The sequence below is a fragment of the Enterobacter sp. IF2SW-B1 genome (genome assembly GCF_001743375.1).
Taxonomy (GTDB): domain Bacteria; phylum Pseudomonadota; class Gammaproteobacteria; order Enterobacterales; family Enterobacteriaceae; genus Enterobacter; species Enterobacter bugandensis.
Genome location: NZ_MJAA01000006.1, coordinates 226,441 through 284,111, shown reverse-complemented (window position 1 = coordinate 284,111; position 57,671 = coordinate 226,441). Strand labels below are relative to the sequence as shown.

52 protein-coding genes and 1 tRNA gene (2 of these 53 only partly in view) are annotated in these 57,671 nt (G+C 55.4%); 36 read left to right on the top strand and 17 right to left on the bottom strand.

Annotation, left to right across the window (positions count from 1 at the left end; translation table 11 throughout):
* The 8 genes from A6013_RS14580 to A6013_RS14545 form a co-directional block, all read left to right on the top strand.
* On the top strand, positions 1-218 hold the final stretch of the coding sequence (locus tag A6013_RS14580) for a glycosyl hydrolase family 18 protein (protein ID WP_069733310.1). Its footprint begins 1,612 nt before the window's first position; the window shows 218 of its 1,830 coding nt (coding positions 1,613-1,830); its start codon lies beyond the left edge, outside the window; its stop codon occupies positions 216-218.
* A 365-nt stretch (positions 219-583) separates the two neighbouring features.
* Positions 584-1,303 (top strand): FadR/GntR family transcriptional regulator, encoded by a 720-nt coding sequence (locus A6013_RS14575; RefSeq protein ID WP_028012064.1) that lies wholly within the window; start codon positions 584-586, stop codon positions 1,301-1,303.
* Positions 1,300-2,313, top strand: coding sequence for an ABC transporter ATP-binding protein (locus A6013_RS14570; RefSeq protein ID WP_045630680.1), 1,014 nt, complete (start codon positions 1,300-1,302; stop codon positions 2,311-2,313). Before A6013_RS14575 ends, A6013_RS14570 begins: the two co-directional genes overlap by 4 nt.
* Positions 2,310-3,392: an ABC transporter ATP-binding protein gene (locus tag A6013_RS14565; RefSeq protein ID WP_045259782.1), complete on the top strand. Its 1,083-nt coding sequence runs from the start codon at positions 2,310-2,312 to the stop codon at positions 3,390-3,392. The genes A6013_RS14570 and A6013_RS14565 overlap by 4 nt, the downstream gene beginning before the upstream one ends.
* Positions 3,393-3,394: 2 nt before the next feature.
* Positions 3,395-4,909, top strand: coding sequence for an ABC transporter substrate-binding protein (locus A6013_RS14560; RefSeq protein ID WP_175437387.1), 1,515 nt, complete (start codon positions 3,395-3,397; stop codon positions 4,907-4,909).
* 18 nt (positions 4,910-4,927) lie between these two features.
* Positions 4,928-5,869 (top strand): ABC transporter permease, encoded by a 942-nt coding sequence (locus A6013_RS14555; RefSeq protein WP_028012068.1) that lies wholly within the window; start codon positions 4,928-4,930, stop codon positions 5,867-5,869.
* A 2-nt stretch (positions 5,870-5,871) separates the two neighbouring features.
* A complete protein-coding gene (locus tag A6013_RS14550; protein ID WP_028012069.1) occupies positions 5,872-6,747 on the top strand; it encodes an ABC transporter permease in 876 nt (291 codons plus the stop codon).
* 9 nt (positions 6,748-6,756) lie between these two features.
* A complete protein-coding gene (locus A6013_RS14545) occupies positions 6,757-8,358 on the top strand; it encodes a gamma-glutamyltransferase family protein (RefSeq protein ID WP_059357368.1) in 1,602 nt (533 codons plus the stop codon).
* A 56-nt stretch (positions 8,359-8,414) separates the two neighbouring features.
* Here A6013_RS14545 and A6013_RS14540 read toward each other — a convergent pair whose 3' ends face one another.
* Both A6013_RS14540 and fadE read right to left on the bottom strand, forming a co-directional pair.
* The gene (locus tag A6013_RS14540) at positions 8,415-9,185 is read right to left on the bottom strand and encodes an amidohydrolase (RefSeq protein ID WP_041911141.1); all 771 of its coding nucleotides are present in this window, start codon (positions 9,183-9,185) and stop codon (positions 8,415-8,417) included.
* Positions 9,186-9,293: 108 nt separating this feature from the next.
* The gene (fadE, locus tag A6013_RS14535) at positions 9,294-11,738 is read right to left on the bottom strand and encodes an acyl-CoA dehydrogenase FadE (RefSeq protein WP_028012072.1); all 2,445 of its coding nucleotides are present in this window, start codon (positions 11,736-11,738) and stop codon (positions 9,294-9,296) included.
* A gap of 239 nt (positions 11,739-11,977) precedes the next feature.
* On the opposite strand from fadE, the gene lpcA reads away from it, so the two are divergent.
* The gene (gene lpcA / locus A6013_RS14530; RefSeq protein ID WP_003863232.1) at positions 11,978-12,556 is read left to right on the top strand and encodes a D-sedoheptulose 7-phosphate isomerase; all 579 of its coding nucleotides are present in this window, start codon (positions 11,978-11,980) and stop codon (positions 12,554-12,556) included.
* 48 nt (positions 12,557-12,604) lie between these two features.
* Positions 12,605-13,372 (top strand): class II glutamine amidotransferase, encoded by a 768-nt coding sequence (locus tag A6013_RS14525; protein WP_028012073.1) that lies wholly within the window; start codon positions 12,605-12,607, stop codon positions 13,370-13,372.
* Here the strand turns inward: A6013_RS14525 and dpaA are convergent.
* Positions 13,343-14,083 carry a peptidoglycan meso-diaminopimelic acid protein amidase gene (dpaA, locus tag A6013_RS14520; RefSeq protein ID WP_041911140.1) on the bottom strand — a complete coding sequence of 247 codons (741 nt, stop codon included), beginning with the start codon at positions 14,081-14,083 and terminating at the stop codon, positions 13,343-13,345. The two genes, A6013_RS14525 and dpaA, sit on opposite strands and share 30 nt — an antisense overlap.
* 298 nt (positions 14,084-14,381) lie before the next feature.
* Between dpaA and A6013_RS14515 the strand changes: the two genes are divergently transcribed.
* The 7 genes from A6013_RS14515 to nqrM are packed head-to-tail and all read left to right on the top strand — an operon-like array spanning position 14,382 to position 20,421.
* Positions 14,382-15,725 (top strand): Na(+)-translocating NADH-quinone reductase subunit A, encoded by a 1,344-nt coding sequence (locus A6013_RS14515; RefSeq protein ID WP_045259786.1) that lies wholly within the window; start codon positions 14,382-14,384, stop codon positions 15,723-15,725.
* A gap of 2 nt (positions 15,726-15,727) precedes the next feature.
* Positions 15,728-16,963: an NADH:ubiquinone reductase (Na(+)-transporting) subunit B gene (locus tag A6013_RS14510; RefSeq protein ID WP_069733309.1), complete on the top strand. Its 1,236-nt coding sequence runs from the start codon at positions 15,728-15,730 to the stop codon at positions 16,961-16,963.
* Positions 16,956-17,750: a Na(+)-translocating NADH-quinone reductase subunit C gene (locus A6013_RS14505; RefSeq protein WP_063942698.1), complete on the top strand. Its 795-nt coding sequence runs from the start codon at positions 16,956-16,958 to the stop codon at positions 17,748-17,750. The genes A6013_RS14510 and A6013_RS14505 overlap by 8 nt, the downstream gene beginning before the upstream one ends.
* Entirely contained in the window at positions 17,743-18,381 is a 639-nt protein-coding gene (locus A6013_RS14500; RefSeq protein ID WP_028012078.1) for an NADH:ubiquinone reductase (Na(+)-transporting) subunit D, read from the top strand. The genes A6013_RS14505 and A6013_RS14500 overlap by 8 nt, the downstream gene beginning before the upstream one ends.
* Positions 18,382-18,387: 6 nt before the next feature.
* Complete coding sequence (nqrE, locus tag A6013_RS14495; RefSeq protein WP_003863217.1) at positions 18,388-18,984, top strand: NADH:ubiquinone reductase (Na(+)-transporting) subunit E; 597 nt, start codon at positions 18,388-18,390, stop codon at positions 18,982-18,984.
* 10 nt (positions 18,985-18,994) lie between these two features.
* Positions 18,995-20,218: an NADH:ubiquinone reductase (Na(+)-transporting) subunit F gene (gene nqrF, locus A6013_RS14490; RefSeq protein WP_045259789.1), complete on the top strand. Its 1,224-nt coding sequence runs from the start codon at positions 18,995-18,997 to the stop codon at positions 20,216-20,218.
* Positions 20,219-20,220: 2 nt separating this feature from the next.
* A complete protein-coding gene (nqrM, locus tag A6013_RS14485; protein ID WP_041911135.1) occupies positions 20,221-20,421 on the top strand; it encodes a (Na+)-NQR maturation NqrM in 201 nt (66 codons plus the stop codon).
* A gap of 30 nt (positions 20,422-20,451) precedes the next feature.
* On the opposite strand, the gene A6013_RS14480 is transcribed toward nqrM, so the two are convergent.
* Complete coding sequence (locus A6013_RS14480; RefSeq protein ID WP_069733308.1) at positions 20,452-21,315, bottom strand: glycerophosphodiester phosphodiesterase family protein; 864 nt, start codon at positions 21,313-21,315, stop codon at positions 20,452-20,454.
* Positions 21,316-21,473: 158 nt separating this feature from the next.
* On the opposite strand from A6013_RS14480, the gene dinB reads away from it, so the two are divergent.
* Entirely contained in the window at positions 21,474-22,532 is a 1,059-nt protein-coding gene (gene dinB, locus A6013_RS14475) for a DNA polymerase IV (protein WP_041911133.1), read from the top strand.
* 55 nt (positions 22,533-22,587) lie between these two features.
* On the opposite strand, the gene pepD is transcribed toward dinB, so the two are convergent.
* Positions 22,588-24,045 carry a cytosol nonspecific dipeptidase gene (gene pepD / locus A6013_RS14470; RefSeq protein ID WP_045630671.1) on the bottom strand — a complete coding sequence of 486 codons (1,458 nt, stop codon included), beginning with the start codon at positions 24,043-24,045 and terminating at the stop codon, positions 22,588-22,590.
* A 260-nt stretch (positions 24,046-24,305) separates the two neighbouring features.
* On the opposite strand from pepD, the gene gpt reads away from it, so the two are divergent.
* From gpt to crl, 3 genes are all read left to right on the top strand, one after another.
* Positions 24,306-24,764, top strand: coding sequence for a xanthine phosphoribosyltransferase (gene gpt / locus A6013_RS14465; protein ID WP_003863205.1), 459 nt, complete (start codon positions 24,306-24,308; stop codon positions 24,762-24,764).
* A gap of 104 nt (positions 24,765-24,868) precedes the next feature.
* On the top strand, positions 24,869-26,113 hold the full coding sequence (gene frsA, locus A6013_RS14460) for an esterase FrsA (RefSeq protein ID WP_069733307.1): 1,245 nt from the start codon (positions 24,869-24,871) through the stop codon (positions 26,111-26,113).
* Positions 26,114-26,170: 57 nt separating this feature from the next.
* Positions 26,171-26,572: a sigma factor-binding protein Crl gene (gene crl / locus A6013_RS14455; RefSeq protein ID WP_008500249.1), complete on the top strand. Its 402-nt coding sequence runs from the start codon at positions 26,171-26,173 to the stop codon at positions 26,570-26,572.
* A 108-nt stretch (positions 26,573-26,680) separates the two neighbouring features.
* On the opposite strand, the gene phoE is transcribed toward crl, so the two are convergent.
* Complete coding sequence (gene phoE, locus A6013_RS14450) at positions 26,681-27,733, bottom strand: phosphoporin PhoE (RefSeq protein ID WP_028012086.1); 1,053 nt, start codon at positions 27,731-27,733, stop codon at positions 26,681-26,683.
* 305 nt (positions 27,734-28,038) lie between these two features.
* On the opposite strand from phoE, the gene proB reads away from it, so the two are divergent.
* The 6 genes from proB to A6013_RS26850 all read left to right on the top strand — a co-directional run bounded on the left by proB (position 28,039) and on the right by A6013_RS26850 (position 33,668).
* Complete coding sequence (gene proB, locus A6013_RS14445) at positions 28,039-29,142, top strand: glutamate 5-kinase (protein WP_014882684.1); 1,104 nt, start codon at positions 28,039-28,041, stop codon at positions 29,140-29,142.
* 11 nt (positions 29,143-29,153) lie between these two features.
* Positions 29,154-30,407, top strand: coding sequence for a glutamate-5-semialdehyde dehydrogenase (gene proA, locus A6013_RS14440; protein WP_069733306.1), 1,254 nt, complete (start codon positions 29,154-29,156; stop codon positions 30,405-30,407).
* A 111-nt stretch (positions 30,408-30,518) separates the two neighbouring features.
* Positions 30,519-30,594, top strand: a tRNA-Thr gene (locus A6013_RS14435).
* A 387-nt stretch (positions 30,595-30,981) separates the two neighbouring features.
* Positions 30,982-31,425 carry a helix-turn-helix domain-containing protein gene (locus tag A6013_RS14430; RefSeq protein ID WP_248040397.1) on the top strand — a complete coding sequence of 148 codons (444 nt, stop codon included), beginning with the start codon at positions 30,982-30,984 and terminating at the stop codon, positions 31,423-31,425.
* A gap of 638 nt (positions 31,426-32,063) precedes the next feature.
* The gene (locus A6013_RS14425) at positions 32,064-32,891 is read left to right on the top strand and encodes a hypothetical protein (RefSeq protein WP_069733305.1); all 828 of its coding nucleotides are present in this window, start codon (positions 32,064-32,066) and stop codon (positions 32,889-32,891) included.
* The gene (locus A6013_RS26850; RefSeq protein WP_069733304.1) at positions 32,892-33,668 is read left to right on the top strand and encodes a hypothetical protein; all 777 of its coding nucleotides are present in this window, start codon (positions 32,892-32,894) and stop codon (positions 33,666-33,668) included. It abuts the gene before it with no gap.
* A 603-nt stretch (positions 33,669-34,271) separates the two neighbouring features.
* Here A6013_RS26850 and A6013_RS14415 read toward each other — a convergent pair.
* The 6 genes from A6013_RS14415 to A6013_RS14390 all read right to left on the bottom strand — a co-directional run bounded on the left by A6013_RS14415 (position 34,272) and on the right by A6013_RS14390 (position 40,373).
* Positions 34,272-35,018 (bottom strand): cyclopropane-fatty-acyl-phospholipid synthase family protein, encoded by a 747-nt coding sequence (locus tag A6013_RS14415; RefSeq protein ID WP_069733303.1) that lies wholly within the window; start codon positions 35,016-35,018, stop codon positions 34,272-34,274.
* 10 nt (positions 35,019-35,028) lie between these two features.
* The gene (locus A6013_RS14410) at positions 35,029-35,286 is read right to left on the bottom strand and encodes a YjhX family toxin (protein WP_028012097.1); all 258 of its coding nucleotides are present in this window, start codon (positions 35,284-35,286) and stop codon (positions 35,029-35,031) included.
* A gap of 239 nt (positions 35,287-35,525) precedes the next feature.
* On the bottom strand, positions 35,526-37,463 hold the full coding sequence (locus A6013_RS14405; protein WP_028012098.1) for a bifunctional diguanylate cyclase/phosphodiesterase: 1,938 nt from the start codon (positions 37,461-37,463) through the stop codon (positions 35,526-35,528).
* Positions 37,464-37,480: 17 nt separating this feature from the next.
* A complete protein-coding gene (locus A6013_RS14400; RefSeq protein ID WP_069733302.1) occupies positions 37,481-37,975 on the bottom strand; it encodes a molybdopterin-dependent oxidoreductase in 495 nt (164 codons plus the stop codon).
* A 346-nt stretch (positions 37,976-38,321) separates the two neighbouring features.
* The gene (locus A6013_RS14395) at positions 38,322-39,533 is read right to left on the bottom strand and encodes an L-dopachrome tautomerase-related protein (protein ID WP_069733301.1); all 1,212 of its coding nucleotides are present in this window, start codon (positions 39,531-39,533) and stop codon (positions 38,322-38,324) included.
* Positions 39,534-39,578: 45 nt separating this feature from the next.
* The gene (locus A6013_RS14390; RefSeq protein ID WP_069733300.1) at positions 39,579-40,373 is read right to left on the bottom strand and encodes an SDR family NAD(P)-dependent oxidoreductase; all 795 of its coding nucleotides are present in this window, start codon (positions 40,371-40,373) and stop codon (positions 39,579-39,581) included.
* Between the two features lie 98 nt (positions 40,374-40,471).
* On the opposite strand from A6013_RS14390, the gene A6013_RS14385 reads away from it, so the two are divergent.
* Entirely contained in the window at positions 40,472-41,371 is a 900-nt protein-coding gene (locus A6013_RS14385; protein WP_069733299.1) for a LysR family transcriptional regulator, read from the top strand.
* Between the two features lie 36 nt (positions 41,372-41,407).
* On the opposite strand, the gene A6013_RS14380 is transcribed toward A6013_RS14385, so the two are convergent.
* Positions 41,408-43,192: a diguanylate cyclase gene (locus A6013_RS14380; protein WP_069733298.1), complete on the bottom strand. Its 1,785-nt coding sequence runs from the start codon at positions 43,190-43,192 to the stop codon at positions 41,408-41,410.
* A 119-nt stretch (positions 43,193-43,311) separates the two neighbouring features.
* The gene (locus tag A6013_RS14375; protein WP_047367583.1) at positions 43,312-44,421 is read right to left on the bottom strand and encodes an AI-2E family transporter; all 1,110 of its coding nucleotides are present in this window, start codon (positions 44,419-44,421) and stop codon (positions 43,312-43,314) included.
* Positions 44,422-44,758: 337 nt separating this feature from the next.
* On the opposite strand from A6013_RS14375, the gene mmuP reads away from it, so the two are divergent.
* The 6 genes from mmuP to tauD all read left to right on the top strand — a co-directional run bounded on the left by mmuP (position 44,759) and on the right by tauD (position 50,662).
* On the top strand, positions 44,759-46,159 hold the full coding sequence (gene mmuP / locus A6013_RS14370) for an S-methylmethionine permease (protein ID WP_041911121.1): 1,401 nt from the start codon (positions 44,759-44,761) through the stop codon (positions 46,157-46,159).
* On the top strand, positions 46,146-47,078 hold the full coding sequence (gene mmuM / locus A6013_RS14365) for a homocysteine S-methyltransferase (protein WP_069733297.1): 933 nt from the start codon (positions 46,146-46,148) through the stop codon (positions 47,076-47,078). The genes mmuP and mmuM overlap by 14 nt, the downstream gene beginning before the upstream one ends.
* A gap of 174 nt (positions 47,079-47,252) precedes the next feature.
* Positions 47,253-48,215, top strand: coding sequence for a taurine ABC transporter substrate-binding protein (tauA, locus tag A6013_RS14360; protein WP_028012107.1), 963 nt, complete (start codon positions 47,253-47,255; stop codon positions 48,213-48,215).
* A 10-nt stretch (positions 48,216-48,225) separates the two neighbouring features.
* Complete coding sequence (gene tauB / locus A6013_RS14355; protein ID WP_047367585.1) at positions 48,226-48,993, top strand: taurine ABC transporter ATP-binding subunit; 768 nt, start codon at positions 48,226-48,228, stop codon at positions 48,991-48,993.
* Positions 48,990-49,817, top strand: coding sequence for a taurine ABC transporter permease TauC (gene tauC, locus A6013_RS14350; protein ID WP_041911117.1), 828 nt, complete (start codon positions 48,990-48,992; stop codon positions 49,815-49,817). The genes tauB and tauC overlap by 4 nt, the downstream gene beginning before the upstream one ends.
* Positions 49,814-50,662 carry a taurine dioxygenase gene (gene tauD, locus A6013_RS14345; protein WP_069733296.1) on the top strand — a complete coding sequence of 283 codons (849 nt, stop codon included), beginning with the start codon at positions 49,814-49,816 and terminating at the stop codon, positions 50,660-50,662. Before tauC ends, tauD begins: the two co-directional genes overlap by 4 nt.
* 106 nt (positions 50,663-50,768) lie before the next feature.
* Here tauD and A6013_RS14340 read toward each other — a convergent pair whose 3' ends face one another.
* Positions 50,769-52,469: a lysophospholipid acyltransferase family protein gene (locus tag A6013_RS14340; RefSeq protein WP_069733295.1), complete on the bottom strand. Its 1,701-nt coding sequence runs from the start codon at positions 52,467-52,469 to the stop codon at positions 50,769-50,771.
* Between the two features lie 72 nt (positions 52,470-52,541).
* Entirely contained in the window at positions 52,542-53,516 is a 975-nt protein-coding gene (hemB, locus tag A6013_RS14335; protein WP_045259875.1) for a porphobilinogen synthase, read from the bottom strand.
* Between the two features lie 445 nt (positions 53,517-53,961).
* On the opposite strand from hemB, the gene A6013_RS14330 reads away from it, so the two are divergent.
* Positions 53,962-56,736, top strand: coding sequence for an autotransporter outer membrane beta-barrel domain-containing protein (locus A6013_RS14330; protein WP_069733294.1), 2,775 nt, complete (start codon positions 53,962-53,964; stop codon positions 56,734-56,736).
* Between the two features lie 89 nt (positions 56,737-56,825).
* Positions 56,826-57,452, top strand: a complete 627-nt coding sequence (locus tag A6013_RS14325) for a helix-turn-helix domain-containing protein (protein WP_028012114.1) — start codon at positions 56,826-56,828, stop codon at positions 57,450-57,452.
* 2 nt (positions 57,453-57,454) lie between these two features.
* Here the strand turns inward: A6013_RS14325 and ampH are convergent, their stop codons facing one another.
* Positions 57,455-57,671, bottom strand: the end of a protein-coding gene (gene ampH, locus A6013_RS14320) for a D-alanyl-D-alanine-carboxypeptidase/endopeptidase AmpH (RefSeq protein WP_041911111.1). 944 nt of this gene lie beyond the right edge of the window; 217 of the gene's 1,161 nt are visible here — the last part of the coding sequence; its start codon lies beyond the right edge, outside the window; its stop codon occupies positions 57,455-57,457.

Below are 57,671 nucleotides of genomic sequence, written 5' to 3'. Positions count from 1 at the left end.
AAGGTCATCAGTCTCTCGCCAGTACACCACTTAAAGCCACGACGAAAGAGGGGTCTGTAACGCCTGAGCCGGAAGGCGAGTGGAAAGTCGGTACGCGCTATAAGACTGGAGAAATTGTCACGTATAACGGCACACAGTATCGCTGCGTGCAGGGGCATACCTCTCAGTCTGACTGGGCGCCGACTGCGGCTGCGACGCTTTGGCAGCCTGTTCCTTAATCTTTCGCGGCCCTCGCAAGGGGGCCATTTTCAGGCGTAAGCACGCCTTATTTATTACTTTTTGTTAACTTATTATTATCATTTATAGTGCAAAAAATTAACAATGGCACTATTGTAGTGCGCTATTTGCACTGTTTTTGTGCGTTTCATGTTCTTTTCTGGCCTTTATCGTCTCAGGATGCCGCTTGCATCTGTAACAATACGTTGCTGTAACCCCTTCATTTACTACCGCTTTTTTAAATCTCTTTTGAACCATTAAAAAATTGGTTCGTTTATTGCTTAATCATTAGCACGATAAGTAGCACGCCATATCAATAACTTATCGTTCATAAAAAGAAAATAACGATGATAGTGAGCGAACCAATATGGAAAAACCGTCACGGTTTCTGGCCAATTCCAGCACCGCGCTTGAGCAACTGCGCGGGCTAATCAACCAGCATGAGTCAACACCAGGCACTCCGCTGCCCACGGAACGTGAGCTGTCGGAAACACTCGGCGTAGGACGACGCGAAGTGCGTCGCGCGCTGGACGTGCTGGAAGAAGAAGGGCGGATCTGGCGTAAACAGGGCAAAGGCACCTTTATTGGTCCGGCTGCCCCTGTTGAACCGCTGGCCCTTCAGGGATTGGTTCAGCAGACCAATCTGCTGGAAGTGATGGAAGCTCGTATACAGATCGAACCCGGCTTAGCCCGGCTTGCGGCACTGCGTGCCACCAGGGAAAACCTCGCGCTCATGCAGCGCATGCTGGAACGCATCGACAAGGTCAGCCCGGATGACCGCGATCTCAATGAACTCTGGGATAGCGCCTTTCACCGCGCCATTGCCGAGGCGGCGGGCAATCGCCTGATGCTCGGCCTGTTTGACGCCATTGACGCCGTGCGGCGCGAACCCGGCTGGCAGCATCTGCGTGAATTAGCCCGCACGCCCGAACGTGTCGACAGCTACAACGACCACCATCACAAGATCATGTCCGCGATTATCCATCGCCAGCCTAATGAAGCAGCGGCCGCCATGCGCGAACACCTGCTTAGCCTGCAAAACGCCCTGATTCAGGCGATCCACCTTGAGGATGATTTCACGCTATGACGACGATCCCGTTTAAGGACTCCACGCCTGTACTCCGGCTGAATAATCTCAACGTTAAGTTTTCCGGCTCGCCGGTCAGCGTCCTGGACGGCATTTCCCTGACGGTCAAAGCGGGCGAAACGCTGGCGCTGGTGGGGGAGTCCGGCTGCGGGAAAAGTATCACCTCACTGGCGCTGATGGGTTTACTGCCCGCCAGCGCGCAGATTGTCAGCGGCGAGATGCAGTTTCGCCGCCACGACCTGCGCAAGCTCTCGCCGCGGGAGTATGCCGACCTGCGCGGCAGCGAGTTGGCGATGATTTTCCAGGAGCCGATGACCTCGCTTAATCCGGCCTTCACGTTAGGCGATCAGCTCAGTGAAGCGGTCATGCGTCACCAGAACGTTACGCGCCCGGAGGCGATGAAGGTCGCGCTGCAGATCCTTGAAAAGGTGCAGATCCCGGCGGCGGAGATGCGCCTCAAGGCGTATCCGCACCAGCTTTCCGGCGGCATGCGCCAGCGCGTGATGATTGCCATGGCCCTGATCAACCACCCTAAACTGCTGATTGCCGATGAACCCACCACCGCGCTCGACGTCACCATCCAGGCGCAAATCCTGACCCTGCTGAACACTCTAAAAGAGGAAACCGGCACGGCGGTGCTGATGATCACCCACGATTTGGGCGTGGTGGCCGAAGTCGCCCAGCAGGTGGCGGTGATGTATGCCGGACAGGTGGTAGAGCAGGGAAGCGTTGAGGCAATATTCGCTGACCCGCAGCACCCGTACACCATCGGCCTGATGGGCTCGATCCCTTCGCTGGGCGCACGCAAAGGCCAGCTCTCTACCATTCCCGGAACGGTCCCGCTCCCGGAATCCATGCCGCAAGGCTGCCGTTTCGCGACGCGCTGCCCGTTTGCGCAGTCGCGCTGTCATGATGAAAAACCGCAGCTCACCACGCTCGGCGCGGGCCATCAGGTCGCCTGCTTCCGCGTGCCGCTCGAACACCACATTGCCCTGGGAGAGACCGCATGACCACGCCCATTCTTGAAGCCCGGGACCTCAGCAAGCTTTTCCCCGGTCCGAAAAAACTCTTTTCCCCGGCCCGGTTTGTCACAGCGGTCGATCGCGTTTCGCTTGCCGTGATGCCGGGCGAAACGCTGGCGATTGTCGGCGAGTCCGGTTCCGGGAAATCCACCCTTGGCCGTCTGCTGCTGCGTCTGCTGGCCGCCAGCGAAGGACGCGTGTTTTATCAGGGGGAGGAGATTACCCACGCCACAGGCGCCCGTCTGAACCAGCTCCGGCGCGAACTGCAGATTATTTTTCAGGATCCTTTTGCCTCGCTGAACCCGCGCATGACGGTGGAGCAAATCGTCGGTGAGCCGCTGTGGCTGCACCAGAACATGAAGAAAGCGGATCGTCAGTACCGCGTCGCGGAGCTGCTCAAGACCGTTGGCCTGCCTGCCGCCTGGGCCGGGCGCTATCCGCACGAGTTTTCCGGCGGGCAGCGCCAGCGTATCGGCATTGCCCGCGCGCTGGCTTCGGGGCCAAAGCTGCTGCTGGGCGACGAGCCGGTTTCCGCGCTGGATGTGTCGGTGCAGGCGCAGGTGGTTAATTTGCTGGAGAGCCTGAAGCACCAGCTGGGGCTGACGATGGTGATCGTCGCCCACGGTCTGGCGGTGATCCGCCACATGAGCGACCGCGTGGCGGTGATGTACCTTGGGCAGATCGTTGAGCTTGCCACCGTCGACGAGATCTTTGACGCACCGCTGCACCCTTACACCCAGGCGCTGATCGCCTCGGCGCCGCAGATGCAGCCGGGTATTGAGCGCGACGCGCCGCTGCTGCAGGGGGATCTGCCGAACCCGGCGAACCCGCCGTCGGGCTGTCGCTTCCACACCCGCTGCCCGTACGTCACCGACGAATGCCGCCAGGTCGAGCCGATTAATCAGGTGCTCGACGGCGGGCGTCAGGTTGCCTGCCACCGCTGGCAGGAGATTAACCGCGATCGCAGCGTTATCCAGATCGCACCGCCATCCGCAGCTTTTCTGCGCCGCCGCGCGCTGTTTGAACACGCGGCCACTCACTCCTCCCTTCCTTCAAGGAACTCATGATAATGACAATGCGTAATTCTCTTTTGACCGTACTGGGAAGTGTTATGTTGCTTGGCGCGGCGCTGCCCGCCCATTCTGAAAGCGTGCTGCGAATCGGTCTGGGAGCAGACCCGGACATGCTTGACCCGCACCTGGCGCGCACCTACTATGGCCGCTTCGTGTTTGCCTCACTGTGCGACAGGCTGGTGGACGTCGACGAGCATCTGAAGGTCGTGCCAGGTCTCGCGAAATCGTGGGCCTGGAGCGCCGACGGCAAAACGCTGACCATGGATCTGCGCGAAGGCGTGACCTTCCATGACGGAGAGAAATTCGATGCCGCCGCCGCGAAATACAACCTGGACCGCGCCCTGACCCTCAAAGGCTCCCTGCGGAAAAGCGAGATCTCCTCCGTGGAATCGGTAGAGGTCACCGGCCCGATGCAGATAGTGCTGCACCTGAAAACGCCGGACGCCGCTCTGCTGATGCAGCTTACCGACCGCGCGGGCGCGATGATGGCGCCCGAGGCCGCGAAAAAGCCTGACTTTGCCGCCCATCCGGTCTGTTCCGGCCCGTACAAGTTCGACAGCCGCGTGTCGCAGGACCGCATCGTTCTGACCCGCTTCGACAACTACTGGAACAAAGGCGCCTACCACTTCGACAAAATTATCTATCTGCCGATCCCGGATGCCTCCGTGCGTCTGGCGAACCTGCGCGCGGGCGATCTGGATCTGACCGAAGGCATCGCCGCCAGCGACGTCAAAACCGTCGAAGCCGACAGCAAGCTGGCGCTGGCGAAGGTCACCGGCCTGGGCTATCAGGGGATCACCTTCAATATTAACAACGGCAAGGTCCCGGCGAACGATCCGTTCAAAGATGCCCGCGTGCGCGAGGCGTTTTCTCAGGCCATCGACCGTGATGCGTTAAACCAGGTGGTCTTCGAAGGCCTCTACACCCCGGCAAACCAGGCGTTTTCGACGGTGAGCCCGTATCACGTGAATCTGCCGGTTCCGCCGCGCAACGTTGATAAAGCCAAAGCGCTGCTCAAAGCGGCAGGCGTCACCGCGCCGCTGACCGTCAACCTGCTGGTGCCGAACAACCCAACCTCGCAGCAGGTGGGTCAGGTATTGCAGGCAATGGTCGCCGAGGCCGGCTTCACGCTGAACCTGCAGATGACCGAATTTGCCACGCTGCTGGATCGCCAGCAGAGCGGTGATTATCAGCTGAGCTTCTCCGGCTGGTCGGGTCGCCCGGATCCGGACGGCAGCATATACGGCTTTATCCACAGCAATGGCACGCTTAACGACGGCCGTTACAGCAACGCGCAGGTCGATGAGTGGCTGACGCAGGCGCGCCAGAGCACCGACCAGGCCGCACGCCAGCCGCTGTATGACAAGGTGGTAAAGCAGCTGCAAACCGACATGCCGATTGCCTACCTCTACTTCGAGCCGCGCATTTTTGGCCTGAACAAGCGCGTGCAGGGCTTTAAGCCTTACCCGGACGGCATCGTGCGTCTGGCGGGTTTGACGCTGGCGAAATAAACGTCCTGAGGAGAACCCATGCTGGAACTGATTTGCAAACGTCTGCTGCTGGCCGTCCCGACGCTACTGCTGGTGAGCATGATGGTGTTCGGGCTGCAAAAGCTGCTGCCCGGCGACCCGCTGATTGCGATGGCCGGTGAGGAACGCGATCCGGCGGTGATCGCCCAGTTGCGCGCGGAGCTGAACCTGGATGCGCCGATCCCGGTTCAGTATTTCCACTGGCTGACGCGGGCGCTGCAGGGCGATCTGGGCGTCTCCTTGCGCACGCACGAGCCGGTGACCGAGCTTATCGCCAGCAAGCTGCCGGTTACGCTGGAGCTGTCGCTGCTGGCGATGATTATTGCGCTGGTGTTTGGCATCAGCATGGGGATCCTTGCGGCGGTGAACAAAAACAGCTGGGTCGATCACGGGGCGAACTTCGTGGCGATCTCAGGGATCTCTATTCCCCACTTCTGGCTGGGGATCCTGCTGATTCTGGTCTTCTCGGTGAACCTGCAGTGGCTGCCCGCGTCCGGCTACGTGCCGTTCAGTGAAGATCCGCTTCAGAACCTGCGCACGCTGCTGCTGCCCGCGTCCGTGCTCGGAACCGGGCTGGCGGCGACGCTGATGCGCCATACCCGCGCGTCGATGATTGCGGTGCTGAAAGCGGATTATATCCGTACCGCACGCGCCAAGGGGCTGCTGCCGAAGGCGGTCATTCTAAAGCACGCGTTTCGCAACGCGCTGGTGCCGGTGATCACCCTCACCACGCTGCTGTTCGGCGAGCTGCTGGGCGGCGCGGTGCTGACCGAGCAGGTGTTCACCATTCCGGGCTTTGGCAAGATGATCGTCGACTCGGTGTTCAACCGTGACTACGCGGTGGTGCAGGGCGTGGTGCTGATCGTGGCGATCGGCTTCCTGCTGCTCAACCTGCTGGCCGACGTGCTTTACGTCCTTATCAACCCGAAAATGCGAGGTTAACGATGGCGGAACTGACGACGCAAACCGTAGCCCCCGCGCTGCCGCGCGCGCAGAACCGGGTGCTGAAGAAATTCCTCGCCAATAAAAGCGCGGTGATTGGCGCGCTTGTGGTGGGTTTCTTTGTGCTGGTGGCGCTGCTGGCGCCGTGGATCGCCCCGTTTGACCCGGTTAAAGCCAACTTCCTCGCGGTGCGCAAAGCGCCGTCAGCGATGTACTGGTTCGGCACCGACGAGCTGGGGCGCGACATTTTGTCCCGCATTATCTGGGGAGCGCGAACCTCGCTGATGGCGGGCTGTATGTCGGTGGTTATCGCGGTGGTCATCGGCGTGCCGCTGGGGCTGGTGGCGGGCTACTTCCAGAAGATGTGGGACGGCGTCATCTCGCGCTTTATCGAGGCGCTGCTGGCCTGTCCGTTCCTGATCATGGCGATCGCGCTGGGGGCATTTTTAGGCCCGAGCCTGACCAATGCGATGATCGCCATCGGTCTTTCGGCGATGCCGATCTTCGCCCGCCTGACGCGCGGGCAGGTGATCGCCATTCGCAACGAAGAGTACATCGACGGCGCGCGGGCGATAGGCCTGCCGGATCGCTGGATCATCATTAAATACGTTCTGCCAAACGTGATGTCGCCGATCCTGGTTCAGGCCACGCTGGCCATTGCCTCGGCGATTATTGCCGAAGCCAGCCTGTCGTTTTTAGGGCTGGGGCAGCAGCCGCCCAATCCGTCCTGGGGGTCCATGCTCAATACCGCGAAAGGTTTCCTTGAGCAGGCGCCGTGGATGTCCGTTTTCCCCGGCGTGGCGATTTTCCTTGCCGTGCAGGGCTTTAATTTACTTGGCGACGGGCTGCGCGATGCGCTCGATCCGCGCCACGACTAAGGAGTCATGATGACCAAAGCGCTTGATTTTACATCCGGTTACGCTTCACGCCGCCCGCCGATGATGGGCCACAACGCCGTTGCCACTTCGCAGCCGCTGGCGGCGCAGGCGGGAATGAAAATGCTGCAGCTGGGTGGTAATGCCGTCGATGCGGCCATTGCCACCGCCATGGCGCTGACCGTTGTTGAGCCGACCGGCAACGGCATCGGCAGCGATGCCTTTGCCATCGTCTGGGACGGTGAAAAACTTCACGGCCTGAACGCGTCCGGGCGCTCGCCGGCCAGCTGGCATGCGGATCTGTTTGCCGGTAAAAGCGCAGTGCCGGAAATCGGCTGGGACGCGGTGACGGTGCCGGGTGCGGTGTCGGGCTGGGTGGCCCTGGCAGAACGCTTCGGCACGCTACCGCTGACCACGCTGGCGCAGCCTGCGATTGACTACGCGCGCAACGGCTTCCCGGTCTCGCCGCTGATTGGTCATCTCTGGCAGCGCGGCTATAACAAGCTGAAAGATCAGCCGGGCTTTAGCGCCTGCTTTGCGCCGGAAGGCCGCGCCCCGCGCGTGGGGGAGATCTTCCGTAATCCGGCGCAGGCTCATTCGCTGGAGCTGATTGCCAAAACCAACGGTGAAGCCTTTTACCGCGGCGAGCTGGCGCAGAAAATTGCCGCCTTCGCCCAGGAGCACGGCGCGCACCTGTCAGCGGAAGATCTGGCAAACCATCGCGTGGACTGGGTTGAACTGCTGTCGCGCGACTTCGCGGGCGGCTCGGTACAGGAGCTGCCGCCAAACGGGCAGGGGATCGCCACGCTGATTGCGCTCGGTATTCTGGAGCAGTGCGGCATTGAGAAACATCATCCGGACTCCGTGCAGTCTCTGCACTTATCCATTGAAGCCATGAAGCTGGCGCTGGCGGATCTCGACCGCTACGTGGCGGATGAAGAACATATGGAGTTCGCAGCAAAAGAGCTGCTGAGCGACCACTATCTGAAGTCGCGTGCGGCGCTTATCGATCGCGATAACGCCTCTGACTTTGTGTACGGTTCACCGACGCAGAGCGGCACGGTCTACATCAGCACCGCGGACGCCAGCGGGATGATGGTTTCGTTTATCCAGTCCAACTTTATGGGCTTCGGTTCAGGCATTGTGGTGCCGGATACCGGAATCAGCCTGCAAAACCGCGGCTGCGGCTTTGTGCTCGATCCCAAACACCCGAACGCGCTGGCGGGCAGCAAGCGTCCTTTCCACACCATCATTCCGGGCTTTGCGATGGACGGCAACGGCCAGCCGCTGATGTCCTTCGGCGTGATGGGCGGCCCGATGCAGGCGCAGGGGCACATGCAGATGGCGCTGCGCATTATGCTGCACGGGCAAAACCCGCAGGCGGCCATCGACGCGCCGCGCTGGCGCGTGGTGCAGGGCAGGGAAGTGATTGTTGAATCGACGTTTGATCGCAACACCATTGCCGCGCTGCGCGAGCGCGGGCATCAGATCGTGGTGGAAGATCCGCTCCAGGATTACAACTTCGGCGGTGCGCAGGTGATCTATCGTATGCCGGAAGGGCACTACGTGGCCGCGACGGAGAGCCGCAAGGACGGGCAGGCGTTAGTGAGTTAAAAGAAGCGAGCAACATTGGTAGGCCGGGTAAGGCGTAGCCGCCACCCGGCATTTTTTCACCCAATGCTAAACGGATCCGCATCCTGCCACGCCGGGAACTTCTCCCGATACTCCTTCAGCGCCGTCAACGACAGCTCCGCATCAATGCGCGTCGCCTGATGCGGTTCGGCGGTGGCAATAATCTCGCCCTGCGGATTCACCACCCTGCTGTCGCCGCGATAGTGGTGGCCGTTGCCGTCCGTCCCCACGCGGTTACAGCCCACCACGTACGCCTGGTTCTCAATCGCGCGAGCCACCAGCAGCGCCTGCCAGTGCAGCGAGCGCGGCGCGGGCCAGTTGGCGACGTACAGCGCCAGGTCGTAATCGTTGCGGTTGCGCGACCACACCGGGAAGCGCAGGTCGTAGCAGACCAGCGGCAGAATACGCCAGCCGCGCCACTCGAACACCACGCGTTCGTTACCGGCTTCATAATGATGATGTTCATCGGCCATGCGGAACAGGTGGCGTTTATCGTAAAAATGCACCTTTCCTTCCGGCTCAACCAGCAGGAAGCGGTTCACCGGGCCGCGTTCCGTCTGCAGTGCGGCGCTCCCGGCGATCAGCGCGTTGGTTTGCTGCGCTTTGGCATGCATCCAGGCGACCACCTCTTCCTGGGGCATCGACTGTTTCGCCGCTTCCATCGCGAAGCCGGTGGTAAACATCTCCGGCAGGACAATCACATCTCGCCCGGTAATCTCTTCCAGTTGACGATCAAAGTGGCGCAGGTTGGCAGGGCCATCCATCCACACTAAAGGCTGCTGCAAAATCGAAATCTTCAAACCAGGCACGATACAGACTCCTCAAACGACCCCTTTTTGACACTGTAGCACGTCATTACGAGAAAATGTGGCAATAAAAAACCCCGCACCGGGCGGGGTTTGTCAGAGCGAAGCGGGTTATGCCGCTTCAGGTTTGCGGTGCTTCTCCGGCAGCTTTACCGGCTGCGTCGCCAGCTCTTCCGGTTCGAAATCATCCACGTTAATACTGCGCAGACGGCTCTCTTCAGCTTTCACCAGCAGCGCAGCTTCGTCGTTATTGATAATGCCACCGGCCAGCGCCTGTTTCGCCAGTTCGTCCAGACGAGTAAACGGTAGGTTTTTACCCAGCTGTTTGCAGATTTTCTGGTGAATCGGGTCGGCGGCCATCACGTCCAGCAGCGCCTCTTCCAGCAGGCCCACCGGGTTATGCGGCGTTGGCGCCAGATACTGACCGCGGCCAATGCGGGAGCGGGTGGCGCTCGGAACCTGCAGGATCTTCGCCACTTTGTGGTCCAGCTTGTCGGACGGCGCCAGATGATGACGACCGGTCGGGAAGATCACCACGCGAAGAGCGCCAGCCACAAAGCGGTTCGGGAAGTTCGCCAGCAGGTCGTCAATCGCCTGTTCCGCCTGATACATCGCATCCTGCACGCCCCAGTGCACCAGCGGCAGATCCGCTTCCTGACGGCCTTCGTCGTCGTAGCGTTTCAGCACCGCAGAGGCCAGGAAGATCTGGCTCAGCACGTCGCCCAGACGGGCGGAGATACGCTCGCGACGCTTCAGGCTACCGCCCAGCACCGCCATGGAAACGTCGGACAGCAGAGCCAGGTTGGCGCTCAGACGGTTCAGATGCTGGTAGTAACGTTTGGTCGCATCGCCGGTTGGCGTCGCACTGGTCAGGCCACGCGTCAGGCCCAGCCAGAAGCTCCGCACCTTGTTGCTGCCCACGTGACCGATATGTTTGAACAGCAGCTTGTCGAAGGCGTCCACGTCGTTATTCTGCGCAGCGGCCATCTCTTCCAGCACGTACGGATGGCAGCGAATCGCACCCTGGCCGAAGATCATCATGCTGCGGGTCAGGATGTTGGCCCCTTCCACGGTGATGGCAATCGGTGCGCCCTGATAGCCGCGCGCCAGGAAGTTGCCTTCGCCGAGCATAATGCCTTTACCGCCTGCGATATCCATCGCGTCAATAATCGACTGCTGCGCGCGATGGGTACAGTGGTACTTCACAATCGCGGACAGCACGGCCGGTTTTTCGCCCAGCATGATGCCGTAGGTAATCAGGGATGCAGCGGCGTCCATCACGTAGGCGTTGCCCGCGATGCGCGCCAGCGGCTCTTCGATACCTTCCATCTTGCCGATGGAGATTTTGAACTGACGGCGAATGTGGGCATAAGCGCCAATTCCCATCGCGACGGACTTCAGGCCGCCGGTTGAGTTCGACGGCAGGGTAATACCGCGACCCACCGACAGACATTCCACCAGCATGCGCCAGCCCTGACCGGCCATTTTCGGGCCGCCGATGATGTAGTCAATCGGCACGAAGATATCCTGGCCGCGGGTCGGGCCGTTCTGGAACGGCACGTTCAGCGGGAAGTGACGACGGCCAATTTCAACGCCCGGCGTCGAGGTTGGGATCAGCGCACAGGTAATGCCCAGATCCTCTTCACCGCCCAGCAGTTTTTCCGGGTCGGAGAGCTTAAAGGCCAGGCCGAGCACGGTGGCGATAGGTGCCAGGGTGATATAGCGTTTGTTCCAGGTCAGGCGCATGCCCAGCACCTGCTGGCCCTGCCACTCGCCCATACAGACCACGCCAGTATCCGGGATTGCGCCTGCATCGGAGCCTGCTTCCGGGCTGGTCAGCGCGAAGCACGGGATTTCCTGACCGCGCGCCAGTCGCGGCAGATAGTGATCTTTCTGCTCTTCCGTACCGTAATGCTGCAGCAGTTCGCCCGGGCCTAAGGAGTTCGGTACGCCGACGGTAATCGCCAGGATCCCGGAGACGCCCGCCAGCTTTTGCAGCACGCGAGCCTGCGCGTAAGCGGAGAACTCAAGACCGCCGTACTCTTTCTTAATGATCATCGCGAAGAAGCGATGCTCTTTCAGGTACGCCCACAGCTCCGGCGGCAGGTCGGCCATTTCGTGGGTGATAGCAAAGTCGTTCGCCATGCGGCACGCTTCTTCCACCGGGCCGTCAATAAAGGCCTGTTCTTCGGCGGTCAGGCGCGGCTGCGGATAGTTGTGCAGCTTTTTCCAGTCCGGGTTACCCTGGAACAGGTCGCCTTCCCACCAGGTGGTGCCCGCATCAATCGCTTCTTTCTCGGTGCGCGACATCGGCGGCATCACTTTGCGGAAGCCTTTAAATACCGGCGCGGAGATCATCGACTTACGCATCGGGGCCAGGTTAAACGGCAGCAGAATGATGGCAAGAGGGACCAAAATCCAGATATTCCAGAGACCTGCGACGCCAAGCGCAGCCGTCCAGGCCAGAAGAATCAGGCTGCTCAGGAATAAACTGACGCGGTGATAGAACAACACACCGAGCAGTACAACGGTTGCGAGAATGCTCAAAATCATCATAAAGAAAAGCTCCCTTGCTTGTAGGAGGTCTGACCACTTGTGATGATATGGTTGTAGTTGATGTGAATTCCTTTAGCAATGTGTTTACAAAATAATTACAACCTGGTTCACATTGTTCGCGTTTTCGCCGGCACAAAAAATCAAAACGCCGGACGATTCGCATGGCTTTAGCTTCTCGCTTTTCCCGCTATCCGGTACACTCCACTGTGTTATTTCATCAATACTGAAGGATTATCCTCATGTACCAGGATCTTATTCGTAACGAACTGAACGAAGCGGCGGAAACGCTGGCGAACTTTCTGAAAGATGATGCCAATATTCACGCTATTCAGCGCGCGGCGGTCCTGCTGGCCGACAGTTTTAAGGCCGGTGGCAAAGTGCTCTCCTGCGGTAACGGCGGTTCCCACTGTGATGCCATGCACTTCGCCGAAGAGCTGACTGGACGCTATCGCGAAAACCGTCCGGGCTACCCGGCGATTGCGATTTCCGACGTGAGCCACATCTCCTGCGTAGGCAACGACTTCGGTTACGACCACATCTTTTCCCGCTACGTTGAGGCAGTAGGCCGTGAAGGTGACGTGCTGCTGGGTATCTCTACCTCCGGTAACTCCGCGAACGTGATCAAAGCGATCGCCGCCGCGCGTGAAAAAGGCATGAAGGTCATCACCCTGACCGGGAAAGATGGCGGTAAGATGGACGGTACGGCGGATATCGAAATTCGCGTTCCGCACTTCGGCTATGCAGATCGCGTTCAGGAAATTCACATCAAAGTGATCCACATCCTGATCCAGCTGATCGAAAAAGAGATGGTTAAGTAAGACTTCGCTGGGGGGCGCCGGTGCCCCCCGCTGTTGTGGAGGTGATGTATGTGCGAACTGCTCGGGATGAGCGCCAATGTGCCAACCGATATCTGCTTTAGCTTCACCGGGCTGGTTCAGCGCGGTGGGGGAACCGGGCCGCATAAAGACGGCTGGGGCATCACCTTCTACGAAGGCAAAGGGTGTCGCACGTTCAAAGATCCACAGCCCAGCTTTAACTCACCGATTGCCAAACTGGTGCAGGACTATCCCATTAAATCCTGTTCGGTGATCGCGCATATTCGCCAGGCAAACCGCGGCGAAGTTGCGCTGGAAAATACCCATCCCTTTACCCGCGAGCTGTGGGGCCGTAACTGGACTTACGCGCACAACGGGCAGCTTACGGGCTATAAATCTCTGGAAACGGGCAACTTCCGTCCGGTGGGCGAAACGGACAGCGAGAAGGCCTTCTGCTGGCTGCTGCATAAGCTGACAGAACGTTATCCGCGCACGCCCGGCAATATGGCCGCCGTATTCAAATACATCGCGACGCTGGCAGCCGAATTGCGTGAAAAAGGCGTGTTTAACATGCTGTTGTCTGACGGGCGCTACGTGATGGCGTTCTGCTCGACGAATCTCTTCTGGATCACGCGCCGTGCGCCGTTTGGCGTTGCTACGCTGCTCGATCAGGATGTGGAGATAGACTTTCAGAAGGAGACCACACCGAACGATGTGGTCACCGTTATTGCAACGCAGCCGCTGACGGGCAACGAAACCTGGCAAAAGATTATGCCAGGCGAGTGGGTGCTATTTTGTCTCGGGGACCGTGTAATTTGACGCCAACTGTGGGTGGACGACTTCGTGGCTCAGCGGTTTGCTGACCACGTAACGGCCATCGACGATAGAGACTACCGGCGGCTTGTGGGTCTGCTCAAAGTAGTCATAACCCGGCTTCAGCTGTTTCCAGAAATCGGCGTAGTAAGAGTACTTATGGCGCGCCATATTGGCATCGGTCATGCGGAACGGATAGATGCTGACCTGAACGTTAGGCTGCCCAAAGACCAGTGCGCCGGTTACGAACTGGAAAATCTCATCAATGCCGGAGTCGGTCATCGCGTAGCAGCCGACAGACACGCAGGCACCGTGGATCATCAGGTATTTCCCTTCATAACCGTGAGCACGGTCATAGGCGTTCGGGAAACCGATGTTGATGGCTTTATAGAAGCGGCTATCCGGCTTTAGCTGGTTACGCTGAACGTTGTAAAAACCTTCCGGGCTTTTGAAATCGCCCTGACGCTGTTTCGGGCCCAGCCCGCCGGAATAGTTACAAATTTTGTAGCTATCAAGCAGCTGATATGTTTCGCCCATTTTTACAAACAGATCGAGCGTGCGCTCTTCCTTGAAGATTTGAATATAAACCGGGGATCCCATTAACTGCTGTTTATATTCTTTGCTGATCGGCGTGGTGGAGCTGTTGCTGCTGAGCAGCCCGGCAAACGACATGCACGGAATCAGAAGCATCGCAATGAACAATGCGATTTTACGCATACTACAAATTCCTTGATAAAACCTGGACTAACTTGCCAGGACGGCAAAAGAGACCCGAAATCAGATTATTCTGTTAGGTGCGCTCACATTAGCACCGCTATAGATTTTCGCAAGAGCCGGGCGGTGAGTTTACAAATTAGTTTTACTTTATAAACCATCAAAAACGCGCTGGCTCCAGGAACTTTGCGTAATAGCTCGCATTTTGGCGCGCCCGACCGTGGATCCCCTGCCCGAGAGAAGGGGAAAATGTTACACTTTGCGCCCACTGGATTGTTGTTTATGGAAACCTGCTAACCACATGTTTAAAATAAAAAAAGGACTTAATTTGCCGATTGCAGGCGTGCCTGAGCAGCACGTCTCGTGTGGCGCAAGCGTCCGTCATGTCGCAATTTTAGGTGACGATTATCTGGGAATGCGTCCTTCAATGCTGGTGCAGGAGGGCGATCGCGTGATCAAAGGGCAGGCGCTCTTTGAAGACAAAAAAAATCCCGGCGTCATGTTCACGGCCCCCGCCAGCGGCACAGTGGTAGCGATCAACCGCGGCGAGCGTCGCGTGCTGCAGTCGGTGGTAATCCGCATTGAAGGCGATGAACAGCGTGAGTTTGCTCGTTATGATGCGGCAGACCTCGCGACGCTTAGCCGCGAAGATGTGCAGGCTCAGCTGCTCGCGTCCGGCCTGTGGACGGCGCTGCGTACGCGTCCTTTCAGCAAATCACCCGTTCCTGATACCGCCCCGGCTGCCATTTTCGTGACGGCCATCGACACCAACCCGCTCAGCGCAGACCCGCAGCCCATTATCCTGGCGCAGCGTAAAGCCTTTGATGCCGGGCTGACCGTTCTGACTCGCCTGACGCCCGGAAAAGTGCACGTTTGCCAGGCCAGCGGCGGCAAGCTTGGCGGCCATCCGCAGGGGCAGGTTACGTTTAATGAATTTTCCGGCCCGCATCCGGCGGGTCTGGTCGGGACCCATATCCACTTCCTTGAGCCGGTGAGCCTTAAAAAACAGGTCTGGCACCTTAATTATCAGGATGTCATTGCCATCGGTAAGCTCTTTACGACGGGTGAACTCTGCGCTGAACGGATTATCGCTATCGGCGGGCCGCAGGCCGCAAACCCGCGTCTGGTTAAGACGCTTCTGGGAGCAGACATTAATGAACTGCTGGCAGGGGAAACGAAAGAGGGTGAAAACCGCCTCATTTCCGGTTCGGTACTTAGCGGCCGCCGCGCTGTCAATGCGCACGCGTACCTGGGACGTTTCCATCTTCAGGTGAGCGTCGTTCTGGAAGGGCGTGAGAAAGAGCTGTTCGGCTGGGTTCTGCCTGGCGCAGAAAAATACTCCGTCACCCGCACCACGCTTGGCCACTTTCTGCGTCATAAGCTCTTTAACTTCTCTACCAGCACGAACGGCGGCGAGCGCGCAATGGTTCCGATTGGCAACTACGAACGTGTAATGCCACTGGATATTCTGCCTACCGTGCTGCTGCGCGATCTTCTGGCAGGCGATACCGACGGCGCGCAGGCGCTCGGTTGTCTGGAACTGGATGAAGAAGATCTGGCGCTCTGTACCTATGTGTGTCCGGGTAAATACGAATATGGACCCGTATTGCGCGAGGTGTTAACCCGCATTGAGCAGGAAGGATAACCATGGGATTAAAACACCTCTTTGAAAAAATTGAGCCGCACTTTACCGAAGGGAAGCTCAAAAAGTACTACCCGCTGTATGAAGCGACGACGACTATTTTCTACACTCCGGGTCTGGTGACGAAAGGGGCAGCGCACGTTCGCGATGCCATCGACCTGAAACGCATGATGATCCTGGTGTGGTTTGCGGTTTTCCCGGCCATGTTCTGGGGCATGTACAACGTTGGTCTGCAAACCATTCCGGCGCTGCATCATATGTACGACGCCCAGCAGCAGGCGCAGGTGATCCAGTCTGACTGGCACTATCGTCTGGCGCAGTCGCTGGGCGTGAGCTTTGCGGCTGATGCAGGCTGGGTCAGCATGATGACGCTGGGGGCCGTCTTCTTCCTGCCGATCTACATGACCGTCTTTATCGTGGGCGGCTTCTGGGAAGTGCTGTTCGCCATCATCCGCAAACACGAGATCAACGAGGGTTTCTTCGTGACCTCCATTCTGTTTGCGCTGATTGTTCCGCCTACTCTGCCGCTCTGGCAGGCGGCGATGGGGATCAGCTTTGGCGTGGTGATTGCCAAAGAGATTTTCGGCGGCACCGGTCGTAACTTCCTCAACCCGGCGCTGGCGGGGCGTGCGTTCCTGTTCTTTGCTTACCCGGCGCAGATTTCGGGCGACCTGGTATGGACGGCTGCGGATGGTTTCTCCGGCGCGACGCCACTTTCACAGTGGGCGGCAGGCGGCGGTGAAACGCTGGTCAACAATGCTACCGGCCAGCCCGTAACCTGGTTCGACGCGTTTCTTGGCAACATTCCGGGCTCCATTGGCGAAGTATCTACCCTGATGATTTTGATCGGCGGGGCCATCATCCTCTTTGGCCGCGTGGCGTCCTGGCGCATCGTCGCGGGCGTTATGCTCGGCATGGTGCTTACCGCCACGCTGTTCAACCTCATTGGTTCAGACACGAACCCGATGTTCTCCATGCCGTGGTACTGGCACCTGGTGCTGGGAGGCTTTGCGTTTGGCATGATGTTCATGGCCACCGATCCCGTCTCGGCCTCCTTTACCGACAGGGGGAAATGGTGTTACGGCGCGCTCATTGGCGTGATGTGTGTACTGATTCGCGTGGTCAACCCGGCCTATCCGGAAGGGATGATGTTGGCCATTCTGTTTGCCAACCTGTTTGCGCCGCTGTTCGACTACCTGGTCGTGCGCGCCAACATTAAGCGGAGGAAGGCGCGTGGCTGAGGTTAAAAATAACGACAGCATCAGCAAAACGCTGCTGGTGGTTTTGGTACTGTGTCTGGTCTGTTCCATCGTGGTTGCCGGTTCCGCCGTAGGGTTAAAGCCGCTGCAGCAGGAACAGCGCGCGCTGGATAAACAGCGCAACATCCTGGCCGTGGCCGGGCTGATGCAGGAAGGCATGACGAAGGACGACGTCGCCGACGTGTTTGCTGAACGCATTACCGCACGGCTGGTGGATTTAAAAACCGGCGAGCTGATGGATAAAGACCCGGCGAAATATAACCAGGCGCTGGCATTAAAGGATCCGCAGATGAGCACCGTGCTTGACGCCTCGCAGGATCCGGCTGGCATTAAGCGCCGCAGCAATGTCGCGGAGATTTACCTCGTTCGTGACGAGCAGAAGCGCATACAGGAAATCGTGTTGCCCATCTACGGCAACGGCTTATGGTCAATGATGTATGCGTTTGTGGCACTGGATACCGATGGCCGCACGGTCAAAGGTATTACTTATTACGATCAGGGCGAAACGCCGGGGCTGGGTGGCGAAGTGGAAAACCCTAACTGGCGTGCGCAGTTTATCGGTAAAAAAGTGCTCAATGATAACGGTCAGCCTGCGCTGAAGGTGGTGAAAGGAGGCGCGCGTCCTGGGGATGAATTCGCCGTTGACGGTCTTTCCGGCGCCACACTCACCTCTAACGGGGTGCAGCACAGTTTTGATTTCTGGATGGGTGAACTGGGCTTTGGTCCCTTCCTGAAGAACGTACGTGAAGGAGCGCTGAACAATGGCTGATACGGGTGAACTGAAAGAAGTTAAAAAGGTGCTGATTGGCCCACTTTTAGCCAATAACCCGATAACCCTGCAGGTGCTGGGTGTGTGCTCGGCTCTGGCGGTAACGACCAAGCTGGAAACGGCGGTGGTGATGACGCTGGCGGTAACGCTGGTGACGGCGTTTTCCAGCATGTTTATCTCGATGATCCGCCACCACATCCCCAACAGCGTGAGGATCATCGTGCAGATGGCGATCATCGCCTCGCTGGTGATCGTGGTCGATCAACTGCTGCGCGCTTTCGCCTACGAAACCTCGAAGCAGCTTTCGGTGTTTGTCGGCCTGATTATCACCAACTGCATCGTGATGGGGCGCGCTGAAGCCTACGCCATGAAAATGCCGCCGCTGGCGAGCTTTATGGACGGTATCGGCAACGGCCTGGGCTACGGCGTGATCCTGCTGACGGTCGGTTTCCTGCGCGAGCTGATTGGCAGCGGCAAGCTGTTTGGCGTTCAGGTGCTGGATACGGTACAGAACGGCGGCTGGTATCTGCCGAACGGCCTGTTCCTGCTGGCCCCAAGCGCGTTTTTCATTATCGGTTTGCTGATCTGGCTGATTCGTACGTTGAAGCCTGAACAGCAGGAAAAGGAGTAACCGACAATGGCTCATTACCTGAGTTTATTTGTGCGCGCGGTGTTTGTTGAAAACATGGCGCTCGCCTTCTTCCTGGGCATGTGTACGTTCCTTGCCGTCTCTAAAAAGGTCTCGACGGCATTTGGCCTGGGCGTGGCGGTCACCGTTGTGCTGGGGCTTTCGGTTCCGATTAACAACCTGGTGTTCAACTTCGTGCTGCGAGACGGCGCGCTGGTGGAAGGCGTCGATCTTAGCTTCCTGAACTTCATCACCTTCATCGGGGTGATTGCGGCGCTGGTACAAATCCTGGAGATGATCCTCGATAAGTATTTCCCGTCGCTGTACAACGCTCTGGGGATCTTCCTGCCGCTGATCGCGGTGAACTGCGCCATCTTCGGTGGCGTCTCGTTTATGGTTCAGCGCGATTACAACTTCAGTGAATCGGTGGTGTACGGCTTCGGTTCCGGTATCGGCTGGATGCTGGCGATTGTCACCATGGCGGGGATCCGTGAAAAAATGAAATATGCCAACGTGCCTGCGGGGCTGCGTGGCTTAGGGATCACCTTTATCACCACCGGCCTGATGGCGTTGGGCTTTATGTCCTTCTCCGGTGTGCAGCTATAAGGGCTAACAGATGGAAATTATTCTTGGCGTGGTGATGTTCACGCTGATAGTACTGGTGCTGTCAGGGCTGATTCTGGCGGCGCGCGCAAAGCTGGTTAATTCCGGGGATGTGATCATTGATATCAATGACGATCCGCAGAACCAGATCCGCACTCCGGCAGGGGACAAGTTGCTTAATACGCTCTCGGGCAACGGGATTTTTGTCTCGTCAGCCTGCGGTGGAGGCGGCTCATGCGGGCAGTGCCGTGTGACGGTGAAAGAAGGGGGCGGTGATATTCTGCCTACTGAACTGTCGCATATTACGAAGCGTGAAGCGAAAGAGGGGTGCCGCCTGGCGTGCCAGGTCGCGGTGCGTCAGAACATGAAGATTGAGCTGCCGGAAGAGATTTTCGGCGTGAAAAAATGGGAGTGCGAGGTTATCTCGAACGATAACAAAGCCACGTTCATTAAAGAGCTTAAGCTGCGTGTCCCTGAAGGGGAGAGCGTCCCGTTCCGTGCAGGTGGGTATATCCAGATTGAGTGTCCGGCGCACACTGTGGCGTATGCGGACTTCGACGTGCCCGATGAGTACCGGGCCGACTGGGATAAATTTAATCTCTTCCGCTTTGTTTCCGAGGTAAAAGAGCCCGCGCTGCGCGCCTATTCCATGGCTAACTACCCGGAAGAGAAGGGCATTATCATGCTCAACGTGCGTATCGCCACGCCGCCGCCAAACGTGCCTGACGCGCCGCCGGGCGTGATGTCGTCGTATATCTGGTCCCTTAAGCCAGGCGATAAGGTGACGATCTCTGGTCCGTTCGGCGAGTTTTTTGCTAAAGATACCGACGCCGAAATGGTCTTTATCGGCGGCGGTGCGGGTATGGCCCCTATGCGCTCGCACATTTTTGATCAGCTCAAGCGTCTCGGCAGCAAGCGTAAAATCAGCTTCTGGTACGGTGCGCGCTCGCTGCGCGAAATGTTCTACGACGATGAGTTTGAACAGCTGGCGCGTGAGAATCCGAACTTTACCTTCCACGTGGCGCTCTCCGATCCGCAGCCGGAAGATAACTGGACGGGCTATACGGGATTCATTCACAACGTGCTGTATGAAAACTACCTCAAACAGCACCCGGCACCGGAAGACTGCGAGTTCTATATGTGTGGTCCGCCAATGATGAACGCCGCCGTGATCAAGATGCTCAAAGATCTCGGCGTGGAAGATGAAAACATCCTCCTTGATGATTTCGGAGGCTGATTATGTTGACCTTTCTGGCAACCTTTGCGGTGTTTTTGCTGGTGGTGTTCGGTATGTCTTTAGGCTGGATCATCAAGCGTAAAAGCATTCAGGGCAGCTGTGGAGGTATCTCTTCCATCGGAATGGAAAAGGTGTGCGACTGCCCCGAACCGTGCGATGCACGTAAAAAGCGCATGGCCCGGGATCAGCAGAGGATCATCTAGGAAAAGGCCGCTTCGTGCGGCCTTTATCATTTATTTTGCGCAGCTTTTGGCTTTGGCTGGTGAGTCTACAAGAACCCCTTCGGCACCCAGTGTTTTCGCCTTCTGGTAATCCTCTTCAGAGTTCACGCCGATAAAAATCAGATGGGCATTGCCCTGAGAGCGGAAGCAGTCAACGGCCTCTTTGTCCCACGTTAATGTTGCAGGAGAGACACCTTCGCCTAAGGTGAATTTCTCGACCACTTCTACTTTTCGGTTTAACTCAAGCCCATACCAGTAATCGTCCATTTTTTGTGAAGGAGGCAGACATTCATGGCTCAACGAAATCGTGGCCAGACGCGTACGGGTTTCGCTGCGCGTGACAAAGCGGGGGATTTCGACAGGCAATGCTTCCATATAGCGATCTTCGGTTGAATAAACGCGAACGCGATTCAGGCTGTTGGTCTCTTTCAATACGTTAAGCAGCGCGTTGCCCATGGTCGCCGGATCGGCATCCTGAGATTTGATGTCAATGAAAAAACGCGTATCTGGCCAGGCGCTCAGCACCGACTTCAGCGTCGGTATCGGGGAATTAAGCAGGTTTTCCGGCAGGTCCTTATCTTTCCACTTCACGCTGGCATCCGCCTTTGCCAGTTCTTCAGCGGTATACTGTGACACCTTTCCCTGCAGATTGGTTAACGCTTTCAGATCGGCAGGTCGATAGAGAACCGGTACGCCATCCCGACTTAACTGCACGGTTATCCAGACGATATCTGCTTTGTTTTCGAGGGCGAGCTTAATGGCTGGCAGGGTATTTTCAGGTGCATCCGCAGTCCCGCCCCGGTGGGCAACGATCGCAGGGCTAGCAGATGCAGCACTCGCCAGAAACAGTAACGAAATCGGGAGAATTTTCTTCATGAATAATTACGCTCCATTGATTTTATAAATGTATGTATATAAAGGTTTTATTACGAATGTTTGTAACACGTTTATATGACAACCGTGAGTAAGGAAAATAGCTGACGCATTTTTTGCCTTTTGTTATACTGTATATAAATACATGTGTGGTATGACCGATGCGCAAAATAATCCATGTCGATATGGACTGCTTTTTTGCCGCAGTGGAGATGCGTGACAACCCGGCGCTGCGGGATATTCCCATCGCCATTGGCGGCAGCCGCGTTCAGCGCGGTGTGATCAGCACCGCCAACTATCCTGCACGCAAATTTGGCGTGCGCAGCGCCATGCCGACGGCGATGGCGCTGAAACTGTGTCCGCACCTTACTCTTTTGCCAGGGCGCTTTGACGCCTATAAAGAAGCCTCAAACCATATACGCGAAATCTTCTCCCGCTACACCTCACTGATTGAACCGCTTTCTCTGGACGAAGCCTATCTGGACGTCACTGACAGCCTGCACTGTCACGGCTCCGCTACCCTGATGGCGCAGGAGATCCGCCAGACCATTTTCAACGAGCTGAATCTCACCGCGTCGGCAGGCGTCGCGCCGGTAAAATTTCTCGCCAAAATTGCTTCCGATTTAAATAAACCCAACGGCCAGTACGTCATCACCCCTGAAGAGGTCCCGGCGTTTTTAAAAACGCTGCCGCTTGGCAAAATCCCCGGCGTAGGCAAAGTCTCCGCCGCGAAGCTGGAAAGTATGGGGTTACGCACCTGCGAAGATGTGCAGCGAAGCGACCTGGCTATGCTGCTCAAGCGCTTTGGGAAGTTTGGCCGCGTGCTGTGGGAGCGCAGTCAGGGCATTGACGACCGCGATGTAAACAACGAACGGCTTCGTAAATCGGTCGGGGTTGAGCGCACGCTGAGCGAAGACATCCATGACTGGTCGGAATGCGAAACCATTATTACGGAACAACTCTATCCGGAGCTGGAACGACGCCTGATCAAAGTAAAGCCTGATTTACTGATTGCCCGACAGGGCATCAAGCTGAAATTTAACGACTTTCAGCAGACGACGCAGGAGCACGTCTGGCCGCGCCTGAACAAAGAAGATCTTATCGCAACGGCGAAAAAGGCGTGGGAAGAACGACGAGGCGGACGAGGGGTGAGGCTGGTGGGACTGCACGTCACGCTGCTGGATCCGCAGCTGGAGCGTCAGCTGGTTTTGGGATTGTAGATTGCACTCATCGTAGGCCCGGCAAGCGTAGCGCCGCCGGGCAACAGACGACAAATTACTTCGCAGGGATCGCCTTCAGCAGTTCCGTCAACAGCGTCCAGTAATGACCGACGCTTTCAATATGAACCTGCTCATCTGGCGAGTGTGGACCGGTAATGGTTGGCCCGATGGAAACCATGTCCATGTCCGGATACGGCTTCTTAAACAGACCACATTCCAGACCCGCGTGGATCACCTGGATGTTCGGGGTGCTGTTGAACAGACGCTGATAAGTTTCACGCACCAGCGCCATCACCGGAGAGCTTGCATCCGGCTGCCAGCCAGGGTAGCTGCCTTTGGCGGAGGTTTTCGCGCCCGCCAGCGCACCCAGAGATTCCAGCATGCTTACTACATACTCTTTACCGCTGTCGATCAGGGAGCGGATCAGGCAGATAATTTCCGCGCTGTCGTCGCTCATGGTCACCACGCCCACGTTCAGAGAGGTTTCCACAACGCCTTTCGCCACGTCAGAATTGCGAATCACGCCGTTTGGCGTCGCGTTCAGCAGCTGAACGAAGCTATCGCGAGACTGCGCGGTCAGGGCGGCTTTATCCGTAGACACGGATTCCAGCACCACGGTCAGGTTCTTCTCTTTCGCCGACAGTTCGTTTTTCAGGATATCCAGGTAGACGCTGGAGAGTTTTTTCAGCTCGTCCGCTTTCGCCGCTGGCACCGCCACGGTGGCAAAGGCTTCGCGTGGGATCGCGTTGCGCAGGGTGCCGCCGTTGAAGTCCACCAGACGAAGGTCCAGCTCGGCCGCGTGGCCCGCCAGGAAGCGTGCCAGCAGTTTGTTGGCGTTACCCAGGCCCAGGTGAATATCACCGCCGGAGTGACCGCCTTTCAGCCCTTTCAGCGTCAGCTTGAAGGTCTGGAAGCCCGCAGGAATCGCTTCGCGTGACAGCGGCAGGGTGGAGATGAAATCAATCCCGCCCGCGCAGCCCATGTAGATCTCACCTTCTTCTTCGGAGTCGGTGTTGATCAGGATATCTGCCTGCAGCCAGTTTGCCTGCAGACCGAACGCGCCGTCCATGCCCGCTTCTTCGGTCATGGTCAGCAGCACTTCCAGTGGACCGTGTTCAACGCTGTCGTCAGCCAGCACCGCCAGCGCAGAGGCCATACCGATGCCGTTGTCCGCGCCCAGGGTGGTGCCGCGCGCTTTTACCCAGTCGCCATCGATGTACGGCTGGATTGGGTCTTTAGTGAAGTCGTGAACGGTGTCGTTGTTTTTCTGTGGCACCATGTCCAGGTGCGCCTGCAGTACAACCGGTTTACGGTTTTCCATGCCTGCGGTAGCCGGTTTGCGGATCAGAATGTTGCCAACCTGGTCGCGCTCTGCGTGCAGACCTTTTTCCTTCGCCCAACCCATAATATGTTCGGCAAGCTGTTCTTCATGGTAGGAAGGGTGTGGAATGGAGCAAATTTTGGCAAAAATATCCCACAGCGGCTGCGGAGATAATTGAGACAGTTCAGACACGATAAGTCTCCTTGTCGAGGCGCTGCAAACAGGGTTGCAGGCCACAGGGTTAGCAGGTTAATAGTTACCACAAGACAGGCTTGCGAGATGCAACTGAGAATACCACTTTCTCTGCTGGCTGGTAGCATAAAGCATGTAAAAACTCAGGCAGGGAGCGCTAAACACTGGTTTTTAGTGCGCCAGATCTCTATAATCTCGCGCAACCTATTTCCCCCTCGAACACTTTTTAAGCCGTATAAAAACAGGCTGGGACACTTCACATGAGCGAAAAATACGTCGTCACCTGGGACATGTTGCAGATTCACGCACGCAAACTGGCTGCGCGTCTGATGCCTTCCGAACAGTGGAAAGGCATTATTGCCGTCAGCCGTGGCGGTCTGGTACCGGGGGCGCTGCTGGCACGTGAGCTGGGTATTCGTCATGTCGATACCGTCTGCATCTCCAGCTATGACCATGATAACCAGCGTGAGCTGAAAGTGCTGAAACGCGCTGAAGGCGACGGTGAAGGCTTCATCGTTATCGACGATCTGGTGGACACCGGCGGTACTGCGGTCGCTATTCGCGAAATGTACCCGAAAGCGCACTTCGTGACGATCTTCGCTAAGCCAGCGGGTCGCCCACTGGTTGACGATTACGTCATTGATATCCCACAGGATACCTGGATTGAACAGCCGTGGGATATGGGCGTGGTCTTCGTACCGCCTATTTCAGGCCGTTAATTTCAGTACGTAACTTTACACGCCCGGCTATGCCGGGCGTTGTTCTTTTTATCCCGCCACGCGTTACAATGGGCACTATATGACGTATCCATGGAGGCAACGCAATGACGCAGGCGAATCTCACCGAGACTCTCTTCAAACCCCGTTTCAAACACCCTGAAACGTCGACGCTGGTCCGTCGGTTTAATCCGGGAACCATGCCTGCCGTCCAGTCTGCGTTAGACGGTAAAAACGTGCCCCACTGGTATCGCATGATTAACCGCCTGATGTGGATCTGGCGCGGTATCGATCCCCGTGAAATCCTCGACGTGCAGGCGCGTATCATAATGAGCGAGTCGGAGCGTACCGACAGCGAGCTCTACGACACGGTGGTGGGCTACCGGGGCGGGAACTGGATCTACGAATGGTCTAAACAGGCGATGCTCTGGCAGCAAAAAGCCAGCCAGGAAGAGGATGCCACGCGAAGCGGCAAGCACTGGCTGCATGCGGCCAACCTCTACGCCATCGCCGCCTATCCGCATTTGAAAGGGGATGAGCTGGCCGAGCAGGCTCAGGCGCTGGCGAATCGTGCCTATGAGGAGGCTGCTCAACGTCTGCCGGGTCAGATGCGCGAGCTTGAGTTCGCCGTTCCGGGCGGTGCGCCCGTCACCGGGTTCCTGCACATGCCTGAAGGCGACGGCCCGTTCCCGACCGTGCTAATGTGCGGCGGGCTGGATTCCCTGCAAATCGACTATTACAGCCTGTATGAGCGCTACTTCGCACCAAAAGGGATCGCGATGCTGACGCTCGATATGCCTTCTATTGGATTCTCATCGAAGTGGAAGTTAACGCAGGATTCGAGCCTGCTGCACCAGCATGCGCTTAAAGCGCTGGAAAATGTTCCGTGGGTTGACCACACCCGCGTCGCGGCGTTCGGCTTCCGTTTTGGTGCCAACGTTGCGGTGCGTCTGGCTTACCTTGAATCTTCACGTCTGAAGGCCGTCGCCTGCCTGGGCCCGGTGGTTCACGCCCTGCTCAGCGATCCTGCCCGTCAGGGCAGCGTGCCGGAGATGTATTTGGACGTCCTTGCCAGTCGCCTTGGCATGCATGATGCCTCAGACGAAGCGCTGCGCGTTGAGCTCAATCGCTACTCGTTAAAAACGCAAGGGTTGCTGGGACGCCGCTGCCCGACGCCGATGCTGTCCGGTTTCTGGAAAAACGATCCGTTCAGCCCGGAGGAAGAGTCACGCTTAATCACTTCGTCATCTGCGGATGGCAAATTGCTTGAGGTGCCGTTCAGCCCGGTGTATCAGAATTTTGACAAAGCCTTGAAAGAGATCACGCGCTGGATCGCCCAGAGAGTGTGTTAATAGATTGCTAAATTTCGCTGGTTTGGTAAAACAGTGGCTTCACAAAAGGAGATCGCAATGACGTTACCGAGTGGACACCCGAAAAGTAGGCTGATTAAGAAATTTATGGCTCTCGGCCCGTATATTCGAGAAGAGCAGTGTGAAGAGAATCGCTTTTTTTTCGACTGCCTGGCTGTATGCGTCAACGTGAAGCCTGCACCCGAAAAACGTGAATTCTGGGGCTGGTGGATGGAAATGGAAGCAGAGGAGAAACGTTTTACGTATAGCTATCAGTTTGGCCTGTTTAATAAAGACGGCAACTGGCAGGCCACGACCATCAAAGATCAGGAAGTGATCGATCGCCTGGAATACACCCTGAAAGAGTTCCACGACAAAGCGAGCGCGCTGCTGGCCACCCTGGACCTTAAGTTCGAGCCTGCGGATGACTTTTCCAGCGAAGCGGTGAAGCTGACCGCGTAATGGTTTTTCCCTCTTCCTGTGGAAGAGGGCCGGGAGGGCAGCAGACCGCATTTACCCTGGGCAAAAAAATCCCGGCTTGTATGCCGGGATTTTCTTATCTGGATAATCTTAGAACTGATACGTCACACCCAGCGCAACGATATCATCGCTGCTCACGCCCAGCTTATTATCGTCGTCAATCTGGTTGATTTTATAATCAACAAACGCAGACATGTTTTTGTTGAAGTAATACGTGGCGCCCACGTCAATATATTTCACGATATCTTCGTCGCCAATGCCTTCGATATCTTTACCTTTAGACTGTACATAACCCACGGATGGGCGCAGACCAAAGTCAAACTGATATTGTGCAACCACTTCGAAGTTTTGCGCTTTATTTGCAAAACCACCGGAGATAGGGGCCATATTGCGGGTTTCAGAATAAATAGTGGCCAGGTAAATATCGTTCGCGTCGTATTTCAGACCGGTTGCCCAGCCCTCGGCTTTTTTACCTTCACCGCGCGCCTGCAGGTTCTGCGCGTTGGTGCGATCGGAGCTGGCATAAGCACCAATGACGGAGAAATCGCTGCCGCCGAAGTCGTAGGCCAGAGACGTACCAAAGCCGTCACCGTTCTGCTTTTTCACGTCGCGGTTTTCGTTTTTGCCCTGGTACTGCAGGGTCATATCAAGACCGTCTACCATGCCAAAGAAGTCGGTATTGCGGTAGGTGGCCAGTCCGGAGGCACGTTTCGTCATGAAGTTGTCGGTCTGTGCCAGGCCGTCACCGCCGAACTCAGGGAACATATCGGTGTATGCCGCGACGTCATAAAGCGCGCCCAGGTTACGGCCGTAATCTAGTGAACCAAAGTCTTTCAGTTTAATACCGGCGAACGCCAGACGTGTTTTCTGCGAGGAGTCGCTTTCAGCTTTGTTACCTGCGAATTCAGCTTCCCAACGGCCATAGCCCGTCAGCTGATCGTTAATCTGGGTTTCGCCTTTAAAACCGAAACGAACATAAGTCTGGTCACCATCTTTGGTGTCATCATCACTGATATAGTGCATAGCTTTCACTTTGCCGTACACGTCCAGTTTATTACCGTTTTTATTATAAACTTCTGCTGCGTGAACAGATGCGGAAGCCACCACGCCCATAACCACTAATGCCAGAGTGCTCTTTTTCATTTTCGATCCTGTCTTATAAACGCGCTTTAAAAATTCGCTGGACGATAAGCTGATGCTTAAGTCCCGTGAAAAAACAGGAAGGGTTTTATCGTTCTGGAATGAAACTTTTATGACAAACTAAGAACAATTTTAAAAAACTGTGATTTATTATTACGGTAATAAATTTGTCAAATTCTGCCGCTACGCTTCCTGATCCCGCGCAACAAAGTGCCTGGTGATGCACTAAGGCAGTTGGCAACCGGGCTGACTCCTGTTAAAACGTTCGTTCGACATTACTTTCCCTTATCGTTGAACGGCAGAGAATCATGAGTGACAGCCAGACGCTGGTGGTAAAACTCGGTACCAGTGTGTTAACAGGCGGATCGCGCCGCCTAAATCGCGCCCACATTGTTGAGCTTGTACGCCAGTGCGCTCAGCTGCATGCCGCAGGGCACCGTATTGTGATTGTGACCTCCGGGGCGATTGCCGCCGGGCGTGAACACCTGGGTTACCCCGAACTCCCCGCGACGATCGCCTCTAAACAGCTGCTGGCCGCCGTGGGACAAAGCCGACTCATTCAACTCTGGGAACAGCTGTTCTCTATCTACGGTATTCACGTCGGGCAGATGCTGCTGACGCGTGCGGATATGGAAGACCGGGAGCGCTTCCTGAACGCCCGCGATACCCTGCGCGCGCTGCTGGACAACAATATTGTTCCCGTTATCAACGAAAACGATGCCGTTGCCACCGCTGAAATAAAAGTGGGTGATAACGATAACCTCTCTGCGCTGGCCGCCATTCTGGCCGGGGCCGATAAACTCCTGCTTCTGACCGATCAGCAGGGGCTGTTCACCGCCGACCCGCGCTCCAACCCGGAAGCCGAGCTGATTACCGATGTTCATGGTATCGACGATGCGCTGCGCGCCATCGCCGGTGACAGCGTGTCCGGCCTCGGAACGGGCGGGATGGGGACCAAGCTGCAGGCCGCCGACGTGGCGTGCCGCGCCGGTATCGACACCATCATTGCCGCGGGCAGCCGCCCTGGCGTGATTGGCGACGTGATGGAAGGCATTTCCGTCGGCACCCGCTTCCACGCCCAGGAATCCCCGCTGGAGAACCGCAAGCGCTGGATCTTTGGCGCGCCGCCTGCCGGTGAACTCACCGTTGATGAAGGGGCAACTGCGGCGATTCTGGAACGAGGGAGTTCATTGCTTCCTAAAGGAATTAAAAGCGTGACAGGCAACTTCTCCCGTGGTGAAGTGATCCGCATCCGTAACCTGGAAGGTCGCGACATCGCGCATGGCGTAAGCCGCTATAACAGCGATGCCCTGCGCCGCATTGCGGGCCACCACTCGCAGCAGATCGACGCTATTCTGGGCTATGAATATGGCCCGGTTGCCGTGCATCGCGATGACATGATTATTCGTTAAGGAGCCAGAACATGCTGGAACAAATGGGCGCAGCCGCGAAGGCCGCCTCTTACAAACTGGCGCTCCTTTCCAGCCGCGAGAAAAACCGCGTGCTGGAAAAAATCGCTGATTATCTGGAAGCACAGTCTCAGGACATTTTGCTTGCCAACGAGCAGGATCTGCTGGAAGCGCGTCGAAACGGCCTGAGCGAAGCGATGCTCGACCGCCTGGCGCTGAACCCGGCGCGTCTTAAAAGTATCGCCGATGATGTTCGTCAGGTTTGTAATCTGGCCGACCCGGTAGGACAGGTGATTGACGGTGGGCTGCTCGACAGCGGTTTGCGTCTGGAGCGTCGCCGCGTGCCGCTCGGCGTCATCGGCGTGATTTATGAAGCCCGTCCAAACGTGACGGTTGACGTCGCTTCCCTGTGCCTGAAAACCGGTAATGCCGCCATTCTACGCGGTGGGAAAGAGACCTGGCGCACCAACGCCGCGACGGTGAAAGTCATCCAGCAGGCGCTGGAAGAGTGCGGCTTGCCGGCGGGGGCCGTGCAGGCGATTGAGAGCCCTGACCGCGCGCTGGTCAACGAGATGCTGCGCATGGACAAATACATCGACATGCTGATCCCACGCGGTGGCGCGGGCCTGCACAAGCTGTGCCGTGAGCAGTCGACCATTCCGGTCATCACGGGAGGCATCGGCGTATGCCATATCGTGGTGGACGACAGCGCCGAAATTGAGCCAGCGCTGAAGATTATCGTCAACGCCAAAACTCAGCGTCCAAGCACCTGTAACACCGTAGAAACGCTGCTGGTGCACCAGGGGATTGCGAGTACTTTCCTGCCAGCCCTGAGCAAACAGATGGCGGAGAGCGGCGTCACGCTGCACGCTGATCCCAATGCCCTCGCGCTGCTCCAGGGTGGCCCGGCTAGCGTGGTTCCCGTAAAAGCGGAGCAGTACGACGACGAGTTCCTGTCGCTGGATCTGAACGTGAAGGTGGTTGCGGATCTCGACGACGCTATTGCGCACATTCGTGAACACGGCACGCAGCATTCTGACGCGATCCTGACGCGTACGCTGCGCAATGCCGATCGCTTTGTGAATGAAGTGGATTCCTCTGCGGTATATGTGAACGCCTCCACCCGCTTCACGGACGGCGGCCAGTTCGGACTTGGCGCAGAAGTGGCGGTCAGCACGCAGAAACTGCACGCGCGCGGTCCGATGGGCCTTGAAGCGCTGACCACCTATAAGTGGATCGGCTTCGGTGACGATACGATTCGTGCGTAAATAGTCACGGGTGATGCAAAAATAGCCGTTTGATTCAAAAGGGCATTGACGCATCACCCGGTTAGATCTAACCTTTTGCTCCGTGGTTACACTCGTAACCGGCCTCTCAGGGCCGATATAGCTCAGTTGGTAGAGCAGCGCATTCGTAATGCGAAGGTCGTAGGTTCGACTCCTATTATCGGCACCAGTTCTCTCAAAAAGTTACGCATCATTAGCTCCCTTCTTATCTGCACGATGGGGCAGATTTGAGAAAGAAGCTCCCAAATTCGCATCAATTCTAAGCGCATGCTTCAGCATTCAACTGTTGCGTATTCTCCTGCTCAGGTTGAAGCAGAGACGGATTTACTGAACGTTATCTTCAACGATTCGGATCCAAATTAGAAGGAAGCAAACATTCTCGATTACGTGAAGAACAAACGCGCATCGGTTAAATCATTGGCATGTACTCATTCCTGGCCTTGATTAGCTAAGCGAACATGTCAGCGCGATGTTCAAAGGCAGCCAGCGGCAGACACATTCAGAAGAGAAGCAGGCCGCCTGAGGGCGCTTTTTTCTGCCCGGAGGGAACACCAGAATGCTGTTAAGTAAATCAGCCTACGCCAGGCATATGGGCGTCAGCCGGCAAACTGTTTATGGCTGGATAGCCCGCGGTGAAATTGTTATTTCAGGCGATAAAGTGGATGTTGACGCATCGCAGGCTAAACAAAATTCTGCTGGTGCTGGCGAACACCAGACTGAAATGACGTGGGCGCAGGCCGCCGCATGGGTATGGAAGCATGACGGTGGGAAAGAGTTGCCGGCTGATATTGATGCTGGCCAGCGTATAGAGGCAGCAGCCGCTGAGCTGGGTTTTGATGTTCAGCACGAGCCCGATGAACAATTGCTGATTCTCTTCCGGCCCACAGCTTCTATGGCAAAGACCGTGCAGCAGGCGCTTTACGGTTTCTTCGTTCTGAGCTGGCTTACGTTGCCACATTGCACCCCGATACGCTGGATGACTGGAACAAAACTGGTTTAATGTCACTCTGCCTACTGGACGGCGAAAAACTATAAACCCCCAGCCCCTCAAACTTGACACTTTTTCGCGAGAAACTGGGAAAAGTGTCAACCCAACCTAACGGATCCTGACGCCTACGAACAGCAGCTACAGCAGAAGTGTAAAGGGCTGGCGCTGAGATTTGTTGAGCCTTGGCTGTTAGCTTTTGTTAATCCTGATGCGAAGCAGGGCAGGTGTCAGCCTGTTATGGTTTGTTATGCCTTACTAGGGAAAACCAGGGGGAAAGTGTCAACCGCTACCGCTTCAGAAAACTTCAGGTACACGAACTCGTGAAGGGGAGGTGTTAAGCACTCCCCCTTTGCAACCATCCTCGAGCCTCTTTCAGATCGCTGTTCTGGTTTGCCCGGACGCTGGCGTTCAGATTGAGTTGTCAAAAGTTGTCACCCGCCGGCAGCGTCAGTGGGGATTTTTGACAGAACGCGCTCTAAGTTACAGTTGCATCAATAAGTTACATATGTAGGAGGTGTTATAACTCAAGTTTTTGAGACAAAGTCAGAATAGTATGAATTTGTCTATAGCCGTCTACTCAAGTTTTCTACATAATGTAAGGACATAGCATGCTGTTTAAATAACAAACAATAATTCTGAAAGAGAAACATATGATAAACTTAGATATGGATGTTGTGGTTGGGCATGGGCAGAACGATTTTGAAGAATTAGAAATGAATTCCGGCATAAAGGTTTTTGCTGGAGCTTCTGACATCACCCAAATTACAACAAGCACTATTTTAGATGATTCAGTCCCAAAAAAATCAACATCTATACATGGGCTTAGGAATATGTTCAAACATACATTTGATGGGTCGTTTGGACAAAACTTTGATCTTAGAATCGATGATCCTGAAAAGATAAAAAGATTTAACGAAATTGGCCGGGTTGTTTTTTTTGATGTTATGTCATATTACATCTCTAAAGGAATGGGGATAGCTCATAATCTTAAGAGCCAGAAAGCAATCGACTTAGTAGAACGTCTTAAACCGCTTGAAAAACAACTTTTGATAAGAATTCAGGAACCTATACAGAATTTACATAAAACAGTTGAGAAACAAAAATATAATGTACTTCTGAGAAGGAGAACAGCAAATAAAGAATTAGTTGTTGCTAAAATGGATGCGCAGACGCTTTTCAATATAAATGTAGAGCATGAATCTGCTCAACCAGTAGAAGAAGATGTTATTATAACTAGGTTCAATATGTTAACAGGAACTGGTCGGCTGTTATTAGATAGACAGGCAGATTCAGTAGCCTTTAGGCACCATCTTAATTGGGAACATGTGTTACAGTCTCAGAAAAATAAATTTTCAAGGAATCTTGATAGGAATAACAGAGGTGGTAAAGACGCTTTTATACCTATAACCATTTCTGCTTATGAGTTACGCGATCATATTGGAGAGCTTAAGGCTTATATAATTAGAGAAATATTGTAGATGAAGATGCCCTCAATCAAAGTCATTTCACTTATATTAATAGCTATTGTATGGTATTTTTACTTTTCTCATTTCAATCATTGGGATAGCCCGTTAGATATCTTTAAGACTAGCAAATGGATGGGGTTTTCCAATGATAAAGGTGATTGGGGCACTTTCGGGGATTTTGTAGGAGGTGTGCTTAATCCTATCCTAACCTTCATTACAATTGTTATGCTCATTAATTCCTTGAAACTTCAACGAGAAGCAAACGAGCAACTAATTAAAGACGAAAGAAGACAAGAGAAAGACGTTCTTCTAAAACGGTTTGAAGACGGTTTTTATAACCTTATCTCTTCAGAAAGAGAGGAGTTTAGTTGTTTTACTATTAACATTAACGGAAAAGAATACCGCTCATCTGCTGCTGTAAGTGTACTGGAAGAAGCAATTTGGGCCTTTATTGAGAAACAAATAGATGAAAAAGGAGCTTGCGAAATTGAGGATGTTAAAAATCACATAAATAAAATTGATGAGGATTCATCCATGGCAATATTTTCTATGGTGCGATGTGTATATGTTGTTTTTAAAGTTGTTAAGGATAAATGCCCTGAAGAACATCAAGATTACTACTTGGATATATTTATGAATATGTTACCAGTTAAACTGGTAAATTTAGTGGCTATTATTTCTGTGTACATGGACTGGAAAAACGTAAAATATATCGTTGATGGTGGAAAAGGATTTTCGGATAATGAAGCAGTGAAGAAATATATAAATACCTGGAAGGGTCTTCATTAATAAAAATAATTTCTGATGTTTGTCTTAAATGTGATAATTAATAAATAATATTGTAAAAGCAATGTTACATATATTTTGTTTAATATCATGATTTTTAACTTTTATAGAATTATAAGAACTAGATCATAATTATTGGGCATCGCTTGCCGCCGGGATAGGAAACTCAAATGGGGGTATCTTTGGGGGTATCAAGTTAAATGCTATAAGTTAAATGTGTTATAAATCAATTGGTTGAGTTGGGTGTTTTGTTCCTGTTATCGCACCAGTTCTCTCAAAAAGTTACGCATCATTAGCTCCTTTCTTATCTGCACGATGGGGCAGATTTGGGAAAGAAGCTCCCAAATTCGCATCAATTCTAAGCGCATGCTTGAGCATTCAACTGTTGCGTTTCCTGCTCAGGTTGAAGAGACGGATTTACTGAACGTTATCTTCAACTATTCGGATCCAAATTAGCAGGAAGCAAACATTCGCCAGACTGAATGCGGTAACGGAAAAAGCAATGATAGAAGTTTTTTCATGCCAGGCGTAGCGCAGCGTTCACAATGCTGAGCGCTTCATGCTTAAGGCCGGTATAGCCCCAAAAGGCTATACCGCTACTCCCTCCTATCGTGCAATTAACGCAAATACACCCCAGCCAATATATTCCCTTGTGTAAGCCACATGGCGCTTAGGCGCTGCCGTCAGCTCCGCGCGCACCTCCTGTGCAAAATCATCGTCGGGGTTTTGATCCAGCCAGCGGCGCAGGGTCATCCATTTCGCGGCTTCGTATCTGTCCCAGCCTTCCTGATCTGCCAGCACCATTTCGACCAGGTCATAGCCCTGGCGATCGAAAGACGCGACAAGGTCGGGCAGGGTGAGAAAGTCTGCGGTGGACGAGACGCCGCAAGCCCGAGCTATCTCCTCCGTTGCGGGAACCTGTCGCCAGTAAGGTTCACCGATGAGCATGATTCCCCCGGGCTTAAGGCTTTGTGCCAGCAGGTCCATCGTCCCGGCAACGCCGCCCGCAATCCATGTGGCGCCAACACAGGCCGCCACGTCGCATTGTTCATCAGCCACGTAGCCAGCCGCGTCGTTATGCACAAAATGGACGCGTTCGCTGACGCCGAGCACCTCTGCGCGCCGCGTTGCCTGCGCGGTAAAGAGCGGGCTCATGTCGATACCGGTACCGGTAATCCCGTGATCGCGTGCCCAGGTGCAAAGCATCTCTCCCGAACCGCTGCCGAGATCGAGAAGGCGCGCGCCTGGCTTCATGCGTAACACGCGCCCCAGCGTGGCGTACTTTTCTGGCGTGAAGGGGTTATGAATGCGGTGTTCGCTTTCGCTAACAGTAAATATGCGTGGGATATCCATCATCCTCTCCTTAACGATTATCAGGCTGGGCACGGACGTTGTTCAGCCCGGTAGTATTGATACGGTAGGGCTGACCGTTAACGGATTTGATCAGCTTTTTGGTTTTGAGCTTTTTGAAGACGGCGAGCGTGCAGTCGCTGAGCAATAGCCCTTCGCGGCTGTAGCATTCAACGGCGGTGACGCGGCCGGACGTATCGCGGACGTGCACAATACGGCCACCTTTGGCGAGAACGTGTAAGGTACGCTGTTCCTGACGGGATAAATTCATACTGGAAAACCTGTTTAATCATCATGTGCAAAACGTGCAAACACACAGCGGTGTCCGCATTCGATTTCGGCGCATTGATAATCAGTCCGGCCTGAAAAGGTCGGGGAGCTGATTATCGGATGATTACATTCTCCAGCATCAAAGCCTCGGATTGAGTTGAAAGGTATTTACGGGGTGAATGATAACACCCGGTCATTGTATGTGTATACCCAGGGTTGAAAAGTGTGATCCCGGTAAGATCACACTGTACCGTTTTTTATATTTTTATCGATTTCAGCCTGTGGCTTTCCGAACAGATAGCCCTGCACGAGATCGCAGCCCAGCGCCTGAAGCCGTTCAAGCTGCGCTTCGGTTTCCACACCTTCTGCAATGACCCGCATATTGAGGCTCTTCGCCATGCCGGTAATCAGTTTAACGATATTAAGCGCATCGTCTTGGGTGGATATCGGATTCACAAAGGATTTATCAATTTTAATTTTATCAAAATTGAGTTCACTCAGCCTCGAGAGCGAAGAATAACCCGTTCCGAAATCATCAATGGAGATTTTTACCCCCAGCGATCTGAGCTTTTTGAGAATAGTGAGCGGCGTGTTGCTGTCACTGAAGAGCGAAGACTCCGTAACTTCCAGCTCAAGGCGGCTGGCCGGCAGGCCTGTCTCTTTCAGGATGGACTGAACCATTGCAGTAAATGATTTAGTCCCCAGCTGAACAGGTGAGACGTTTACCGAGATTCTGGCCGGAACCGCCCAGGAAACCGCCTCCCGGCAGGCAAGTTCAAGCACATTTTTGCCAATCTCATTGATCATCCCTGTTTTTTCAGCAACAGAAATAAAGTAATCAGGCGACAAAATCCCCTTTACCGGGTGTATCCAGCGAATAAGCGCTTCATAGCCGTAAATTTCATTGCTGAATGAATCGACAATAGGCTGGTAATAAACAACGAATTCATGGTTGCTGATCGCGAGAGCCATATCATGCTCAAGGGTTCTGCTTTCCTGCAGCTTCTGCAGCATCCACTGACGGAAGACTTTTATCTGCTGTGAGCCCTCTTTTTTGGCTTCGTAGAGGGCCAGATCGGCAAATTTATAGAGATAATCCGAGCGCCGCTCATTATCAGATAAAACGATACCTACACAGGTGGCAATTTTTATCAGCTGGTTATTGATCGTATAGGGCAGACTGATGTGAGCGCTGATCTCTTTGGCGCGCGAAACCGCTGCGTTCTCGGTCAGGCCGCTGGAGAGAAGTGCAAATTCGTCACCGCCCAGGCGGTAAAACGTATCCGTCGCGTTACTCATTGAGGTAAGCCGTCGGGATACCTGATTCAACAGTAAATCGCCAGCGTCATGGCCATAGGTATCGTTGACCTCTTTGAACCGGTCTAAATCAAATAACATCACCGTGACAGGGGTATGGTTTTTATCTGCCTGAAGGGTAATTTTATTGAGATCGTCCCAGAAGAACAGACGGTTTTTCATGCCGGTAAGGGAGTCATGATACACATCATATTCCAGCTTCGAATTCTGTATTTGCAGCGTTTCTTTTGACCGCTGAAGTTCGTCAGCGAGGGTTTTAACCTGCATGTGGGCTTTAAGAATATTTTTATTCTGATAAATCATTAAGAACCCCAGAATAAAGCTTAATATCACCAGAAGTAACGAAAGTACGGAGTAAATATAATATAGGATCTGTATTTTATGGTTAGATTCATTAATTGTGTTAATATCTTTGGTTAATGCGCTTGAAGACAGTTGACTGAGCGGCGCGTCGAGCAGGTGCATATTTGCCAGGTACTTTTTTAATTCCTCATGGCTCATTTTTTCCAGGTTACTGTCCAGATACGCCAGTATTTCTTTCAGGCGTGCAGCGATCTCTTGATGCGTTTTATCGCTCTCAATATAGCGGCCTAAGTCTCCCCCGTTCAGTAACTCGCCCTGGCTGAGCATAATTTCGAGCCGCATGCGGGCCTGGTCTATCGTAACGTCATCGGTATCGGTTGCGTATAGACCAAGCCATGATTCAAATCGGTAATACTCTGATACCAGTTGAGCCACGGACCAGGACTCAGTGTAGTGAGTCAGTTTTTGCAACTCTTGCTGACGATCGTAAACAAGAAATGCAATATATCCCGTCGTGATAAAAAGAGAAAAAATGATACCAACCAGTATCCTGTTCATTATGTTCTCCTGAACTGCTATTCAATCTTCATTTTGCTAACCTGCCATGCTGAACGCGAGTAATAAATTTGATTATTCAACTCAGGAAGACTGTCATAAGGGTATACAATGAATGATGGGCCTTTATCGCGGATACGCATATATTCGCCATTAATCTTTAAGGCAAGAATAGCGTTATATTTCTTAAAATCGCTGAGAGGAATAGCGGTAGCGTAATCATTAAGGGCAATAACATTAACGACGGAACCCTTTGCTCCAACATAATCCATGAGTTTGTTCATTTGAACACCCTCAAACTTCGTCCTGCCCGTATACCAGGGAGATGTCGTCTCGAAACTCACCATCCCGAGTTTTTCAAGGCTTGCGAGATCAAACACTGCTTTTCCATCTTCGTTAGTATTTTCTATATTCCCGTAAATCGTCAAAATGGGTTTTCCGGCGGGTTTCGGCAGTTCACCCGCCCAGGCTAAACTCTGAACCAGACAGCATACCAGCATTAGGATTAATCGCATTATGGCCTCCACTTTTGCACAGAAGTATATGAATTATAATTTAGTTATCACAGTAGTTTATGTATTTTATTGCGTCGCTATTACTTCTGTACGCGAGTGATGGGTAATTGCAATGTAATCAAATGGTTACGAGATTTCGGAAGAGTGATTTCAATCACATACAACACCTCTTTTTTTTGAGGCACGCTACGCTTACTTGAATAAACTCTCTTACGTTTAAAAAACGATCGCTTTAATTGAGCGTTATTTCCTCACTTCAAAGAATGTACCTGTGATGGACAGGTAAAAAAAACGCCACCCAATGGGCGGCGTCGTCATATTTAGCGATTGTTCAGCACATGCACCGTTACTTTTTCGTGGCCGGTGAAGCGCTGAGAGGTAAACGCCATAGCTCATAGCGTTCATGACCGGGTTTGACCGCGCCAGCAAAGTGGTCATTGAGGCTGCTTGAGGTGAAGATCAGGTCACCGTCCGGACGAATAGCCGGCGTGTCGGGCCAGCGTACGGCTTCATTTGCAGCAATAAGCGACATAGTACGTGTCTTCGGATCATACCGGACAATGCCGTTGCGGGTGACGTCCGTAATGTAGAGGTTGCCCCTTGCATCGGTCACCAGGCCGTCCGTGTTGCCGCCTACCGTACCCAGATTCTGGATTTGCCCGGCAATCTGCGCATCGGTTGAGCCGTGCTGCTTCAGAACGGCGGTCGGGAGCGCGTACGCATGCGTTCCCGTCGTTACCGTCCAGTACAAGGTCTCTGCATCGGGAGAAAGCGCAATGCCGTTGATGCCAATCAGCAGCGGTTTACCCGGCCACACTTCCGCACCGTGGGAGACGACTTTTACGCCGGGTTCAATCTGCAGGGCAGGGTGGCGATCCAGTACGCGTCGGGCTGTACCGGTGTTGAAATCCACAACGATCAGACCAACGCGGTTTTCAGGCGCACTTCGCGATCCGCTGTCGGAAATGTATGCGATACGACGATCCTCATCGACAACGACATCATTGAGGAAGCTCGCCTTACGGTCAGCCACGCCGTCCAGGGGGATCCGTTTAACCGTGCGGCCCGAGTCGAGATCCAGTACGACCAGCTTCTGCGAACCTACGGGGGATTCCGCTTCTCCCGCGACGAACCCCATATCCAGCGCCCATAACCAGCCGTTCTTACGATCAACATAAAAGCCGAGCACGTTGCGCAGATTTCGGTCGGGAGCAGAATCTATCGCATTACCCTGGCGGGACGGAAATGCCGTCAGGCGCGCCGGGCCCGACTGTGTGCGGGTATCCAGAATGCTTAACGTGGCGGGCGCGCTGGCCGAAACCAGTCGCGGCGTGCTAACAAAGGCGCGGCCCTTTGCATCAAAGTGAATACCGGCGACAGGGGCGTTAACCGACCCGGAAAAAAGCGCTGGCTGCCCGCTCTCAGGTGTATCCCAGCTTACGCCTGAGTAGCTGCGCCAGCGTTCAAGAGGCACCTGATTCGCCGCGCTGGCGCAGCTTGCGAAAGAGAACAATGCCGCCATCGCAATGGCGGAGAAAGTACGGGTACAGTGGGACATAAATGCTCCGGTGAAGAGAGTAAGAAGCGGCGTCTTAATCCGGTATTAAAGAATGGAGCGGAACGTGCCGCCCTCGACGCGTACCGCAGCTCCGTTAGACGCTGCGCCGAGTGGGCTTGCCAGCAGCGCGACCATAGCGGCTATCTCGTCAGCCTCGATCATTCGTGCGATCAGCGAGCTGGGGCGGTAGGTCTGGAAGAAATGCGCTTCGATCTCCTGGTCTGTCATGCCCGGTTTGGGGGCTGTCTGGCGCAGGTAATCGATGATGCCGTCAGAGCGGGTTGCGGAAGGAAGTACGCTGTTGACCGTCACGCCCGTGCCCTTCGTCAGCTCGGCCATTCCTCGCGATACGGCCAGTTGAGCCGATTTGCTGACGCCGTAATGCACCATGTCAGGCGGCGTGAAAGCCCCCACTTCGCTGGACATAAAAATCACCCGGCCCCAGTTACGGGCAAGCATGCGTGGGAAGTAATGGCGGGAAAGACGAACCCCGGACATCACGTTAATGTCGAACATACGCAGCCACTCCTCGTCGGTTATGTCGGCGAAGGCTCTGGCTTCATAAAAGCCCAGGTTATTGATAAGGATATCGGTATCCGGGCAGGCCTCGAACAGCGCTTCTGTACCCTCAGCGCTCGCCAGATCGGCGACAACGGCAGATATCTGCGCCTGGGGAGCCGCGTGGTTTATTTTCGAGACTGCATTTTGCAATTTTTCCCGATCGCGTCCGGTAATCGTAACGGCAACGCCTTCGCGCGCCAGCGTGCTGGCGATAGCCAGCCCAATTCCTGCGGTAGCTCCAGTGACAAGTGCGGTCTTACCAGTGAGTTGAAGATCCATAATTTTTGCCTTTTGGGGATAAGTGCGGTCACTTTACTCATCGCCCAATCGGAGATAAATTAGCGAAATTGAAAAACATTTGTTCCTGAAAGAGCAAAATGAGCAGAAAATTTGATTATCTCGGCGATGTTGAAGTCTTCATTACTGTCGTTGAACATGGCTCATTTACCGCGGCTGCGGTTGCCCTTTCAACCACCCCCTCAGTCCTGAGCCGCGCGGTGTCCCGCCTTGAGGTGCGTCTTGGACGACAGCTATTACAGCGCACCACACGTCGCGTGGGGCTAACGGAAGCCGGACGGATTTATCTTGAGCAGGCGCGTTCTGCTTTTTCCCTGCTTGATGAGGCTGAACGTGATGGCCGGGGGCAGGAGGGCGATCTGACCGGCCGGGTACGGATCAGCGTCCCGACCACGTTCGGACACTATTGTCTGCCGCCCTTGCTCGCTCGCTTTTCCCAACAATATCCGCGCGTTAAGGTGGAGTTGAACATCACCAATCGCAACGTAGACCTGATCGCCGAAGGATTCGATCTGGCTATTCGTCTGGGTCAGATGCCTGACAGTGGATTCGTCGCGCGTAAACTGCAGGATGCGGCACTGCTTTTGGTCGCCTCGCCCGCTTACCTTCAGCGGATGGGAATGCCGCAAACGCTGGATGAACTGCAGCAGCATATGTGTCTGCCTTTTATCATGCCGCGTACGGGCCGTATTGCCCCCTGGGTATTTCGCGTGGGCGAACGCGATGTGGACTGGCTGCCGGCTTCCACCATCGAAACGTCAGATGATGTTCTTGGCGTGGTATCGCTGGCTGAATGCGGGATGGGGATCTGTCAGAGCTATGAATTTATCGTTCGTGAGCGGATACAGCGCGGCCAGCTCGTGGAGGTGCTCCCGCAACTGCGCGGACGTTCGCGGCCTTTCTCGCTGATTTATGCGCCTCACCGGCGTCAGTCGGCTGCCACCCGGGCCATGATCGATCTTCTGACCACGGAACAATGACGCGGGTGTCTCCGTCATGAAAAAAGTGTCTTATTCTTAACCCGCCTCCAGCATCCCAAAACTCACAATTCGCGAGCGTCCCAGCTCTTTCGCCCGGTACAGTGCCACGTCCGCGGCGCGCAGCAGGTTGTCACTTTGAGCATGCTCTGGATAGCTGGCGATACCAATCGACACATCCACCGGCCCAATCTCGGTCAGCCCGTAGCGAAGCGATAGCGCATGCACGCCGTTGTAAATCTTCTGCGCGCAGGCGTGCGCTTCTGCTTCACCGGCCCCGGGAAGCAGAACCAGAAACTCCTCGCCCCCGTAGCGGAATGCCAGCCCGCCGTCGTGCGCGGCCCGCTGAACAATCGTCGCCACGTTTTTGATTACCTGATCGCCAGCCTCGTGACCAAAGCGGTCGTTAATGCTTTTAAAGTGATCGATGTCGATCATCATGCAGCTTAACGGCTCGCCGTTGCGCATGGCCTGCGTCATTTGCGTGTGCAGGGTGTCTTCCAGATGATGACGATTACGCAGGCCGGTAAGCGGGTCAAACAAGGCTTTTTCCAGCAGCGCGTCGCGCAGGCGCTGATTCGCCAGCGCCAGTCCGAGCGCCTCGGCCATCAGTTCCAGATACGCGCGTGCAGGAGCATTTTCCGGGGTGATGTTCTGGAACGAGAGCAACCCAATGGCCTCGCCCTGGGCGATAAGCGGTACGCACAGCGCGCTTTCCGCCTGTGATGCCGGGAGATGATAGCAGGCGACATCCGGTTCACCGTTAACCGGCGGGTGGCTCTGACCGCGACGCACGGCCCAGCACGCATCGGGGTGGAACGTGGCCTCATCATCTGCCGGTGAAAGCCACTGGGCGACGCAGCGCATTTGCCACGGATCGCGGTCAAAAACGTAGAGCCGGCCCGCTATCCCCGGCGCGATATTGGGCGCAAACAGCTCCGCCACGTTGATTACATCGTCAAAGTTTTCACACCCCTGCAGCCGCTGCGTCATGCGCGCCAGCAGCTCGCGGATGGCCCAGTCGGCGTCACGTTCTTTTTCCAGACGCTGGCGCGCAAGGCCGTTTTCACGAAAGATGCGGATGGCCTGGGCCATATCGCCAATCTCATCAATCTGGTTAAAGTTGGGCGTTTCAACCGCGAAGTCCTGAGAGGCCAGACGGTGAACCACGTCGCTCAGGCGTACCACCGGGTGCAGCACGCGGCGTTTTAATATAAAGCCGAGCACAAACAAGAACAGCAGGGCGGTCAGGCCAACCATCACTTCTGAAGCCGTGCGCAGCGCTTTCGATTTTTTCGTCGCCTCCCGCACGGAGGCAATGACACGTTTGTCGAGTATCTGGCGAAAGCGATCGATTTGGGTTTGTGCGCGCTCAAGCTCCTGCTCGTAGGGCATGCCATAGAGCAGGGCAACGGCCTGCGCATCTTCACCCCGGGCCGCGCTCGTCAGTGCTGCCTGCTGCTCATCCTGCAGTGCATCAATGATTTTTAAACCATCATGCAGCAGGGCCAGCTCGTCATCTGAAGCGCCGGTGTCCTGCAGTTTCTCCAGCTTCAGCTCGATGCTCTTCAGTTTTTTCTCTGACGCATTGTACTCATCCAGGATTTGCGGATTTTTTTTGATGACATACAGGCGCGCTAAATCGGACTGTTTCCAGGCGTCGGTTTCAATATTTTCTGTAAGCTCATCAAAATTTTGACGTAGTTCAATGGCCTGACGTTCGGCGGTGTCAGCACCGGAGGCCATCAGCATGATAATGCCGGAGGCGATAGTCAGGCAGACCGTGGCACCGTAGGCCCAGTTGGTTATTGTCGCGATTCGCACCTGGAGATCCTTTTACCGCATAAAGAGGATGGCGTTCTTCAAATTATAGAAAACGTATGATTTAAGGCGAAAAAAAAGGCGGCACAGCGCCGCCTGATGTGGTCGTTATCGTCACGTCCCTACAAATCTGGAGAGTTTTTTCCCTCTTCGATGAACTCGGCGTCCAGCTCTTCGGCATTGCCCGCGTGATCGCGGCCGGAGAAGAGGTTCCAGCAGGCGATAAACAGCGCGGCGATGAGCGGCCCAATCACAAAGCCGTTAATGCCGTACAGCTCCATACCGCCGAGGGTAGTGATTAAAATCAGGTAGTCCGGCATTTTGGTGTCTTTCCCCACCAGCAGCGGGCGCAGGATATTGTCCACCAGCCCGACAATAATCACGAAGAAGCCAACAATAAACAGCCCCTGCCAGAGCTGGTGCGTGGCGAACAGGTAAATGGCGGCTGGCACCCAGACAATCGCCGAGCCGACGGCGGGTACCAGCGAGAGGAACGCCATCAGCGCGCCCCAGAGCACGCTGCCGTCGATGCCCACGATGGCAAACGCGATCCCGCCGAGCGTGCCCTGAACGACGGCCACCACTGCCGTCCCTTTCACCGTCGCCCGGGAGACGCCGACGAACTTGGCGAACAGGTGCTGTTTAACAAAATCAGACAGCGGCAGGGAGTCGAGGATCTGGCGTACCAGATACGGTCCATCCTTCAGCAGGAAGAACAGCAGATAAAGCATGATGCCGAAGCTAATCGCAAAGCCAAACGTGCCTTTGCCGATCAGGAACGCGCTTCCCGCCAGATACTGCCCGCCCTGCAGCGCAACGTCGGAGAGTTTTTTCTGGATCTGCGCCGCGTTGGTCAGGTTGTGATCCGCCAGGAAGCCGCTGGCCCAGTCCGGCAAGTGGTTGAAGATGCTCGCCACTACCTCCGGGAATTGGGTGTTGTTCTCCTGAAGCTTCGTGTAAACCACGTTCAACTCAATGGCGAGCGAGGAGAGGATCACCATCAGCGGGATAAAGACGATCAGGCAGATAATGCCAATCGTCAGCAGCGAGGCCAGCCCGTTGCGATCCCCCAGCGCGGCGCGCAATTTGTTTTTTACCGGGTTGAAAATGACGGTCAGAATAGCGGCCCACAGTATCGCGGAGAAGTAGGGCGACAGCACGTCGAAGAAGGCCCAGGTCACAAGGGCGAGAATGAAAATAAAGAAACCTTTGGTCAGTCCGTTAAAGCGCATCAGTCAGTCCTGGTTACTAAGAAACTGTGACGACTATAGAACCGATTGCGAGAATTACCAACCCGGCGGCCAGTTCAGCAATATCGCAGTATGAATTTGCGCTTAACGGATAGCACTTTCGACTGACCGAAGATCGCACGTTCCCGCACCATGCTGTTAGTATCTGCTTGCGGAGGTGCTTATGGCCTGGCGTCCCATTCTTTATGTGATCCTCACAACCCACCCCAGACTCAGCGCGCGGCGTGCCCGTTTACGTCTGGTCATCTAGCTTTTTATTAACAATCGCGGTATAACACCTTCTTTGGATGTTTAGATGTCCATACGTATAGAAGGTAATATGCAAACACAACAAGAAAATGGACAGCTTAAGCGCACCATGAAAACACGCCACCTGATTATGCTCTCACTGGGCGGCGTGATTGGGACAGGGTTATTCTTTAATACCGGATACATCATTTCCACCACCGGTGCGGCGGGCACGCTGCTGGCGTACCTGATCGGCGCGCTGGTGGTCTGGCTGGTGATGCAGTGTCTGGGCGAGCTCTCCGTGGCGATGCCGGAAACCGGCGCGTTCCACGTCTATGCCGCCCGCTATCTCGGCCCGGCGACGGGCTATACCGTGGCGTGGCTCTACTGGCTCACCTGGACGGTGGCGCTCGGCTCGAGCTTTACCGCCGCCGGGTTCTGCATGCAGTACTGGTTCCCGCAGGTGCCCGTCTGGGCGTGGTGCGTAGTCTTTTGCGTGGTGATTTTCGGCCTTAACGTCATCTCCACGCGCTTCTTTGCCGAAGGGGAATTCTGGTTCTCGCTGGTGAAGGTCATCACCATCATCGCCTTTATCATCCTCGGCGGGGCGGCGGTCTTTGGTTTCATCCCGATGCAGGACGGTTCACCCGCGCCGGGCTTAAGCAACCTCACCGCCGAGGGCTGGTTCCCACACGGCGGCCTGCCGATCCTGATGACCATGGTGGCGGTGAACTTTGCCTTCTCCGGGACCGAGCTTATCGGCATCGCAGCGGGTGAAACGGAAAATCCGCACAAGGTCATTCCGGTTGCGATCCGCACCACCATCGCGCGGCTGATCATCTTCTTTATCGGCACCGTGTTTGTGCTGGCGGCGCTGATCCCGATGCAGCAGGCGGGCGTGGAAAAAAGCCCGTTCGTGCTGGTGTTTGAAAAGGTCGGTATTCCTTATGCCGCTGATATTTTTAACTTCGTGATCCTGACGGCGATCCTCTCGGCGGCGAACTCCGGGCTGTACGCCTCCGGGCGCATGCTGTGGTCGCTCTCGAATGAGAAAACGCTCCCGCGCTGCTTTGCCCGCGTGAACAAAAACGGCGTGCCGCTGACGGCGCTCTCGGTTTCCATGCTCGGCGGCGTGCTGGCGCTGTTCTCAAGCGTGGTGGCCCCGGACACGGTGTTTGTCGCACTCTCGGCCATTTCTGGCTTTGCGGTGGTGGCGGTGTGGATCAGCATCTGCGCATCGCACTTCGTTTTCCGTCGCCGTCATCTGCAGTCCGGTCAGCCGCTCTCTGCGCTGCAGTACCGCGCGCCGTGGTATCCGCTGGTGCCGGTGCTCGGTTTTATCCTCTGCGTGGTGGCCTGCGTCGGCCTGTGGTTTGACCCCAGCCAGCGCATTGCCCTTTATTGCGGGCTTCCGTTCGTTGCCCTGTGTTATGGTGCCTACTACCTGACCCGAAATATGACATCGCAGGAGCCTGAACATGTCGCAGAATAATCCGCTTACCGCCATCCTTGAAAAACAGCCGTTTGTGGTGCTGGATGGCGCAATGGCAACGGAGCTGGAAGCGCGCGGCTGTAACCTTGCTGACAGCCTCTGGTCGGCCAAAGTGCTGGTGGAAAACCCGGATCTTATCCGTGAAGTGCATCTTGATTACTACCGCGCGGGCGCGCAGGTGGCGATCACCGCCAGCTACCAGGCCACGCCTGCGGGCTTTGCGGCACGCGGTCTGGATGAGGCGCAGTCCCGCGCGCTGATTGGCAAAAGCGTGGAGCTGGCGCGTAAGGCGCGCGAAGCGTACCTGGCCGAAAACCCGCACGCGGGCACGCTGCTGGTAGCGGGCTCCGTAGGGCCGTACGGCGCGTATCTGGCGGATGGCTCAGAGTATCGCGGCGACTACGTGCGCAGTGCCGAAGAATTCACAGAATTCCATCGCCCGCGCGTGGAAGCGCTGCTGGACGCGGGTGCAGACCTGCTGGCCTGCGAAACGCTGCCGTCGTTCACGGAAATAAAGGCGCTGGCCGCGTTGCTGACGGCGTATCCCCGCGCGCGGGCGTGGTTCTCCTTCACCCTGCGCGACAGCGAGCACCTGAGCGACGGTACGCCGTTGCGGGAGGTGGTTTCTTCTCTGGAGGACTATCCGCAGGTCGTCGCGCTGGGCATCAACTGTATCGCGCTGGAAAACACCACGGCGGCGCTGAAGCAGTTGCAAAGCCTGACGCCGCTGCCGCTGGTGGTCTACCCGAACTCGGGCGAGCGTTATGATGCGGTAACTAAAACCTGGCACCACCACGGCGAAGCGTGCGAGACGCTGGCGGGGTATCTGCCGCAGTGGCTGGCGGCGGGAGCGAAGTTGATCGGCGGATGCTGTCGCACCACGCCGAAGGATATTGCAGAGCTGAACGCGCAGCGCTGAGTTTGTGCCGGGTAAGGCGCAGGCGCCACCCGGCACAAACCAACCGCACAAAATCAACTATCCTTTCCTGCTTTTTTTCTAAAAACGAATCGTCATTAGCGATTCTTTTTTATTCCTTTATCAAAATTCCCGCGCCGGAAATACTGCCCTCATAACAACAGGGGAGCAGGCACTATGGCAATTTCATCGCGAATCACACTTCTCGGCGCGCTGGCGCTGTGGGCATTTCAGGCGCAGGCGGTGGACGTTACCGTCGCGTATCAAACCTCGGCTGAGCCGGCGAAGGTTGCGCAGGCGGACAATACCTTTGCGAAGGAGAGCGGCGCGAAAGTCGACTGGCGCAAGTTCGACAGCGGCGCGTCCGTCGTGCGTGCGTTAGCGTCCGGCGACGTGCAGATTGGCAATATCGGCTCCAGCCCGCTGGCGGTCGCGGCCAGCCAGCAGGTACCGATTGAGGTTTTCCTCCTCGCCTCGCAGCTTGGTAATTCCGAAGCGCTGGTGGTGAAGAAAAACATCACCAAACCGGAAGACCTGATCGGTAAACGCATCGCCGTGCCGTTTATCTCCACCACCCACTACAGCCTGCTGGCGGCGCTCAAACACTGGGGCATCAAGCCGGGGCAGGTGCAAATCATCAATCTTCAGCCGCCGGCGATTATCGCCGCCTGGCAGCGCGGGGATATTGACGGGGCCTACGTGTGGGCACCGGCAGTAAACGAGCTGGAAAAAGACGGTACCGTGCTGACCGACTCCGAGAAAGTGGGCCAGTGGGGCGCGCCGACCCTCGACGTGTGGGTGGTGCGCAAAGACTTTGCCGAGAAACATCCTGAGGTGGTGAAAGCCTTCGCCAAAAGCGCGATTGCCGCTCAGCAGCCGTACATCAGCAACCCGGATGAGTGGCTGAAGCAGCCCGCCAATCTGGAAAAACTCTCCCGCCTGAGCGGCGTGCCGGAAGCGGACGTGCCGGGGCTGGTGAGGGGCAATACCTATCTGACCCCCGCGCAGCAGGTGCAGCAGCTAAACGGGCCGGTGAGCAAAGCGATTGTAGATACCGCCACCTTCCTGAAAGAGCAGGGCAAAGTGCCTGCGGTCGCGGCGGATTACAGTCAGTACGTCACCGACCGCTTTGTGAAATAAGGAGTCCGCCATGCTGAACATTACGAACCTGTATGCCGATTACGGTGGTAAACCCGCGCTGGAGGACATCAACCTGACGCTGGGCAGCGGTGAACTGCTGGTGGTGCTCGGCCCGTCCGGCTGCGGAAAAACCACGCTGCTGAATCTGATCGCCGGGTTTGTACCGTATCAGCACGGCACCATTCAGCTGGAAGGCAAAAAGGTGGATGGCCCTGGCGCCGAGCGCGGCGTGGTCTTTCAGAACGAAGGATTGCTTCCGTGGCGCAACGTGCAGGAGAACGTGGCGTTTGGGCTACAGCTTGCGGGTGTGAACCGTGAACAGCGGCTGGCAACCGCGCGGGCGATGCTGAAAAAAGTGGGGCTGGAAGGGGCGGAAAAACGCTTTATCTGGCAGCTTTCCGGCGGCCAGCGTCAGCGCGTCGGGATCGCCCGCGCGCTGGCGGCGAATCCGCAGCTGTTGCTGCTGGACGAGCCGTTCGGGGCGCTGGACGCCTTTACCCGCGAGCAGATGCAAACCCTGCTGCTGCGCCTGTGGCATGAGACGGGCAAGCAGGTGCTGTTGATTACCCACGATATCGAAGAGGCGGTGTTTATGGCGACCGAGCTGGTGCTGCTCTCGCCGGGGCCGGGGCGCGTGCTGGAGCGGCTGCCGCTTGAATTTGCCCGTCGCTACGTCGCTGGGGAGCCGGTGCGCAGCATCAAATCCGATCCGCAGTTTATTGAGCAGCGTGAATACGTCTTAAGCCGCGTGTTTGAACAGCGGGAGGCCTTCTCATGAGCATCGTCTTTAGTGAAAAAACGCGCCGCACGCGTCTGGCGCTGCGCTGGCCTTTCTCACGTCAAATTACGCTGAGCGTCGGTACGCTGCTGGTGCTGCTGGCTGCGTGGTGGGCGGTTGCGGCCCAGCAGTGGGTCAGCCCGCTGTTTCTGCCGCCGCCGGGACAGGTGCTGGCGAAACTCATCTCCATCGCCGGGCCGCAGGGCTTTATGGACGCTACGCTCTGGCAGCATCTCGGCGCAAGCCTGACGCGCATTCTGGTGGCGCTGCTGGCGGCGGTGGTTATCGGTATCCCGGTCGGGATCGCGATGGGCCTAAGCCCGACGGTGCGCGGCATCCTTGACCCGCTGATTGAGCTTTACCGCCCGGTGCCGCCGCTGGCCTATTTGCCGCTGATGGTGATCTGGTTCGGTATCGGCGAAACGTCGAAAATTCTGCTGATTTATCTGGCGATTTTCGCGCCGGTTGCCATGTCGGCGCTGGCGGGCGTGAAGAGTGCCCAGCAGGTGCGGATACGCGCGGCGCAGTCGCTGGGGGCCAGCCGTACGCAGGTGCTGCTGTTCGTGATTCTACCCGGCGCGCTGCCGGAGATTTTAACCGGGCTGCGCATCGGCCTCGGCGTGGGCTGGTCCACGCTGGTGGCGGCAGAGCTGATCGCCGCCACGCGAGGATTAGGGTTTATGGTTCAGTCGGCGGGAGAGTTCCTGGCGACTGACGTGGTGCTGGCAGGGATCGCGGTGATTGCCGCGATCGCCTTCGGATTAGAACTGGGGCTGCGCGCGCTACAGCGCCGCCTGACGCCCTGGCATGGAGAAATACAATGAGTGAACGACTGACCATCACCCCGCTGGGGCCGTACATTGGCGCGCAGGTGTCGGGCCTGGATGTGTCCCGCCCGCTGAGCGATAACCAGTTTGAGCAGCTGTACCACGCGGTGCTGCGCCATCAGGTGGTGTTCCTGCGCGAGCAGGCGATCACCCCGCAGCAGCAGCGCGCGCTGGCGTTGCGTTTTGGCGACCTGCATATTCACCCGGTCTATCCGCATGCGGAAGGGGTGGAGGAGATTATCGTTCTGGATACCCACAACGATAACCCGCCTGACAACGACAACTGGCACACGGACGTCACCTTTATAGAGACGCCGCCCGCCGGGGCAATTCTGGCAGCAAAATTACTGCCAGAGACCGGTGGCGATACGCTGTGGGCGAGCGGGATTGCGGCGTTTGAGGCACTCTCTGCGCCGTTCCGGACGCTGCTGAGCGGCCTGCGGGCGGAGCACGACTTCAAAAAATCGTTCCCGGAATATAAGTACCGTAAAAGCGAAGAGGAGCATCAGCGCTGGCTGGAGGCGGTGGCGAAGCATCCGCCGCTGCTGCACCCGGTGGTGCGCACCCATCCGGTCACGGGCAAGCAGGCGCTGTTCGTGAACGAAGGATTCACGACGCGCATTGTGGACGTGACGGAAAAAGAGAGCGACGCGCTGTTAGGTTTCCTGTTCGCACATATCACTAAACCGGAGTTTCAGGTGCGCTGGCGCTGGCAGGAGAACGACCTGGCGATCTGGGATAACCGCGTGACGCAGCACTACGCCAACGCGGACTATCTGCCGCAGCGAAGGGTTATGCAGCGGGCGACAATTTTGGGCGATAAGCCGTTTTACCGCCCCTGATCCTGGAGTACCCGTAGGCCGGGTAAGCGCAGCGCCACCCGGCGAAAACGGTGCACAATTGCCGGGTGACGGCTACGTCTTACCCGGCCTACCAATCCCCGGCCAATTAAAGGTGCGCCTCAATATACCGCTGATAGCGGTTCGCCTTCAGGTAGCACAAATCCACCAGCACCAGACCGTCTACGCAGTTGTTGAACGCCGGGTCGCTGCCAAAATCAATAAACTGCACGCCGCCGGGCTCGCATAGCTCGGAATACTGTTTATACAGCGGCGGTATGCCGCAGCCCAGATTGCCGAGCAGGGATTTCAGCTTCGTCAGATCGTCCACGTAATCCACGCCGCCAAACTGTGCCAGCACGTCCGGTAAGGATGCCGGATACGGCTGACGTGACGCGGCTAGCGGATGCGTCGCGGGGAACCACAGGCGGTAAAAGGCGACCAGCAGATCCCGTGCCGCAGGCGGTAAGCCGCCGGAGATGGAGACGGGGCCAAACAGGTAGCGATAATGTGGGTAACGCGCCAGGTAAGCCCCGATGCCGGACCATAAATAGTCCAGACCGCGACGCCCCCAGTAGCGCGGCTGAATAAAGCTGCGCCCGAGCTCAATGCCGTGCTCAAGCACGTCCTGCATTTTGTCGTCGTAGTGGAACAGGCTGTAACTGTACAGACCTTCAACGCCGCGCTTTTCGATCTGCATGGCCGTCGGCATAAAGCGATACGCCCCGACGATCTCCAGATCCTCTTCATCCCAGAGGATCAGGTGCAGATAATCGTCATCGTAGCTGTCGGTGTCCCGGCGTTTACCGCTCCCTTCCTCCACCGCGCGAAACGCAATCTCGCGCAGGCGGCCCAGTTCGCGCAGAAGAGGCGCCTCTTCCTGCCCGTTGCGCTGCCACAGGTAGATGGTTTTACCGTCGCTGGTTTTACCCAGACTCTCCGCCTGCGCCAGCTCGCGTTTCAGGGTGGCCCGGTCTTCCGGACGGGCAATGGCGCACTGGGTTTTGAAGACGCCAGGCAATCCCTTGCCAAGACGCATCACGTGCTGACGGCACTGCTCGGCCATCTCACGTGACGAAAGAGTGGCGCTATGCCAGTGATGCCAGGCGATTTGCTGGCCGATTTTAATCGGCAGCTGGCTGTGGCGGCGGCGGAACATCTGCTGCATTAGCAGCAGCATCGACAATGTCGGCGACACCAGCGTACTGGCATAAAAGAGCAGGCTGTTATGCGCCTGAATATGTACCGGCAGCAGCGGGGCGCGCAGCTTGCTGGCGAGTTTGATAAAGCCGCAGTGCCATTTTTTATCGCGAATGCCTTTGCGCGTGGGGCGTGAAACTTCACCCGCCGGGAAGAAGATCAGCACGCCCGCGTTTTGCAGATGCTGCTCCATCTGAACCAGAGACGATTTCGCCGTCCTGCCGCCCATATTGTCCACCGGAATAAACAGCGAACTGAGAGGCTCAAGGTGGGTCAGCATCCGGTTGGTCACGACTTTAACGTCGCGCCGCACGCGGGAGACGGCGTACATCAGCGCCAGCCCGTCCAGCGTGCCTGTCGGGTGGTTGGCAATAATAACCAGTGGGCCATGTTCGGGGATTTGTTCGAGATCGCGGGCGGAAACGGTGCAGAGAATATCAAGGTGCTCCAGAACTTGCTCCACCATATCCAGTCCTTTCAGGTGGCGGTGAGCGGCGGCAAACTGCTGGAATTCTTCTTCGTAAAACAGCCTTTTTAACAGACTTTTTTGCCAGGGTGCAGGCCTCGCCTGAGGCCAAAGATCGTCGAGAACGCTATCGAGGCTAAACATGATTACTCCTCCTGCCGTCTTGCGAAGACAGTAGAAGGAGCAGATGTCGGTTGTATTGCAGTTTGGTGAAGATTAGCGGAGGATTTTTTTCTCGGCCAGATCCAGCGCGAAGTAGCTGAAGATCAGATCCGCGCCCGCGCGTTTGATCGCGCCCAGGCTTTCGAGGATCACTTTCTCTTCGTCGATGGCACCGGCCAGCGCGGCGAATTTGATCATCGCGTATTCACCACTCACCTGGTATGCCCCCAGCGGCAGTTCGGTGCGCTCGCGGATGTCGCGCAGAATATCGAGATAGGCGCCAGCCGGTTTCACCATCAGGCAGTCTGCGCCCTGGGCTTCATCAAGCAGGGATTCACGAATCGCTTCCCGGCGGTTAAGCGGGTTCATCTGGTAGGTCTTACGATCGCCCTTCAGCGCCGTACCCGCTGCTTCACGGAACGGACCGTAGAAGGAGGAGGCAAACTTGGTGGAGTAGGACATGATGGCGGTGTCGGTAAAACCTGCCGCGTCCAGCGCCTGACGGATCGCCTGAACCTGTCCGTCCATCGCCGCAGACGGCGCGATGAAGTCCGCACCCGCAGCGGCAGCCACGACCGCCTGCTTGCCGAGGTTCAGCAGGGTAGCATCGTTGTCCACGCCGTGATCGCACAGCACGCCGCAGTGCCCGTGGGAGGTATATTCGCAGAAGCAGGTGTCGGACATGACCACCATTTCTGGCACGGTATCTTTGCAGATGCGGGACATGCGGGCCACGAGGCCATCTTCTTTCCATGCATCGCTGCCGGTGGCGTCGGTATGGTGGGAGATGCCGAAGGTCATCACCGAGCGGATCCCCGCGTTGGCAATGCGTTCAATCTCGCGGGCCAGGTATTTTTCAGGAATGCGCATCACGCCCGGCATGGCTTCGATGGCTTTGTAGTCATCAATCTCTTCTTCAACAAAAATCGGCAACACCAGATCGTTTAAGCTCAGTGTTGTCTCTTCAAACATGGCGCGCAGTGCGGGTGACTTACGCAGGCGGCGGGGACGTGCAATTAAATCGGTCATGGTATGCCTGATGTTTGTGGAACAAAGAAGGTTAGTGTACCTCAAAGTGAAGTGAGGTGTTTTACTAAAGTGGGCATTTTGATACCGATTAATGCGGCCTGTCTATGATTGCCACTGAATTATATATAATTAACTAATCCTGCGGAATGTCGGTTCGAATTATTGATGTTAATTCTATTACGAAGGGAATGTATAAATAAAAATGATCTGTTTATAAAACTTATATCACCTTTGCTTGTTTAGTTTATTTTGACTTTTTCTTTATAGTATTTATATTTAGCGCTCTTTTTCTCTCGTTTTACATCTGCTGATTGTCTGGATACGGACTTAAATGAATCATTCATTGAACCTTTTCTGAATGAAACTGCATAATTCACTCCGCAATTAAACATTGCTAATTGATTTACGGACAAACATGCTTACGTCCCTGAGGAGGGATGACCCAATGCAAACATGGAAAAAGAAACTGGTTGTATCTCAACTTGCATTAGCTTGTACGCTGGCTATCGCTTCTCAGGCTAATGCGAAAGATATTTCCGGTACGACATATAATACTTTTGGATATGATAATACCGCATCTACGCCGTGGTATTATGGCTACGCAGATTGGGATTACTCGGATGCCACCCATGATGGTGACATTTATCCGGTCATCAATAAATCAACCGTAAACGGTGTTATTTCGACTTACTATCTGGATGATGGGGTCAATGGCCGTGCGAACGCGTTGAGTATTTCTAACAGCACCATTAACGGCATGATCACGTCAGAGTGTATGACCACGACGTGTGCAGATGGCGTGGATACTGACGGCACCAGCCATGCCCAGTACGATCGTTTTAGCCTGACCGTTGATAACTCCACCATCAACGATGCCTACGAGCATTACGCGTATGATGTCGTCAATGGCGAGAATACTGAAACGCATTATCTGGACACCTATGGTCTGGGTAACGCAATTACCCTGGACGTTGAATCTGATATCGTTATTCAGAACAACTCCCACGTCGCGGGTATCACGCTGACGCAGGGTTATCAGGAACTGGATAACACACCATACGACGGCGTTGAAGGCGTTGCTAACAGCGGCAATGTCTTTACCGATACGCTGGTGGTGAAAGACTCCGTGCTGACCTCTGGTGCGTACAGCGATCTGGGCACCAACGGGTTCTACGGTCAAACGGCGAAGCCGAGCGACTACGGTGAAACCAACGCCTCGGCTGCGGATGATGCGGCGCTGATCGTTGCGGCCGGCGCGTCTGATAACGCCATGCAGACCACCGCTACCTTCGATCACTCTACCGTAACGGGTGACATTCTTTTCTCCAGCACCTTTGATAACAACTTCTACGAGAATGGCGATCCGGCAACGGATACCACTGAAGATGGTGTCTATAACCCAACCACCAACGGCTGGGACGGTACCGATACACTGGATGTAACGCTGACCAACGGCAGCAAGTGGGTCGGTGCAGCGCAGTCCAGCGTTGAAGCTATCGGCACTGCGCAGATGTATGGCCAGGGCTACAGCAACGTTGACTGGCACGCTCTGTCCCCGAACAGCATCTGGCCTGATTCTACCTTCGACAGCAACGGTCACGTTGCCGGTGAAGAGGTGTACCAAAGCGGCCTGTTCAATGTGGCGCTGGATAACGGTTCCGAGTGGGATACCCGCAAGGTCTCCAACATTGATGCGCTGACGGTGAACAACCAGTCTCAGGTCAATGTTGAAAACTCCGGCCTGCTGGCGGATTCAATCACCCTGACCAATGCTTCAACCATGAATATTGGCGACAGCGGAGCCGTGGCAACCGACAGCCTGTATCTGGACAGCTATAGCCGTGCGGCACTGACTGAAGAGACAGCAGAGCTGTATGCCAACACCATTACCGTAGACAACGGTGCCGAGCTGGCGCTGGGTCTGGGTCAGGTTGATACGCACAATATGGTACTGACCGATGGCGGCGTGCTCAACGTTGCCAGCCGCGATTATGTGCTGAACAGTGATCTGAACAACGCACGCTATATCACCAACGATCGCTACAACGCGGAGTATGACTACGGTGTTGTCGCGCTGAACTCCGACGGCCATCTGGCGGTGAACGGTGACGTTGCCGGTAACTACAAGGTGCGCATCGACGATGCAACCGGCGCTGGTTCAGTTGCCGACTACAAAAACAAAGAGATCGTTCGCGTCTACGACAATAACCCAGATACCGCAGCCAGCTTTACTGCTGCAAACAAAGCTGATTTAGGTGCTTACACCTATCAGGCGCAGCAGGAGGGTGACACCGTTGTTCTCCAGCAGAAAGAGCTGACTGACTACGCCAACATGGCGCTGAGCATTCCTTCTGCCAACACCAATATCTGGAATCTCCAGCAGGATACCGTGGGTACGCGTCTGACCAACAGCCGTCATGGCCTGGCAGACAACGGCGGAGCGTGGGTGAGCTATTTCGGCGGCAATTTTGACGCGGATAACGGCACCGTCAGCTACGATCAGGACGTAAGCGGCATTATGGTCGGTCTGGACACGCAGATTGACGGTAATAATGCGAAGTGGATCGTCGGTGGTGCAGCTGGTTTTGCGAAAGGCGATATCAGCGATCGTACGGGTCAGGTCGATCAGGACAGCCAGACTGCGATGATCTACGCGTCTGCGACGTTTGCGAACAACGTCTTCCTCGACAGCTCACTGAACTACACCCGCTTTAACAATGACCTCTCTGCAACCATGAGCAACGGTCAGTATGTTGACGGTGACACCACCTCTGACGCTGTTGGCTTCGGGATGAAGCTGGGCTATGACTGGAAACCAAACCTGTCAGGCTACATCACTCCTTACGCGGCGGTATCTGGCCTGTTCCAGTCAGGCGACGACTACCAGCTGAGCAACGATATGCGTATCGATGGTCAGTCTTACGACAGCATGCGTTATGAACTTGGCCTGGATGCGGGTTATACCTTCAACTACGGCGGCGAACAGGCGCTGACCCCGTACTTCAAGCTGGCTTACGTCTATGACGATGCTGACAATAATGCTGATATCAACTCTGACAGCATTGATAACGGCGTCGAAGGCTCTGCGGTTCGCGTGGGGCTGGGCACTCAGTTCAGCTTCACCAAAAACTTCAGTGCTTACACCGATGCGACTTATCTGGGCGGCGGCGACGTTGACCAGAACTGGGGAGCAAACCTGGGTGTGAAATATACCTGGTAAATAGAAAGCGCGGGGGATATTTTCCCCCGCTTTTTTATATGGTTTAAAAATAATAAAGAACCGACAGATACAGATGCTTTGAGGTATGCATGAACGTTAATGCGAAACCACTTTCTGAATTAAGCCGGCTCGCAAAATGTCTGGAAGTCGCCGGTACCCCCTTTAAGATCGAACCACAGCAATTAATAACAACCGGCAATAATGATGATGAGCCATTTACTTTTGTAATACAGTCTGGTCTTACCGCTATCCATCGTAAATCTGATGAACTTCTGATGGGCATTGCGCAGGCACCTTTTATCTATGGTTTGAATGCATGGATAAATGATAGTTATCTGGAATATTCCATGATGACACACACAACCTGTTCTGGATTTTATTTACCGGTCTCTGCCACGCGTCAACTTATTCAGCAAAATCATCTCTGGCAGGATGCTTTCTGCTGGGTGTCATGGATTAACCATATTCTGGGCAAGCGTGACCTGCAGCTGGTGGGAAATAACTCTTATAGTCAGATCCGGGCGATGTTGATCAATATGGCCGAGTGGGATGACTCGCTGCGCTCAAAAATTGGCGTTATGAATCATATTCAGCGTAGCACACGTATTTCACGTTCGGTCGTTGCAGAAGTCCTGGCTGCGCTGCGTCAGGGGAACTACATCAATATGAGCCGGGGCAAGCTGGTCAGCATCAACCGCTTGCCCACGGAATATTAAGATCAGTTAGACGCAGTAAGCACCTGGGCTTTATTGGCGCTCAGTTCGGCCACCAGGTTATTGATGCCGTCACTCATATTAACGAAGCGCGTGTTCGGAGAACGGGTGACTACCACAAACGCGCCCACGTTGGACTGCGGAATCATTGCCATGTAGGTAATGAATCCGCCGCCGCCGCCGGTTTTCTGAATGATGCCCGGGCGACCATTTTTCGGTGCC

What these genes read in the sequence shown, in the direction of transcription:
- A6013_RS14575 (WP_028012064.1), top strand. Translation starts at nt 584, where the DNA reads ATGGAAAAACCGTCACGGTTTCTGGCCAATTCCAGCACCGCGCTTGAG.
- A6013_RS14570 (WP_045630680.1), top strand. Translation starts at nt 1,300, where the DNA reads ATGACGACGATCCCGTTTAAGGACTCCACGCCTGTACTCCGGCTGAAT.
- A6013_RS14565 (WP_045259782.1), top strand. Translation starts at nt 2,310, where the DNA reads ATGACCACGCCCATTCTTGAAGCCCGGGACCTCAGCAAGCTTTTCCCC.
- A6013_RS14560 (WP_175437387.1), top strand. Translation starts at nt 3,395, where the DNA reads ATGACAATGCGTAATTCTCTTTTGACCGTACTGGGAAGTGTTATGTTG.
- A6013_RS14555 (WP_028012068.1), top strand. Translation starts at nt 4,928, where the DNA reads ATGCTGGAACTGATTTGCAAACGTCTGCTGCTGGCCGTCCCGACGCTA.
- A6013_RS14550 (WP_028012069.1), top strand. Translation starts at nt 5,872, where the DNA reads ATGGCGGAACTGACGACGCAAACCGTAGCCCCCGCGCTGCCGCGCGCG.
- A6013_RS14545 (WP_059357368.1), top strand. Translation starts at nt 6,757, where the DNA reads ATGACCAAAGCGCTTGATTTTACATCCGGTTACGCTTCACGCCGCCCG.
- fadE (WP_028012072.1), bottom strand. Translation starts at nt 11,738, where the DNA reads ATGATGATTTTGAGCATTCTCGCAACCGTTGTACTGCTCGGTGTGTTG.
- lpcA (WP_003863232.1), top strand. Translation starts at nt 11,978, where the DNA reads ATGTACCAGGATCTTATTCGTAACGAACTGAACGAAGCGGCGGAAACG.
- A6013_RS14525 (WP_028012073.1), top strand. Translation starts at nt 12,605, where the DNA reads ATGTGCGAACTGCTCGGGATGAGCGCCAATGTGCCAACCGATATCTGC.
- dpaA (WP_041911140.1), bottom strand. Translation starts at nt 14,083, where the DNA reads ATGCGTAAAATCGCATTGTTCATTGCGATGCTTCTGATTCCGTGCATG.
- A6013_RS14515 (WP_045259786.1), top strand. Translation starts at nt 14,382, where the DNA reads ATGTTTAAAATAAAAAAAGGACTTAATTTGCCGATTGCAGGCGTGCCT.
- A6013_RS14510 (WP_069733309.1), top strand. Translation starts at nt 15,728, where the DNA reads ATGGGATTAAAACACCTCTTTGAAAAAATTGAGCCGCACTTTACCGAA.
- A6013_RS14500 (WP_028012078.1), top strand. Translation starts at nt 17,743, where the DNA reads ATGGCTGATACGGGTGAACTGAAAGAAGTTAAAAAGGTGCTGATTGGC.
- nqrE (WP_003863217.1), top strand. Translation starts at nt 18,388, where the DNA reads ATGGCTCATTACCTGAGTTTATTTGTGCGCGCGGTGTTTGTTGAAAAC.
- nqrF (WP_045259789.1), top strand. Translation starts at nt 18,995, where the DNA reads ATGGAAATTATTCTTGGCGTGGTGATGTTCACGCTGATAGTACTGGTG.
- nqrM (WP_041911135.1), top strand. Translation starts at nt 20,221, where the DNA reads ATGTTGACCTTTCTGGCAACCTTTGCGGTGTTTTTGCTGGTGGTGTTC.
- A6013_RS14480 (WP_069733308.1), bottom strand. Translation starts at nt 21,315, where the DNA reads ATGAAGAAAATTCTCCCGATTTCGTTACTGTTTCTGGCGAGTGCTGCA.
- dinB (WP_041911133.1), top strand. Translation starts at nt 21,474, where the DNA reads ATGCGCAAAATAATCCATGTCGATATGGACTGCTTTTTTGCCGCAGTG.
- gpt (WP_003863205.1), top strand. Translation starts at nt 24,306, where the DNA reads ATGAGCGAAAAATACGTCGTCACCTGGGACATGTTGCAGATTCACGCA.
- frsA (WP_069733307.1), top strand. Translation starts at nt 24,869, where the DNA reads ATGACGCAGGCGAATCTCACCGAGACTCTCTTCAAACCCCGTTTCAAA.
- crl (WP_008500249.1), top strand. Translation starts at nt 26,171, where the DNA reads ATGACGTTACCGAGTGGACACCCGAAAAGTAGGCTGATTAAGAAATTT.
- phoE (WP_028012086.1), bottom strand. Translation starts at nt 27,733, where the DNA reads ATGAAAAAGAGCACTCTGGCATTAGTGGTTATGGGCGTGGTGGCTTCC.
- proB (WP_014882684.1), top strand. Translation starts at nt 28,039, where the DNA reads ATGAGTGACAGCCAGACGCTGGTGGTAAAACTCGGTACCAGTGTGTTA.
- proA (WP_069733306.1), top strand. Translation starts at nt 29,154, where the DNA reads ATGCTGGAACAAATGGGCGCAGCCGCGAAGGCCGCCTCTTACAAACTG.
- A6013_RS14430 (WP_248040397.1), top strand. Translation starts at nt 30,982, where the DNA reads ATGCTGTTAAGTAAATCAGCCTACGCCAGGCATATGGGCGTCAGCCGG.
- A6013_RS14425 (WP_069733305.1), top strand. Translation starts at nt 32,064, where the DNA reads ATGATAAACTTAGATATGGATGTTGTGGTTGGGCATGGGCAGAACGAT.
- A6013_RS26850 (WP_069733304.1), top strand. Translation starts at nt 32,892, where the DNA reads ATGAAGATGCCCTCAATCAAAGTCATTTCACTTATATTAATAGCTATT.
- A6013_RS14415 (WP_069733303.1), bottom strand. Translation starts at nt 35,018, where the DNA reads ATGGATATCCCACGCATATTTACTGTTAGCGAAAGCGAACACCGCATT.
- A6013_RS14410 (WP_028012097.1), bottom strand. Translation starts at nt 35,286, where the DNA reads ATGAATTTATCCCGTCAGGAACAGCGTACCTTACACGTTCTCGCCAAA.
- A6013_RS14405 (WP_028012098.1), bottom strand. Translation starts at nt 37,463, where the DNA reads ATGAACAGGATACTGGTTGGTATCATTTTTTCTCTTTTTATCACGACG.
- A6013_RS14400 (WP_069733302.1), bottom strand. Translation starts at nt 37,975, where the DNA reads ATGCGATTAATCCTAATGCTGGTATGCTGTCTGGTTCAGAGTTTAGCC.
- A6013_RS14395 (WP_069733301.1), bottom strand. Translation starts at nt 39,533, where the DNA reads ATGTCCCACTGTACCCGTACTTTCTCCGCCATTGCGATGGCGGCATTG.
- A6013_RS14390 (WP_069733300.1), bottom strand. Translation starts at nt 40,373, where the DNA reads ATGGATCTTCAACTCACTGGTAAGACCGCACTTGTCACTGGAGCTACC.
- A6013_RS14385 (WP_069733299.1), top strand. Translation starts at nt 40,472, where the DNA reads ATGAGCAGAAAATTTGATTATCTCGGCGATGTTGAAGTCTTCATTACT.
- A6013_RS14375 (WP_047367583.1), bottom strand. Translation starts at nt 44,421, where the DNA reads ATGCGCTTTAACGGACTGACCAAAGGTTTCTTTATTTTCATTCTCGCC.
- mmuP (WP_041911121.1), top strand. Translation starts at nt 44,759, where the DNA reads ATGCAAACACAACAAGAAAATGGACAGCTTAAGCGCACCATGAAAACA.
- mmuM (WP_069733297.1), top strand. Translation starts at nt 46,146, where the DNA reads ATGTCGCAGAATAATCCGCTTACCGCCATCCTTGAAAAACAGCCGTTT.
- tauA (WP_028012107.1), top strand. Translation starts at nt 47,253, where the DNA reads ATGGCAATTTCATCGCGAATCACACTTCTCGGCGCGCTGGCGCTGTGG.
- tauB (WP_047367585.1), top strand. Translation starts at nt 48,226, where the DNA reads ATGCTGAACATTACGAACCTGTATGCCGATTACGGTGGTAAACCCGCG.
- tauC (WP_041911117.1), top strand. Translation starts at nt 48,990, where the DNA reads ATGAGCATCGTCTTTAGTGAAAAAACGCGCCGCACGCGTCTGGCGCTG.
- tauD (WP_069733296.1), top strand. Translation starts at nt 49,814, where the DNA reads ATGAGTGAACGACTGACCATCACCCCGCTGGGGCCGTACATTGGCGCG.
- A6013_RS14340 (WP_069733295.1), bottom strand. Translation starts at nt 52,469, where the DNA reads ATGTTTAGCCTCGATAGCGTTCTCGACGATCTTTGGCCTCAGGCGAGG.
- hemB (WP_045259875.1), bottom strand. Translation starts at nt 53,516, where the DNA reads ATGACCGATTTAATTGCACGTCCCCGCCGCCTGCGTAAGTCACCCGCA.
- A6013_RS14330 (WP_069733294.1), top strand. Translation starts at nt 53,962, where the DNA reads ATGCAAACATGGAAAAAGAAACTGGTTGTATCTCAACTTGCATTAGCT.
- A6013_RS14325 (WP_028012114.1), top strand. Translation starts at nt 56,826, where the DNA reads ATGAACGTTAATGCGAAACCACTTTCTGAATTAAGCCGGCTCGCAAAA.